Origin of the sequence: Enterobacter sp. 2VL (assembly GCF_005503595.1) — a bacterium.
In the GTDB taxonomy this organism is placed as follows: Bacteria; Pseudomonadota; Gammaproteobacteria; order Enterobacterales; family Enterobacteriaceae; genus Enterobacter; species Enterobacter cancerogenus.
Genome location: NZ_SCNE01000001.1, coordinates 166,618 through 223,600, shown reverse-complemented (window position 1 = coordinate 223,600; position 56,983 = coordinate 166,618). Strand labels below are relative to the sequence as shown.

Annotated in this window: 57 protein-coding genes (2 of these 57 running past the window's edge); 37 read left to right on the top strand and 20 right to left on the bottom strand. The window is 55.7% G+C overall.

Annotation, left to right across the window (positions count from 1 at the left end; translation table 11 throughout):
- On the bottom strand, positions 1–892 hold the 5' portion of the coding sequence (ynfL, locus tag FFS28_RS01140; RefSeq protein WP_137848511.1) for a multidrug efflux transcriptional activator YnfL/SxtR(Kp). It extends 8 nt beyond the left edge of the window; the window shows 892 of its 900 coding nt (coding positions 1–892); it begins with the start codon at positions 890–892; its stop codon lies off the left edge, out of view.
- Between the two features lie 120 nt (positions 893–1,012).
- Between ynfL and ynfM the strand changes: the two genes are divergently transcribed.
- From ynfM to FFS28_RS01120, 5 genes are all read left to right on the top strand, one after another.
- Positions 1,013–2,266: a multidrug efflux MFS transporter YnfM/SxtP(Kp) gene (ynfM, locus tag FFS28_RS01135; RefSeq protein ID WP_137848510.1), complete on the top strand. Its 1,254-nt coding sequence runs from the start codon at positions 1,013–1,015 to the stop codon at positions 2,264–2,266.
- 110 nt (positions 2,267–2,376) lie between these two features.
- Positions 2,377–3,864, top strand: coding sequence for a carboxypeptidase M32 (locus FFS28_RS01130; protein ID WP_137848509.1), 1,488 nt, complete (start codon positions 2,377–2,379; stop codon positions 3,862–3,864).
- 148 nt (positions 3,865–4,012) lie between these two features.
- Positions 4,013–4,381 carry an acid resistance repetitive basic protein Asr gene (gene asr, locus FFS28_RS01125; protein ID WP_042319707.1) on the top strand — a complete coding sequence of 123 codons (369 nt, stop codon included), beginning with the start codon at positions 4,013–4,015 and terminating at the stop codon, positions 4,379–4,381.
- An 87-nt stretch (positions 4,382–4,468) separates the two neighbouring features.
- Complete coding sequence (ydgU, locus tag FFS28_RS21895; protein WP_455580143.1) at positions 4,469–4,552, top strand: small membrane protein YdgU; 84 nt, start codon at positions 4,469–4,471, stop codon at positions 4,550–4,552.
- Between the two features lie 101 nt (positions 4,553–4,653).
- Positions 4,654–5,475 carry a trypsin-like serine peptidase gene (locus FFS28_RS01120; RefSeq protein ID WP_006175008.1) on the top strand — a complete coding sequence of 274 codons (822 nt, stop codon included), beginning with the start codon at positions 4,654–4,656 and terminating at the stop codon, positions 5,473–5,475.
- Positions 5,476–5,548: 73 nt separating this feature from the next.
- On the opposite strand, the gene mdtI is transcribed toward FFS28_RS01120, so the two are convergent.
- The 3 genes from mdtI to FFS28_RS21890 form a co-directional block, all read right to left on the bottom strand.
- Positions 5,549–5,878 carry a multidrug/spermidine efflux SMR transporter subunit MdtI gene (gene mdtI, locus FFS28_RS01115; protein WP_006175007.1) on the bottom strand — a complete coding sequence of 110 codons (330 nt, stop codon included), beginning with the start codon at positions 5,876–5,878 and terminating at the stop codon, positions 5,549–5,551.
- Complete coding sequence (gene mdtJ / locus FFS28_RS01110; protein ID WP_058608901.1) at positions 5,865–6,227, bottom strand: multidrug/spermidine efflux SMR transporter subunit MdtJ; 363 nt, start codon at positions 6,225–6,227, stop codon at positions 5,865–5,867. The genes mdtI and mdtJ overlap by 14 nt, the downstream gene beginning before the upstream one ends.
- Positions 6,228–6,346: 119 nt before the next feature.
- Entirely contained in the window at positions 6,347–6,517 is a 171-nt protein-coding gene (locus tag FFS28_RS21890; protein WP_006175005.1) for a protein YdgV, read from the bottom strand.
- Between the two features lie 133 nt (positions 6,518–6,650).
- Between FFS28_RS21890 and FFS28_RS01105 the strand changes: the two genes are divergently transcribed.
- Positions 6,651–7,685, top strand: coding sequence for an AI-2E family transporter (locus FFS28_RS01105; protein WP_006175004.1), 1,035 nt, complete (start codon positions 6,651–6,653; stop codon positions 7,683–7,685).
- A gap of 14 nt (positions 7,686–7,699) precedes the next feature.
- Here the strand turns inward: FFS28_RS01105 and FFS28_RS01100 are convergent, their stop codons facing one another.
- The 3 genes from FFS28_RS01100 to FFS28_RS01090 form a co-directional block, all read right to left on the bottom strand.
- Complete coding sequence (locus FFS28_RS01100; protein WP_137848508.1) at positions 7,700–8,647, bottom strand: zinc-dependent alcohol dehydrogenase family protein; 948 nt, start codon at positions 8,645–8,647, stop codon at positions 7,700–7,702.
- Positions 8,648–8,670: 23 nt separating this feature from the next.
- Complete coding sequence (locus FFS28_RS01095) at positions 8,671–9,699, bottom strand: LLM class flavin-dependent oxidoreductase (protein WP_137848507.1); 1,029 nt, start codon at positions 9,697–9,699, stop codon at positions 8,671–8,673.
- A gap of 116 nt (positions 9,700–9,815) precedes the next feature.
- Entirely contained in the window at positions 9,816–10,694 is an 879-nt protein-coding gene (locus FFS28_RS01090; protein ID WP_137848506.1) for a LysR substrate-binding domain-containing protein, read from the bottom strand.
- A gap of 107 nt (positions 10,695–10,801) precedes the next feature.
- Between FFS28_RS01090 and FFS28_RS01085 the strand changes: the two genes are divergently transcribed.
- Positions 10,802–11,383 (top strand): nuclear transport factor 2 family protein, encoded by a 582-nt coding sequence (locus tag FFS28_RS01085; RefSeq protein ID WP_137848505.1) that lies wholly within the window; start codon positions 10,802–10,804, stop codon positions 11,381–11,383.
- Between the two features lie 84 nt (positions 11,384–11,467).
- Positions 11,468–11,815 carry an HNH nuclease YajD gene (yajD, locus tag FFS28_RS01080; protein WP_006174999.1) on the top strand — a complete coding sequence of 116 codons (348 nt, stop codon included), beginning with the start codon at positions 11,468–11,470 and terminating at the stop codon, positions 11,813–11,815.
- 99 nt (positions 11,816–11,914) lie between these two features.
- Here the strand turns inward: yajD and FFS28_RS01075 are convergent, their stop codons facing one another.
- Positions 11,915–13,303, bottom strand: coding sequence for a M24 family metallopeptidase (locus FFS28_RS01075; protein ID WP_101737806.1), 1,389 nt, complete (start codon positions 13,301–13,303; stop codon positions 11,915–11,917).
- Positions 13,304–13,533: 230 nt separating this feature from the next.
- Between FFS28_RS01075 and FFS28_RS01070 the strand changes: the two genes are divergently transcribed.
- A complete protein-coding gene (locus FFS28_RS01070) occupies positions 13,534–13,743 on the top strand; it encodes a hypothetical protein (protein WP_101737807.1) in 210 nt (69 codons plus the stop codon).
- Positions 13,744–13,802: 59 nt separating this feature from the next.
- Here the strand turns inward: FFS28_RS01070 and FFS28_RS01065 are convergent, their stop codons facing one another.
- Positions 13,803–14,669, bottom strand: a complete 867-nt coding sequence (locus FFS28_RS01065) for an aldo/keto reductase family oxidoreductase (RefSeq protein WP_042319699.1) — start codon at positions 14,667–14,669, stop codon at positions 13,803–13,805.
- Positions 14,670–14,809: 140 nt separating this feature from the next.
- On the opposite strand from FFS28_RS01065, the gene tcp reads away from it, so the two are divergent.
- Positions 14,810–16,471, top strand: coding sequence for a methyl-accepting chemotaxis citrate transducer (gene tcp, locus FFS28_RS01060; RefSeq protein ID WP_137848504.1), 1,662 nt, complete (start codon positions 14,810–14,812; stop codon positions 16,469–16,471).
- Between the two features lie 76 nt (positions 16,472–16,547).
- Here the strand turns inward: tcp and smrA are convergent, their stop codons facing one another.
- Complete coding sequence (gene smrA / locus FFS28_RS01055) at positions 16,548–17,111, bottom strand: DNA endonuclease SmrA (RefSeq protein WP_137848503.1); 564 nt, start codon at positions 17,109–17,111, stop codon at positions 16,548–16,550.
- 825 nt (positions 17,112–17,936) lie between these two features.
- Between smrA and ogt the strand changes: the two genes are divergently transcribed.
- From ogt to uspE, 3 genes are all read left to right on the top strand, one after another.
- Complete coding sequence (ogt, locus tag FFS28_RS01050; RefSeq protein WP_137848502.1) at positions 17,937–18,452, top strand: methylated-DNA--[protein]-cysteine S-methyltransferase; 516 nt, start codon at positions 17,937–17,939, stop codon at positions 18,450–18,452.
- 183 nt (positions 18,453–18,635) lie between these two features.
- Positions 18,636–19,388 carry a fumarate/nitrate reduction transcriptional regulator Fnr gene (fnr, locus tag FFS28_RS01045; RefSeq protein WP_006174991.1) on the top strand — a complete coding sequence of 251 codons (753 nt, stop codon included), beginning with the start codon at positions 18,636–18,638 and terminating at the stop codon, positions 19,386–19,388.
- Positions 19,389–19,525: 137 nt separating this feature from the next.
- On the top strand, positions 19,526–20,476 hold the full coding sequence (uspE, locus tag FFS28_RS01040; protein WP_006174990.1) for a universal stress protein UspE: 951 nt from the start codon (positions 19,526–19,528) through the stop codon (positions 20,474–20,476).
- 40 nt (positions 20,477–20,516) lie between these two features.
- On the opposite strand, the gene FFS28_RS01035 is transcribed toward uspE, so the two are convergent.
- From FFS28_RS01035 to pntA, 3 genes are all read right to left on the bottom strand, one after another.
- Entirely contained in the window at positions 20,517–21,626 is a 1,110-nt protein-coding gene (locus FFS28_RS01035) for a mechanosensitive ion channel family protein (RefSeq protein WP_137848501.1), read from the bottom strand.
- Between the two features lie 107 nt (positions 21,627–21,733).
- Positions 21,734–23,122, bottom strand: a complete 1,389-nt coding sequence (pntB, locus tag FFS28_RS01030) for a Re/Si-specific NAD(P)(+) transhydrogenase subunit beta (RefSeq protein ID WP_006174988.1) — start codon at positions 23,120–23,122, stop codon at positions 21,734–21,736.
- A gap of 10 nt (positions 23,123–23,132) precedes the next feature.
- On the bottom strand, positions 23,133–24,662 hold the full coding sequence (pntA, locus tag FFS28_RS01025; RefSeq protein WP_137848500.1) for a Re/Si-specific NAD(P)(+) transhydrogenase subunit alpha: 1,530 nt from the start codon (positions 24,660–24,662) through the stop codon (positions 23,133–23,135).
- Between the two features lie 535 nt (positions 24,663–25,197).
- Between pntA and ydgH the strand changes: the two genes are divergently transcribed.
- From ydgH to folM, 3 genes are all read left to right on the top strand, one after another.
- Positions 25,198–26,142 carry a DUF1471 family protein YdgH gene (ydgH, locus tag FFS28_RS01015; RefSeq protein WP_137848499.1) on the top strand — a complete coding sequence of 315 codons (945 nt, stop codon included), beginning with the start codon at positions 25,198–25,200 and terminating at the stop codon, positions 26,140–26,142.
- A 184-nt stretch (positions 26,143–26,326) separates the two neighbouring features.
- Positions 26,327–27,709 carry an amino acid permease gene (locus FFS28_RS01010; protein WP_137848498.1) on the top strand — a complete coding sequence of 461 codons (1,383 nt, stop codon included), beginning with the start codon at positions 26,327–26,329 and terminating at the stop codon, positions 27,707–27,709.
- A gap of 39 nt (positions 27,710–27,748) precedes the next feature.
- On the top strand, positions 27,749–28,471 hold the full coding sequence (gene folM, locus FFS28_RS01005; RefSeq protein WP_101737814.1) for a dihydromonapterin reductase: 723 nt from the start codon (positions 27,749–27,751) through the stop codon (positions 28,469–28,471).
- Here folM and FFS28_RS01000 read toward each other — a convergent pair.
- Complete coding sequence (locus tag FFS28_RS01000) at positions 28,468–28,803, bottom strand: GlpM family protein (protein WP_137848497.1); 336 nt, start codon at positions 28,801–28,803, stop codon at positions 28,468–28,470. The two genes, folM and FFS28_RS01000, sit on opposite strands and share 4 nt — an antisense overlap.
- Positions 28,804–28,932: 129 nt before the next feature.
- Between FFS28_RS01000 and rstA the strand changes: the two genes are divergently transcribed.
- From rstA to tus, 4 genes are all read left to right on the top strand, one after another.
- Entirely contained in the window at positions 28,933–29,649 is a 717-nt protein-coding gene (gene rstA / locus FFS28_RS00995; protein ID WP_137848496.1) for a two-component system response regulator RstA, read from the top strand.
- A gap of 483 nt (positions 29,650–30,132) precedes the next feature.
- Complete coding sequence (iraM, locus tag FFS28_RS00990) at positions 30,133–30,552, top strand: anti-adapter protein IraM (protein WP_137848495.1); 420 nt, start codon at positions 30,133–30,135, stop codon at positions 30,550–30,552.
- 148 nt (positions 30,553–30,700) lie between these two features.
- Positions 30,701–31,999, top strand: coding sequence for a two-component system sensor histidine kinase RstB (gene rstB / locus FFS28_RS00985; RefSeq protein WP_137848494.1), 1,299 nt, complete (start codon positions 30,701–30,703; stop codon positions 31,997–31,999).
- Between the two features lie 73 nt (positions 32,000–32,072).
- Entirely contained in the window at positions 32,073–33,002 is a 930-nt protein-coding gene (gene tus, locus FFS28_RS00980) for a DNA replication terminus site-binding protein (RefSeq protein ID WP_137848493.1), read from the top strand.
- On the opposite strand, the gene fumC is transcribed toward tus, so the two are convergent.
- Positions 33,003–34,397 carry a class II fumarate hydratase gene (gene fumC / locus FFS28_RS00975; protein WP_137848492.1) on the bottom strand — a complete coding sequence of 465 codons (1,395 nt, stop codon included), beginning with the start codon at positions 34,395–34,397 and terminating at the stop codon, positions 33,003–33,005.
- A 163-nt stretch (positions 34,398–34,560) separates the two neighbouring features.
- A complete protein-coding gene (gene fumA, locus FFS28_RS00970; protein WP_137848491.1) occupies positions 34,561–36,207 on the bottom strand; it encodes a class I fumarate hydratase FumA in 1,647 nt (548 codons plus the stop codon).
- A gap of 199 nt (positions 36,208–36,406) precedes the next feature.
- On the opposite strand from fumA, the gene manA reads away from it, so the two are divergent.
- Positions 36,407–37,582, top strand: a complete 1,176-nt coding sequence (manA, locus tag FFS28_RS00965) for a mannose-6-phosphate isomerase (protein ID WP_137848490.1) — start codon at positions 36,407–36,409, stop codon at positions 37,580–37,582.
- A gap of 99 nt (positions 37,583–37,681) precedes the next feature.
- Complete coding sequence (locus FFS28_RS00960) at positions 37,682–39,208, top strand: YdgA family protein (protein ID WP_137848489.1); 1,527 nt, start codon at positions 37,682–37,684, stop codon at positions 39,206–39,208.
- An 84-nt stretch (positions 39,209–39,292) separates the two neighbouring features.
- On the opposite strand, the gene FFS28_RS00955 is transcribed toward FFS28_RS00960, so the two are convergent.
- Positions 39,293–40,321 carry a Mal regulon transcriptional regulator MalI gene (locus tag FFS28_RS00955; RefSeq protein ID WP_006174972.1) on the bottom strand — a complete coding sequence of 343 codons (1,029 nt, stop codon included), beginning with the start codon at positions 40,319–40,321 and terminating at the stop codon, positions 39,293–39,295.
- Positions 40,322–40,498: 177 nt separating this feature from the next.
- Between FFS28_RS00955 and malX the strand changes: the two genes are divergently transcribed.
- The 3 genes from malX to add all read left to right on the top strand — a co-directional run bounded on the left by malX (position 40,499) and on the right by add (position 44,410).
- On the top strand, positions 40,499–42,091 hold the full coding sequence (malX, locus tag FFS28_RS00950; protein WP_137848488.1) for a maltose/glucose-specific PTS transporter subunit IIBC: 1,593 nt from the start codon (positions 40,499–40,501) through the stop codon (positions 42,089–42,091).
- Positions 42,092–42,138: 47 nt separating this feature from the next.
- Complete coding sequence (locus FFS28_RS00945; protein WP_137848487.1) at positions 42,139–43,311, top strand: MalY/PatB family protein; 1,173 nt, start codon at positions 42,139–42,141, stop codon at positions 43,309–43,311.
- Positions 43,312–43,408: 97 nt separating this feature from the next.
- Positions 43,409–44,410 (top strand): adenosine deaminase, encoded by a 1,002-nt coding sequence (gene add / locus FFS28_RS00940; RefSeq protein ID WP_058608921.1) that lies wholly within the window; start codon positions 43,409–43,411, stop codon positions 44,408–44,410.
- A gap of 44 nt (positions 44,411–44,454) precedes the next feature.
- On the opposite strand, the gene FFS28_RS00935 is transcribed toward add, so the two are convergent.
- A complete protein-coding gene (locus tag FFS28_RS00935) occupies positions 44,455–45,495 on the bottom strand; it encodes an oxidoreductase (RefSeq protein ID WP_137848486.1) in 1,041 nt (346 codons plus the stop codon).
- 242 nt (positions 45,496–45,737) lie between these two features.
- Here FFS28_RS00935 and blr point away from each other — a divergent pair, with 242 nt between their 5' ends.
- The 12 genes from blr (at position 45,738) to gstA (ending at position 55,940) form a co-directional block, all read left to right on the top strand.
- Positions 45,738–45,863, top strand: a complete 126-nt coding sequence (gene blr / locus FFS28_RS00930; RefSeq protein ID WP_171007377.1) for a division septum protein Blr — start codon at positions 45,738–45,740, stop codon at positions 45,861–45,863.
- Between the two features lie 233 nt (positions 45,864–46,096).
- The gene (gene ydgT, locus FFS28_RS00925; RefSeq protein WP_006174966.1) at positions 46,097–46,312 is read left to right on the top strand and encodes a transcription modulator YdgT; all 216 of its coding nucleotides are present in this window, start codon (positions 46,097–46,099) and stop codon (positions 46,310–46,312) included.
- Positions 46,313–46,398: 86 nt separating this feature from the next.
- On the top strand, positions 46,399–46,839 hold the full coding sequence (locus FFS28_RS00920) for a DUF2569 domain-containing protein (RefSeq protein ID WP_006174965.1): 441 nt from the start codon (positions 46,399–46,401) through the stop codon (positions 46,837–46,839).
- A 76-nt stretch (positions 46,840–46,915) separates the two neighbouring features.
- Positions 46,916–47,497 carry an electron transport complex subunit RsxA gene (gene rsxA, locus FFS28_RS00915; protein WP_006174964.1) on the top strand — a complete coding sequence of 194 codons (582 nt, stop codon included), beginning with the start codon at positions 46,916–46,918 and terminating at the stop codon, positions 47,495–47,497.
- Positions 47,497–48,075, top strand: coding sequence for an electron transport complex subunit RsxB (gene rsxB, locus FFS28_RS00910; protein WP_101737819.1), 579 nt, complete (start codon positions 47,497–47,499; stop codon positions 48,073–48,075). Before rsxA ends, rsxB begins: the two co-directional genes overlap by 1 nt.
- The gene (rsxC, locus tag FFS28_RS00905) at positions 48,068–50,104 is read left to right on the top strand and encodes an electron transport complex subunit RsxC (RefSeq protein ID WP_137848485.1); all 2,037 of its coding nucleotides are present in this window, start codon (positions 48,068–48,070) and stop codon (positions 50,102–50,104) included. Before rsxB ends, rsxC begins: the two co-directional genes overlap by 8 nt.
- Positions 50,105–51,157, top strand: a complete 1,053-nt coding sequence (rsxD, locus tag FFS28_RS00900) for an electron transport complex subunit RsxD (protein ID WP_137848484.1) — start codon at positions 50,105–50,107, stop codon at positions 51,155–51,157.
- Positions 51,158–51,167: 10 nt separating this feature from the next.
- Positions 51,168–51,788: an electron transport complex subunit RsxG gene (gene rsxG, locus FFS28_RS00895; RefSeq protein ID WP_137848483.1), complete on the top strand. Its 621-nt coding sequence runs from the start codon at positions 51,168–51,170 to the stop codon at positions 51,786–51,788.
- Between the two features lie 2 nt (positions 51,789–51,790).
- Complete coding sequence (locus tag FFS28_RS00890; RefSeq protein WP_058608927.1) at positions 51,791–52,477, top strand: electron transport complex subunit E; 687 nt, start codon at positions 51,791–51,793, stop codon at positions 52,475–52,477.
- A complete protein-coding gene (nth, locus tag FFS28_RS00885; protein ID WP_137848482.1) occupies positions 52,474–53,109 on the top strand; it encodes an endonuclease III in 636 nt (211 codons plus the stop codon). Before FFS28_RS00890 ends, nth begins: the two co-directional genes overlap by 4 nt.
- A 611-nt stretch (positions 53,110–53,720) precedes the next feature.
- Positions 53,721–55,229 carry a dipeptide/tripeptide permease DtpA gene (gene dtpA / locus FFS28_RS00880; RefSeq protein ID WP_137848481.1) on the top strand — a complete coding sequence of 503 codons (1,509 nt, stop codon included), beginning with the start codon at positions 53,721–53,723 and terminating at the stop codon, positions 55,227–55,229.
- 105 nt (positions 55,230–55,334) lie between these two features.
- Entirely contained in the window at positions 55,335–55,940 is a 606-nt protein-coding gene (gene gstA, locus FFS28_RS00875) for a glutathione transferase GstA (RefSeq protein WP_006174955.1), read from the top strand.
- Between the two features lie 77 nt (positions 55,941–56,017).
- On the opposite strand, the gene pdxY is transcribed toward gstA, so the two are convergent.
- Complete coding sequence (gene pdxY, locus FFS28_RS00870; protein WP_137848480.1) at positions 56,018–56,878, bottom strand: pyridoxal kinase PdxY; 861 nt, start codon at positions 56,876–56,878, stop codon at positions 56,018–56,020.
- A gap of 70 nt (positions 56,879–56,948) precedes the next feature.
- Positions 56,949–56,983: the 3' end of a tyrosine--tRNA ligase gene (gene tyrS, locus FFS28_RS00865; protein ID WP_042319674.1), read on the bottom strand. 1,240 nt of this gene lie beyond the right edge of the window; only the last 35 of its 1,275 coding nucleotides appear in the window; its start codon lies beyond the right edge, outside the window; the stop codon is at positions 56,949–56,951.

Below are 56,983 nucleotides of genomic sequence, written 5' to 3'. Positions count from 1 at the left end.
CCTGTGAGGCGCTGATAAGCTGCTTTTTAAAACGCTGTGCCGCCTGGCTCAATTCATGATGTTTTGACCACACCAGCCACATCTCAGAGACCGCATCCTCCTCGGCAAGCGCAACCCAGCGCATCTCGCGCAGCTGCACCCGCTTAAAGGAGGCCGGCAAGATCGAAACCCCCAGCCCTGCCGCCACCAGGCCGATAATCGTCATCGCCTCTCCCACCTCCTGGGCGATCGTTGGCGTGAGATCGTAGCGACGCAGTAATCCAAGGATATCATCATACAGGCCTGTGCCCACCTGCGGATCAAAAAAGACAAACGGCTCAGCTGCCAGCTCTGTCAGGGTGACGATGGGCTTTGCGGCCAGCGGGTGATCGCGCGGGATCATCGCCATCAGCGGCTCGCGCAGGATAATCTCCCACGCAAGCGTGTCGGGGAGTGGAGTATTGCGCATCAGCCCGAGGTCAAGCGACCCCTCGTTGAGGGGCGAAATTTGCTCACGGGTATTAATTTCGCGGGTCTGAATATGCACGTCCGGGTAGTGACGGCGAAACGAGGAAAGCGTGGCCGATACTGCCCCGATAAAGGGTGCCGAGGAGGTAAAACCGATGCGTAACTCCCCCGTTTCGCCCAGGTACAGGCGTTCCGCCCTGGCGGCGGCGTCGTTCACCAGACCCAGAATGTGTCGGCTATCGGCAAGAAACTGCCTGCCCGCCGCGGTCAGGCTTACGCTGCGGTTAGTCCTGGCGAGCAGGCGTGCCCCAATCTGCTGCTCGAGGATCTGAATTTGCTGGCTCAACGGGGGCTGGGAGATATTCAGACGCGCGGCGGCGCGGCCAAAATGCAGCTCCTCAGCGACCGCGACGAAGTAACGTAGGTGACGCAGCTCAATATTCATATTTCTAAAGTATCATTTGAGATTATTAATATATTAGACAGAATATTTACATTTTCCTACTCTGATCCTGTGGTCATATTCGTCACCCGTCATCCCGGGGATGTTAAGCAAGGAAACCGTGTGAGTCGTACATCTACCCTCGATATCGATCCGGCAAGCGATATCGATGATTTGCCCCCAGCAGCACAGCCGGTGCAGTTCATCAAACGTGGTACCCCTCAGTTTATGCGCGTCACGCTGGCGCTCTTTTCGGCCGGTCTGGCCACCTTTGCCCTGCTCTACTGCGTTCAGCCCATCCTGCCCGTTTTATCCCATGAGTTTGGCGTCTCGCCTGCCACCAGCAGTATTTCGCTCTCCATTTCAACCGGCATGCTGGCGGTGGGCCTGCTGTTTACCGGACCACTTTCAGATGCGATAGGCCGTAAACAGGTGATGGTCACGGCGCTTATGCTGGCGTCCATATGCACGCTCTTGTCCACCATGATGACCAGCTGGCACGGCATTCTGGTGATGCGCGCCCTGATTGGCTTATCGCTAAGCGGCGTGGCGGCAGTTGGCATGACCTACCTCAGCGAAGAGATCCACCCGAGCTTCGTCGCGTTCTCGATGGGGCTGTACATCAGCGGGAACTCCATCGGCGGGATGAGCGGCCGTCTGTTGAGCGGTGTCTTTACCGACTTCTTTAACTGGCGCATTGCCCTGGCGGTAATTGGTCTCTTCGCCCTTGCCGCCGCGCTGATGTTCTGGAAAATTTTGCCCGCGTCACGCCACTTCCGCCCGACGTCCCTGCGCCCGAAAACGCTGTTTATCAATTTTCGTCTGCACTGGCGGGATAAAGGGCTGCCGCGTTTATTCCTGACCGGTTTCCTGCTGATGGGGTCGTTTGTCACGCTGTTTAATTACATCGGCTACCGTCTGATGCTCTCCCCGTGGCACCTGAGCCAGGCGGTGGTGGGTCTACTGTCTGTCGCCTATCTGACCGGCACCTGGAGTTCACCGAAAGCCGGAGCGATGACTGCACGCTTCGGCCGTGGTCCGGTGATGCTGGTTTCGACCGCGGTGATGCTGCTCGGCCTGCTGATGACGCTGTTCTCTTCCCTGTGGCTGATTTTTACCGGCATGCTGCTTTTCTCTGCCGGTTTTTTTGCCGCCCACTCCGTCGCCAGCAGCTGGATTGGCCCGCGCGCCCGCCGTGCTAAAGGCCAGGCGTCGTCACTGTATCTCTTTAGCTATTATCTCGGTTCAAGCATTGCCGGGACGCTCGGCGGCGTCTTCTGGCATAACTACGGCTGGAACGGCGTCGGCGCGTTTATCGCCCTGATGCTGTGTGCGGCGCTGCTGGTGGGTGGGAGTTTGCATAAACGACTGAAATAGCCCTGGAGCCCCTTCTTTCTGGTGCAGGAAATGTGCAGGGTTTGTGTTGAAATTTTGTTACTATCCACGAACGCTCCTGAAAACATTCCCATCCAGAAGGAAGAACAAGAATGGAAAAAAATCCGCAATACCAACAACTTGTAAAAGTATTCCAGCGTCTCTCCCGTTTCTCCCACCTCACCTCCATCGCCAGCTGGGATATGTTTACCATGATGCCTCCGGGCGGAAGCGCTGCGCGCGGTGAAGCCCTGGCGGAGATGAGCGTCCTGCAACATCAGATCCTGACCGATAAAAAAGTGGGCGACTGGCTGGCAGCGGCGGCGCAGGAGGATCTGAATGACGTTGAACAGGCTAATCTGCGCGAAATGACGCGCCATTACCAGCAGGCCTCGCTGTTGCCGGAATCGCTTGTAGAGGCCAAATCGCTGGCGGGAAGCAAGTGTGAACATGCCTGGCGTACCCAACGTCCCGCCAATGACTGGCAGGGTTTTTCTGCCAATCTGAAAGAGGTAGTCAAGCTCAGCCGCGAAGAGGCGCGTCTGCGCGCCGAGTCTAAAGGCTGTTCGCCTTACGATGCCCTGCTGGATATTTTTGAACCCGATATGACCAGCGCTCGCCTCGACGTACTGTTTGGCGATATGAAATCCTGGCTGCCGGACCTGCTGGCAAACGTTGTTGAAAAGCAGGCTCAGCAGTCGTTCGTTCCGCCGCAGGGGCCTTTCCCGACGGCGACGCAGCGTGAGCTGGGGCTGGAAGCCATGAAGATGCTTGGCTTCGACTTTAACAGTGGTCGTCTGGACGTCAGCGCGCATCCGTTCTGTGGCGGTGTGCCGGAAGATGTGCGCATCACCACCCGCTATGATGAGAACGAACTGCTCAGCGCCCTGTTTGGCGTGATCCATGAAACCGGCCATGCCCGTTACGAACAAAACCTGCCCCGCGCCTGGGCCGGGCAGCCGATTGCGCTGGCGCGTTCCACGGCCATCCACGAATCCCAGAGCCTGTTCTTCGAGATGCAGTTGGGGCGCAGTAATGCCTTCCTGAAGCACCTGCTCCCGGCGGTGCATGCCCGTTTCGGCAGCCAGGCGGCCTTTAGCGAAGAGAACTTTACCGCCTGGAACCAGCGCGTTAAACCGGGCTACATACGTGTCGATGCCGACGAAGTGAGTTATCCCGCGCATGTGGTGTTGCGTTATGAAATTGAACGTGCGTTGATTAATGGCGAGATTGAAGTGGATGACATTCCGGCCCTGTGGGATGAAAAAATGCAGGCCTTGCTCGGACTGTCCACCAAAGACAACTACCGCAACGGTTGCATGCAGGATATCCACTGGACCGACGGCGGCTTCGGCTACTTCCCGTCCTACACGCTGGGGGCGATGTACGCCGCACAGCTGTTCCACGCCGCCAGTACGGCGCTGCCTGACCTAGAGGCCTCTATCGCTGAGGGTGATTTCAGCGCTCTGTTTGACTGGCTGCGCCAGAACATCTGGCAACACGGTAGCCGCTTCACCACCTCACAGCTGATCGCTCAGGCCACCGGCGAAGATCTTAACGTTCGCTATTTCCGCGAGCATCTGACCTCACGCTATCTGTAACCGCCTTCGCCGGGTTCGTACCCGGCGTTGTACATATGGTTACACGCGGATACCAATCACTCACGGAAACCCAGAATTTACAGGGATATAGTTATTTCAACGGCCCCGCAGTGGGGTTAACTGAAAAACCAAATTCGAGGGTATGAACATGAAAAAAGTATTAGCTCTGGTTGTTGCCGCTGCTATGGGTCTGTCTTCTGCTGCGTTCGCTGCAGAAACTACCGCGACGCCTGCTGCTGCGCCAACGACCACTACCGCTGCTCCGGCTAAAACCGTTCACCATAAAAAGCATCACAAAGCGGCTAAACCTGCTGCAGAGCAGAAAGCGCAGGCAGCGAAGAAGCACCACAAAAAAGCAACCAAGCCTGCGGTAGAGCAGAAAGCACAGGCGGCGAAAAAGCATCACAAAAAAGCGACCAAGCCAGCGGCTGAACAGAAAGCGCAGGCCGCTAAAAAGCATCACAAAAAAGCGGTAAAACACGAAACGGCTAAACCTGCTGCACAGCCAGCAGCATAAGCGTACACGCTGAACCGTGTCCTTCGGGACACGTTGGTAAACCGGCGCTGAACAGATTGTCAGCGCCGTTTTTTATCCGGAGGGCGTATGCTGCGACGCTATCGGTTTGAGCTCATTCTTATCTTCCTTATTTTATGCGCGCTCATCGCAAGCCATTTTTATCTTTCCTGACTGTAGCACGCTGATTTTACTCCCACTTTAGCGCCGTCCCGTCTATAGTATTTTTACAGGGTTCACTTTTAATAATCATAATTACCCCACCAGAGTGTGATATGCGTAAATCTGTTGTGCTGTTACTGGGAACGTTTGGGCTTTTTTCTGGCTTTACCCATGCGGATGATGGTGATGAAAGCGTCATAAGCGCGAAAGAGGTCAAGACGCTGTTTTTTGGTCATGACGACCGCACGCGCGTTGCCGATCCCACTCAGGCCCCCTGGGATGCCATAGGTCAACTGGAGACCGCCAGCGGTAACCTCTGTACCGCCACGCTCATTACCCCTAAGCTTGCCCTGACGGCAGGCCACTGCCTGCTCACTCCGCCCAACGGGAAACCGGACAAAGCCGTCGCCCTGCGCTTCGTGTCGCTAAAAGGGATATGGCGCTATGAAATCCACGGGATTGAAGGCCGCGTTGATCCGTCGCTCGGTAAAAGGCTCAAGCCCGATGGCGATGGCTGGATCGTGCCGCCTGCGGCTGCTTCATGGGATTTTGGTCTGATCGTGCTGCGTTATCCGCCGTCGGGCATTACCCCGCTGCCATTGTTTGAGGGAGACAAAGCGGCGCTCACCGCCGCGCTGAAAGCGGCCGACCGCAAAGTCACGCAGTCAGGCTACCCTGTCGATCATCTGGATGCGCTTTATACCCACACGGACTGCGTCGTCACAGGCTGGGCGCAAAACAGCGTGCTTTCGCATCAGTGCGATACCTTACCGGGAGATAGCGGCTCGCCGCTGATGTTAAAAACCGACAACGGCTGGCAGTTAATCGGGGTACAAAGCTCTGCGCCCGCCGCCAAAGACCGCTGGCGTGCCGATAACCGCGCGCTCTCCGTGACCGGCTTTCGTGACAAGCTCGACGCACTGGCGCAGCAGTAACGTCTTTTTTCGTCTCCCCCAAACGTAACACAGGCAGCGAATGTCGCTGCCTGTAAACATTGGTGGAGGGGGATCAGGCGAATTTAATCATGATCATGCCCGCCAGTAACAGCACCAGCCCTATCCAGCCTTTGTTATTTAAACGCTGACCGAACAGGATCCAGCCCGCGGCCAGAGTGGCGGCGATACCGAATCCGCCCCAGAGCGCATACGCCACTGAGAGATCGATGCCTTTCACCGCCTGTGACAGGGCGCTAAACGCCCCGAGCACAGCAGCAATCGACATCAGGCCGTAAAACTTACGGCGAAAACCGTCCGAGAACTTCAAAAAAACGTTAGCCGCAATTTCCAGCACGATAGCGAGTCCCAGCCAGGCCGCATGGATCCATTCAAACTGCTGCATGGGTCTGCTCCTTTGGCTGTTTTGTCGGCTTACGTGTACCCGATTTAATCAGCACGATCCCGGCCACCAGCGTGGTCAAACCGGCAATCTTCATGGTCGATAACGTTTCGTCAAATAACATCACGCTGAACAACGTGATCAGCAAAATACCGATACCTTCCCACAGCGCATAGGCGACACCCAGTGCGATTTTTTTAACCGCGAAGGAGAGAAAAATATAGGAAAGGGTAATCATCACCAGCATTAAAATAAAGCCGGTGTTGCCATCACTGACGCTGGCCCATTTCATAGACAGCGTGCCGGTAATTTCAGCGACGATCGCTAATGCTAATAAAATCCAGTAAAACATGGTTTTTCTCCTGCTTGAGAATATAATCCATCGAGGCCCGCTGAGCACAGCAAACCCTAAAAATATGAAATTAAATCAGACAGCTAAGCGCATAGCGCCAGCTCAGGCAGAAGATGTGACTACAGCGCGGTGTGCCAGTGTTGCTCACCAAAGAGAAGGCAGAAGGAGGAAGAAATGACAGCGGTGTTTTTTGAAAAATACGTCCTGAACAAATTGTCCATAATATTACAATTATCCGCGTTGTTGCTTCTCGTCTTTGCGGATGAAAATTGTCCTCGGTAGTTGAACACGCCTGATTTGTACCATAAGCCAGGAATTTACTCAAAGCCTTTTCAATTCTTTACCCAGCTTGTTTGATTTTGGTTAGTTTTTTTAAACGGCTTTCGCATCTATTATAAATAAAAAGATTATTCAGGAACGTCCATGGCCAAACCCATCATTACCCTGAACGGACTCAAGATTGTCATTATGCTGGGCATGCTGGTGATTATCTTGACCGGCGTGCGCTTTGCCGCTGACATTATCGTGCCCTTTATTCTGGCGCTGTTCATCGCAGTGATCCTCAATCCGCTGGTGCACCGCATGGTCCGGCTGCGCATACCGCGGGTGCTGGCCATTACGCTGCTGATCGGCATTATTATTGTCGCCATGGTGCTGCTGGTGGCCTATCTAGGTACATCGCTGAACGAGCTGGCGCGCACGCTGCCCAAATACCGCTCGTCGCTGGCGATCCCGCTGATGCAACTCGAGCCATGGCTGCAGCGTGCGGGCATAGAAATTTCTGTTGAAGAGCTGCTGAGGTATATCGATCCCAATGCGGCCATGACCATCGTCACCAGCCTGCTGGCCCAGCTCTCCAACGCCATGACCTCCATTTTCCTGCTGTTTTTGACCGTGGTGTTTATGCTGCTGGAAGTGCCGCAGCTGCCCGCCAAACTGCAGCAAATGATGGTCCGCCCGGTTGAGGGCATGGGCGCTATTCAGCGCGCGCTGGACAGCGTCTCTCGCTATCTGGTGTTGAAAACCGCCATCAGCCTGGTGACGGGTGCGGTAGTCTGGGGCATGCTGATGGCCCTGGACGTCCGCTTTGCGTTCGTCTGGGGACTGCTGGCCTTTGCCCTGAACTATATTCCCAACATTGGTTCGGTGCTGGCGGCGATCCCGCCGATTCTTCAGGTTCTGGTCTTCAGCGGGCTGTACGATGCGCTTGTTCTGCTGGCGGGATACCTGATCGTTAACCTCATTTTCGGAAACATACTGGAGCCGCGCATGATGGGACGCGGTCTCGGGCTTTCCACCCTTGTCGTTTTCTTATCGTTGATATTCTGGGGCTGGCTGCTTGGCCCGGTCGGGATGCTGCTCTCCGTTCCCCTGACCATCATTGTGAAAATCGGCCTTGAGCAAACCGCGGGCGGGCAAAGCATCGCGGTATTACTCAGCGATATGAGCCATAAATAAGGGGTGCCGGCGGTTCAGACGCCCATCGCCAGCATGGGCTTATCGAGCCTTCCGGCTTCACGATACGCGGCAAGCGCCGCCTTCCACTCCGTCAGGGGATAGAGGGTGGCGTCGCGATATAGGCTTGCCCGCAGCTTCGGCCAGATGCGCCCGAACTCCGCCTGCCATGCCTCTGTGCTCAGTGCACCCAGTGAGTTCCGAATATGGAACCACGCCACGCGCGGTAGCGCCCGCTGCTGACGGAAGGTTTGCCCGCTCAGCAGCCCATAGCAAACAAAGACGCCCTTCTCCGGCATGGCATCCAGGATCGCCTCCGCCAGGCTGCCGCCCGTGGCGTCAAACACCACGTCCGCGCGGGCAGCAACCGCGTTGATTGTTGCCGTATCCTGCTGTGCAATGGGGATGATCCCCATGGCGGCGAGCCGCCCGGCATGGACAGGCGAGCGATAGATTCCGTACACCGCCTGCGCTCCGGCCTGGCGCGCCCACTGCCCGAGCAACACCGCACAGTCAGAGCCCGCCGCCGTCAGGAGTATTGTTTTCCCGTCTGGCGGATGGTTATCCAGCATCATCTGTGCCGCCAGCGGGTTGATATAGGCTCGTGCGGCAAGCGTTGAGTCGATATCGTCCGGCACGGGGATCGCATACCCGGCCGGGCAATCCACGTAGCGCTGCCAGGTTCCCTGCCCCCTCAGCGGCAGCACGCGTTTACCCAGAAGGCAGGCAAACGCCTCGGGTGCCTCAGTGACGATCCCGACCCCTTCGTACCCCGCCACCGCCGGTAATGACGTCCGGTGGCGGTACGCGCCGGTTATCGGGATAAGATCGGAGGCATTGACCGGCGAAAAGAGCATTTGCACCCGCAAATGCTCCGGGGAGCGGGCGTTGAGCCGCGAAACCTCAGGTTGCAGAACGCTGTCTGGCTCGCCGAAACGGCGATACCAGAGGGCAAGATTTTCCATTATGTCTCGCTGTGAAGGCCGGTTTAGCTGTCGCGCCAGCCCAGTGCCGGTGCAACATGCTTAAGAATGGATTCAATAACATGCGCATTGTAATCCACACCCAGCTGGTTTGGCACGGTCAGCAACAGAGTATCCGCTTCAGCGATGGCTTCGTCCTGTTTCAGCTGATCAATCAGCTTGTCAGGCTCCGCTGCATAGCTACGACCAAAGATCGCACGCGTTTTTTCATCGAGGAAGCCCACGCTGTCGCTGTCGTTGCGGCTTGCACCAAAGTAGCTCCGGTCACGATCGTTCATCAGGGCAAAGATGCTGCGGCTCACCGACACGCGCGGCGTCCGGGTATGCCCGGCTTGCGCCCATGCCTCGCGGTAGGCACGGATCTGTTTTGCCTGTTGAATATGGAACGGCTCGCCGGTTTCATCATCTTTCAGCGTCGAACTTTGCAGGTTCATACCCAGCTGAGCGGCCCACACCGCCGTGGCATTCGAGCCTGCCCCCCACCAGATTCGGTCGCGTAAACCTTCAGAGTGGGGTTCCAGACGCAACAGTCCCGGCGGGTTCGGGAACATCGGCTGCGGGTTAGGTTTCGCAAAGCCTTCCCCACGCAGCGCCTCAAGCAGTACCTCGGTGTGGCGGCGCGCCATATCCGACTCGTTTTCGCCTTCCTGCGGCACGTAGCCAAAATAGCGCCAGCCGTCGATCACCTGCTCCGGTGAGCCGCGGCTGATGCCCAGCTGCAGGCGACCGCCGGAAATCAGATCCGCCGCGCTCGCCTCCTCGGCCATATACATCGGGTTTTCATAACGCATATCGATAACGCCCGTGCCAATCTCGATCCGTTTGGTTTTCGCGCCAATGGCGGCCAGCAATGGGAACGGCGAGCTGAGCTGGCGGGCAAAGTGGTGCACGCGGAAATACGCGCCGTCAGCGCCAAGCTCTTCGGCCGCAACGGCCAGATCGATGGATTGCAGCAGCGTGTCCGCCGCAGAACGGGTGGCAGACTGCGCCGACGGCGTCCAGTGACCAAATGACAAAAAGCCGATCTTTTTCATAACGCGTATCCTGGTTAAAACGGGTTTCCCCCACTTTACGCATTCCATGATGAGAATAAATACCGTTTCTTTCACTGACCAGGTCAAATAAATTGACGGACCGATCGTGACGCTTATCACGTGCCAGCCACCAGCCCCAGATAGGCGTTCACTGCTGCACTCGGCTCCTGCTTACGACTGATAAGTACAAGGTTGGCGGTGAAATCGGGCTCGTTCAAAGGACGATAAACCAGCCCCGGGATGTTCACCTGCTGAAGCGGGGCCGGGATCAACGCCAGCCCTAACCCGGTCGCCGCCATCGCCAGAATACTCAGCGTACTGCCGGAGCGGTACGCCACATGACACTGCTCTCCGAGCTTTTGAGTCAGCATGATAAACAGATGCTCATGCGCATCATGCGCGTCGTAAAGCACAAGCGGCTTCCCGGCCAGCATTCCAATGGTCAAACAGGGGTGCTGAGCGAGTGGGTGATCGTCCGTCATCGCGACAAGGAACTCCCAGGCTCCGATGCGCCGGGCGTGAATTTCCGGTGCTGAAAGCGTGCTGCTTATCGGGGTATACCCGATATCCAACTGTCCGGCACGAATCGCCTCGACCTGGTTCTGCGGGCCCACTTCCTGAATCATGAGCTCAGCGTCAGGAAAACGTTGATGAAAAAGGCGCAGGTCTGCAATCAACCTTCCGCTGAAAATAGCATTGCCTGCGAACCCTACCCGTACCCGCCCCGTTTCGCCACGCATGGCGCGCGCCACGGTCAATTTCGCGTGCTCCGCCTGTTCGAGCGTGCGCCGGGCTTCGGTCATAAAAAGTTCTCCGGCATCAGTCAGTTCGACCCGGCGACTAGTGCGCACAAACAGCGGGCCACCCAGTTCTGCTTCCAGGGCTTTGATCTGCATGCTCAGGGCCGGTTGCACGATATTCATTTTTTCTGCCGCCCGACCGAAATGGCCCTCTTGCACGACTGCCAGAAAATAACGCAGATGGCGAAGCTCCATACCCACCTCATCGATAATTAAAAATGATTAATCAGTCATATCTATATATTTCATTTTAGCGTGTTATGGCGTCAAACTGCATCCATCCCATAACAGGAGGAAACACAATGCGTAATCTGGAAAATGACAGACATCAACTCAGTGATTTAATGAATGGTTGGATGCACCGGGACCTTGGCGAATGGCATGCGCTGCGTGAGCTTTTCCATCCCGACGGCACGATTGAGATCACCTGGTTTGAAGGACTGGCGAGCGACTTTGTCGACGGCTCTATGCGCATGGGCGCATCTGATCTGCGCACCAAACATTTTATCGCGACGCCTGCCGTGACGTTTAATGCTGAAGGGACTAAAGCGATCCTTGAAACCAACGCGATGATCGTGGCTGAAAATGTGAAGCTCAATATTGGCTGCGAATGCCACAACCGTTTCTACGATCTGGCCGAAAAACGCGACGGCGTCTGGAAGCTCTTTCACCGCCAGAGTATCTACGACATGGGCACGTTCACCTTCCCGCTGGGCCCGGTGGAGATAGATCGCACTGTCGTTGCAAAATACCCGCGTGAATATGCCACCCTCGCCTACCTGCTTGAGCAAAGTGGTTTTCCTCTCGGACGAGTATTTGCCACACGCGGCAGCGATCTGGAAGCGAAAATGAAGGCCGACGGTCAGCGCTGGCTCGCAGCCTGAGCGCGATAACCGGGATCCCGTTACCTTTCTGCGGACTTATGCGATATATTTGCGGCCTGAACTCAATCGCAGGTAATCACTGAAATGGCTCTGATCCCCAAAAACTACGCGCGGCTGGAAAGCGGCTACCGCGAGAAAGCGCTCAAAATTTACCCGTGGGTGTGCGGGCGCTGCTCGCGGGAATTTGTTTACTCCAACCTTCGCGAGTTAACAGTCCATCATATCGATCACGATCACACCAATAACCCGGAAGATGGCAGTAACTGGGAGCTGTTGTGCCTGTTTTGTCACGACCATGAACACTCGAAGTACACCGAAGCGGATCAGTACGGCACCACCGTGGTGGCGGGTGAAGATGCGCAGAAAGATGTCGGCGAAGCGACCTACAACCCTTTCGCGGATTTAAAGTCGTTGATGAATAAAAAGAAATAACCTCTCCGCGTGCGTCAGGCAACGACACTGCCTGAGATTGGGCAGTGTCATCTTCGCAATCCCATGGTGTGGTTAGAGTCCCCCCGGCGTTCCCCATACTTAGCAGGTAAAAGCGCGCTCTTTCGCCAGCAGGAAAGGCCGTAAATAGGCCACGGTGTTGGACAGCGGTATGACATCGTCGCTGAGCTTAATCTTAAGCACGTCAGTGAGATAACGTTTGCGGGCCTCTATCCTTGCCCACAGCTCGGGATAAGCGCGCCGGATCTCGGCCTGCAACTGAGCGTCAGCCAGTGCAATGCTCTCTTCAGCACTGACGCCGGTATAGCCCTTCACGGAAGGGATGATATCGATTTGCACAATCATGCCGCTTTTCAGGGTTTGCGTTGAGCCGCTAAACACAGGCGATGACATCCACTCTTCTTCCGCGCTGAGATGGCCCGGATTCAGATGCCAGCCATATTTGTGTTTAGGCAGAACGGATTCGATAAGCGCATAAAGCGCCCCGCCCACCATGCCAACGTGAATATGTTCAAGCCAGGTGACGACCGCGGCGAAATAGGGTTTTGCGATGCGGTCGAGATAGTCTTTTTGCGTTTCCGGCAGCTCACTTTCATCTGCGATGACAAATCCGGTGCGGCTGGACAACCCACCCCGAAAGCCGGTCGTCATGGACAGCGGCTGGCCGCGCTCAACGGGCTTAAACGTGGGATAAAGGTTGGCCTTTTCAAAACGTGTCCCGGCGGCGGCGATGGTGACAACCGTATTATATTGCCCCTGCGCGGCCAGATAGCTGCCGAGTTCCGCCTCCCGAATGCCGGGTTCTACCGCATTCATGGCGTTCAGCATGCAGGTAGACGCCAGATTTGCGCCATATTCATAGTGCGCAATTTCATTCGCGTTGTTGATGGTGCGCACGCCGTTATCCCCGCCGATAAACAGTGAGGTGGCGTTTTCAATGCTTGCATTCGCCCCGGCAGACTCACGCACAGCATCAACGATAAACGACGGGATATCAAACAACTGTTTATTGTCTGTCACGGCTGCGGTGAACATTTTCCAGCCGACCAGCCCGATCCGGGCCATGTCCGACAACCCGACCTCGCGGAAAAGGGCGTCGAGCGGTTTTTCGTTGTCCATGGGCTGGTTGGGCAGTGAGAAATAAGGACTGTGTTTCAGGCTCACCGGGATGCGTGAATGGGCGGCCATTTTGAGATTTTCATTGCCAAGGATTGCGGTCGCCTCCCCGCGCTGCGTCAGGATCAGCAGGCCCTCTTCGAAACGCGGAATGAAACCGGTCAGGTACTCAAAATTGCTGCCATGCTCTTTATCGGCATAAATCATCAGGGCATCAAACCCCTCCTCATGCATGCGCGCAAGAATCTTCGCCTTACGCGACGCCAGGGTGTCATCCGTAAGCGGGACGGGCGCCACATCCGGGAATGTCTCGGGTGCTTCCGTAATCTGCAACTGCACTGCCTTATAATCCATTCTTCTACCCTCACGATCTGCGCTAAACGACGTTTTATCATGCCGTAGTACCCGTCACATAGCTAACCCGATAAACAAAAGGGTGATAAAAGTCACTTCATACACACATCAAAATGACTTAACCCAGAAAATGAAATTCACTATGAACACACTATGCATTGACTTTGCTTTCTCTTGATATCATATTTTACAGCACAAATTAACAAGACACATTCTGGAGGACGTTTTCTATGCCAACCCGTGATTATCCCGACAAACGGACGGCGCGCGGTTTAGCAAAGGAGGCTGACCTGAAAATGTTGAGCGCACGCATCGATGCTGCCCTGATGGAATACGTCAGGACGACCGCGTATGAAACGCGCAAGAGCAAGCAGGAAATTGTGGCGGAGGCGCTGGCGCTGCACAGGCAGAGCCGTCAGGTGGCGACCGGGGCGAAATAAGCCCGTGCGCCCGTCAGAAAAAAGCCCGGTGAAAGATCGCCGGGCTTATATCGGCACGCTTAACTCGACAGGGAATTCAGGGCATCCAGCGCCTCAGGTGGAAGCTCAAGGTCCGCGCTGGCAAGATTTTGCCGCAGATGCGCCACGGACGAGGTGCCCGGGATAAGCAGGATGTTTGGGGAACGTTGCAGTAACCATGCCAGCGCAACCTGCATCGGCGTTGCCCCCAGCGTATCGGCGACCGATTGCAGCCCGGACGATTGCAGCGGCGTAAAGCCCCCGAGCGGGAAGAACGGCACGTAGGCTATCCCCTGCTGCGCAAGGGAATCCACCAGCGCATCATCGCCGCGGTTAACAATGTTATACATGTTTTGCACGCAGACGATGGTTGCGAGGCTCTGCGCTTCGGCAACCTGCGCGGCGGTGACATTACTCAAACCGATGTGTCTTACCAGCCCCTGCTGCTGAAGCTCTGCAAGCGTGCTCAGCGGTTCGGCAATTGAGCCTTCCGCCGGACCGTGCGCGCTGAACATGATCCGCAGGTTCACCACGTCCAGTACGTCCAGCTTAAGGTTACGCAAATTATCGTGTACCGCCTGCGTCAGTTCCGCAGCGGAAAACGCCGGCAGCCAGGAAGCATCCTCCCCACGGCGAGCCCCAATCTTGGTCACGATAGTCAGATCGTCCCGGTACGGGTGCAGCGCCTCGCGGATAAGCTGGTTGGTCACGTGCGGCCCGTAAAAATCACTGGTATCAATGTGATTGACGCCGGCTGCTACCGCTTCGCGAAGCACCTCCAGCGCGGCTTGTTTATCCTTCGGGGGGCCAAACACCCCCGGCCCGGCGAGCTGCATTGCACCATAACCCAGCCGTTTAACCGTACGCGTGCCAAGCGTAAACGTCCCGCTTTTATCAATGCTGCTCATGCTGACCTTCCTCATAAAAATGACTCGGATTTACAACAGGTTCCGTATGGAAACCATTAGTTAAGCAATAGTTAATTAAAGTTTAAAGGGGCTACGACGATAGTAATTATGCAACCCCTGCATCCTAATGGACGACCGCTATGCTGAAAAACCTGCACGTGATCACCGGTATTCTCTTTGCTCTCACCATATTCTGTCTGCTGCAAGTTGTCACGGGAGGCTTGTTCTATTCCGCCGTGAGCAACGACCGTCATAATTTCCAGAACTCCGGGGTACTTAACGCCCAACAGGAGAGCCTGAGCGACAGCGTGAATACGCTGGTGAAAACACGCGTGACCGTCACCCGCGTGGCGATCCGCTATCTGAAAAACCAGCGCGACCCGGCGTCTCTTGCCGCGATCAACACCCTGCTGGGTACCGCCAGCGACTCACTGGTTAAGGCCGAAACGTATCACAACGACTGGCAGAAAATGCCGCAGGTTAAGGGCCAGAACGCGGCCTTAACCGAGGAGATGCAGGCCGCCTGGAAGCAGATGCATGAGGTGATGCGTTTGTCGATTGCGTACCTGCGTGCAGACAATTACCAGGCTTATGGCGATCTTGATGCGCAACAGGCGCAGGATAATATGGAGGCCGTCTACACTCGCTGGCGCGCTGAAAACAATACCCTGCTTAAGGCCGCCGCCGTTGAGAACCAGAGCAGCTTTACCCAGATGCAGTGGACGCTGGGGGCGATCCTGCTGGCGGTGATTGCCGTGCTGATTGTCATCTGGCAGGGGCTGCAGCGCATGCTGTTAAAACCGCTCAACACCATTATGAACCATATTCGTACCATCGCGAGCGGCGATTTGACACAGACCCTTCACCTCTCCGGGCGTAACGAAATGGGCCAGCTCGCAGCCGGTCTGCACGAGATGCAGCAGTCGCTGATCGGCACGGTGAGCGCCGTTCGCGGAAGCACGGACGCCATTTATACCGGGGCGGGCGAAATAGCCGCCGGCAGCAACGATCTCTCGGCCCGGACCGAGCAGCAGGCTGCCTCGCTGGAAGAGACGGCTGCCAGCATGGAGCAGCTGACCGCCACGGTGAAACAGAACTCCGACAACGCCCGACAGGCGACGCTGCTGGCGAAGAACGCCTCTGAAACCGCTGCACGTGGGGGGCAGGTCGTGGATAACGTCGTACGCACCATGACCAACATTGCCGACAGCTCGCGGCAAATTGCGGATATTACCGGCGTCATTGACAGCATCGCCTTCCAGACCAATATTCTGGCGCTGAACGCGGCGGTCGAGGCCGCACGCGCGGGCGAACAGGGTCGGGGTTTTGCCGTGGTCGCGGGCGAAGTTCGCACCTTAGCCAGCCGCAGTGCGCAGGCGGCAAAAGAGATCAAAGGGCTTATCGAGAACTCGGTCAACCGGGTAAACACCGGTTCAGACCAGGTGAGCGAGGCGGGTGCGACCATGAAAGAGATCGTCGCGGCGGTCACCCGCGTGACCGATATCATGGGCGAGATTTCATCCGCCTCTGACGAGCAAAGCCGCGGTATTGAGCAGGTAAGCCTGGCGGTGTCTCAGATGGATAGCGTGACACAGCAAAACGCCGCGCTGGTGCAGGAGTCCGCCACCGCAGCCGCCGCGCTGGAAGATCAGTCCGGGCAGTTACGTCAGGCCGTGGCAGCTTTTCGCCTGAACGTGCAGGAGACGGTTGCCCCACGTCCGACCGGGGTGAAAACACCTCAGCTGTTGCGCCCGGCGACGGCCACGGCAAATGCCGCAGACGCCAACTGGGGAACCTTCTGACATATGCGCCCGCAGACACAATAATGCCAATGAACCGGGGCGTGTTGCGCCAGCATGCCCCGCTCCGAGCCCTGCGCTAGCGGCTACGCTTGGCGTGACGTTCCCAGTTTTCGTGCTTCGCCTCTTCGGATTTGCGCAGCGAGACGTAACACGCCCCGCTGCCGCCGTGGTGCGGTTGCGCTTCACAGAATGCCTGCACGTCGTCGAATTCGGTCAACCAGCGCGCCAGATAGCTGCGCACCACGTTGGGATGGGCGTTTTGCTCGCGCCCTTTACCGTGGATGATAATCAGATTGCGCAAGCCATCGCGACCGGCCTGGCGAATAAAGGAATAGAGCATCTGGCGGCAGCGTTCGACGGGCTGGCGCAGCAGGGTCAGGCTGGCCTGACGGGAGTATTTCCCCGCACGCAGTTTCTCAATCACGCCCTGCTGGACCCCATCACGCTTAAACGCCAGCGGCTCCTCAAGCGGAAGCAGTTCCAGGAACCCAAGCGTCAGAAAGTTATCCAGCTGCTCGGTATCAATATCCTGCCGCTCCCGCGTGTTGCGGTTGGCCTGCCAGTGTATGTCCGCACAGCGTTTCAGGGGCTGGACATCTTCCATGGCGTCTAAGAAAAGGGATTTATCTTCAGGATTCATGGAAATTCTCCGGCTGCATCTGAACATCTACTATACCTGCGCCAGTCGCGGGCCTCAATCTTCCGCTTTTGGCGGATTTCACCGATCCTTCATCGGGCAAATATAATTTTGGTGAATATATTAAATAACCGTTCACTAAATAATTTAAGTAAACTTAACTAAAATTTCAGCGCTAATGAAATGATAAATTTCAGTTAAAAAATCGTGAAATCAATCACTACTCTCTCTATCTTTTTAGCGGAAAACTGTTATAACTGATCAGACCTGCCGAAGGAATAAAACATGCGGGACTTGCGAATGGACGCACTGCTGTGTGTACTATAGGGTCTGTCTGATGTCGGACAGGCTCTGTTTTTTTTACTTATTTTATTTCGACACTCTTTATTGGCTTTTTATAGCGCTATGCGGGGCTCTGCCTGGCACCCGCGCAGTACAGGGTTTCGTGTCATAAGAATCGAGACAAATGAAAATGATTCGCAAATAATACCGATACGCATTATTCTTAGCGCGTTAAATACATTTTCCGCATTATGACAAATAACCTCTCCCTTGCTCGCTTATAAGCAAATGCATATTACGCAATCGTCTTCTGAAGCCGGATATCCTTTCCGATAAACGCCTGCTTATACATTAACTCGCTCTGCCTCATATTAATCAGCAATCGTGCTGACATGGGGTAATTGATGACTGCCCGTCAGGCAGAGTACCTCCAATTCGCTGGCCTCATCATGACGGCGTATCTTTTTAGGGGTATGGCTGGTGAGGCAACTGGCATGGTATCTTGTCGTCCTGCCGCCTGGACCGCATACGGACGAAGGACTGAAGATGCTGAGATTACTCGAAGATAAAATTGCGACGCCCCTCGGGCCGCTGTGGGTGATTGCGGATGAGCAATACCATCTGCGCACCGTTGAATGGGAAGAGCACAGCGACCGTATGGAAGCGTTGCTTAACATCCATTACCGCGCGCAGGGTTATGAGCGTGTATCTGCCACCAACCCGGGTGGCCTCAGCGATAAACTTACCGCCTGGTTCGAAGGCGAACTCGACATCATCAACGACCTGCCTACCGCCACGGGCGGAACGCCCTTCCAGCGCGAAGTCTGGCAGGCGCTGCGGTCTATTCCCTGCGGGCAGGTCATGCACTACGGCCAACTCGCGGAGCAGCTCGGTCGTGCGGGCGCAGCACGCGCGGTGGGTGCCGCTAACGGCTCGAATCCTGTCAGTATTGTGGTTCCCTGCCATCGCGTCATCGGACGCAACGGCACCATGACGGGCTATGCCGGTGGCGTGCAGCGTAAGGAGTGGTTACTGCGTCACGAAGGGTATCTTTTGCTGTAGAAACCAGGCTTTTAGTGCTTAATTTTCTTCCGGTTAGGCTAAAAATCCATAATCAAGCTGTGGAATTTCAAGAAGATGGCAACACGTTGGCGTCTCTTGTGTTTATTGGTCGTTTGTCAGGCTTACGTACTTACCAAAAAGATGTTAAAATTGACCAATATCAATTAAGGCTTGAGCAAACCTATGATCCCGGAAAAGCGAATTATACGACGCATTCAGTCTGGCGGTTGTGCTATCCATTGCCAGGATTGCAGCATCAGCCAGCTCTGTATCCCGTTTACTCTGAATGAGCATGAACTCGATCAGCTTGATAATATCATCGAGCGCAAAAAGCCGATTCAGAAAGGGCAGACGCTGTTTAAAGCGGGAGACGAACTGAAATCGCTCTATGCTATCCGCTCTGGCACCATTAAAAGCTACACCATCACCGAGCAAGGCGATGAGCAGATCACCGGCTTCCATCTGGCGGGCGACCTGGTAGGCTTTGATGCCATCGGTACTGGCCACCACCCGAGCTTTGCTCAGGCGCTGGAAACCTCTATGGTTTGCGAAATCCCGTTCGAAACGCTGGACGACCTGTCCGGGAAGATGCCTAACCTGCGCCAGCAGATGATGCGTCTGATGAGCGGTGAGATCAAAGGCGACCAGGATATGATCCTGCTGCTTTCTAAAAAGAATGCAGAAGAGCGCCTGGCTGCGTTTATCTATAACCTCTCCCGTCGTTTCGCAGAACGTGGTTTCTCCCCACGCGAATTCCGTCTGACGATGACGCGCGGCGATATCGGTAACTACCTCGGTCTGACCGTTGAAACCATCAGCCGCCTGCTGGGTCGTTTCCAGAAAAGCGGCATGCTGGCGGTAAAAGGCAAATACATCACCATCGAAAACGGTGAAGCGCTGGCGGTCCTCGCCGGACACGCCCGCAACGTGGCGTAACCGCTTCGCACGACGCCTGCCAGATCGATAAATCTTCGTAATTATTGATCTGGCAAAACTCTCCCCCCTGTTTCATTCAACATATATAGGTTACTCTTTTAATTACAGACTGTGGTGACAGTTGTAAGGAGACCTGTATGGCAAAGTATCAAAACATGCTGGTGGCCATCGATCCTAACCAGGACGATCAACCCGCTTTACGGCGTGCTGTGTATTTACATCAACGGATTGGCGGCAAAATTAAAGCGTTTTTGCCGATCTACGACTTCTCGTATGAGATGACCACCCTTCTGTCCCCTGACGAGCGTACCGCGATGCGTCAGGGCGTGATCGGCCAGCGTACCGCGTGGATCCGCGAACAGGCAAAATATTACCTGGACGCGGGCGTTCCCATCGACATCAAAGTGGTCTGGCACAACCGTCCCTTCGAAGCCATTATCCAGGAAGTGATCGCCGGTGGGCACGATCTCCTGCTGAAAATGACGCACCAGCACGACAAGCTCGAATCTGTGATCTTTACCCCTACCGACTGGCACCTGCTGCGTAAATGCCCTTGCCCGGTATGGATGGTGAAGGACCAGCCGTGGCCGGAAGGCGGGAAAGCTGTCGTGGCGGTCAACCTGGCAAGCGAAGAGGATTATCATAATTCCCTTAACGAGAAGCTGGTAAAAGAGACGCTTCACCTCGCCGAACAGGTCAACCATACCGAGGTACACCTGGTAGGCGCGTATCCCGTCACGCCGATCAATATTGCCATCGAGCTGCCTGAATTTGATCCCAGCGTCTATAACGACGCGATCCGCGGTCAGCATCTGCTGGCGATGAAAGCGTTGCGTCAGAAATTCAGCATCGATGAGAAAATGACCCACGTTGAAAAAGGGTTGCCTGAAGAGGTTATTCCTGACCTTGCCGAGCATCTGCAGGCCGGGATTGTGGTGCTGGGGACCATTGGCCGCACCGGTATTTCTGCCGCCTTCCTGGGTAATACCGCCGAACAGGTGATCGACCATCTGCGCTGTGACCTGCTGGTCATTAAACCGGATGAGTATCAGACGCCGGTTGAACTGGACGATGAAGAAGACGATTGACCCCTAAATAAAAGCCCGCCGGTAAAGGCGGGCTTTTTTATTACGCTTCGCTCAACCGTTGCGCAGGTGCCTCGTCTACGGCATCCATCCAGGGCGCGTGGAGAACCATGCTCGGCAGCGCCAGCTTGATCTCCTGCTGGTTCAGCCCCTCCAGAATACGGATATTAATCTCCTGCTGAATATCCATGTATTTATTGTAATCCGCTGTATCAACGATATGGACCACCTCAAAGGTCAGGCGATCGCGATCGAAGCCCAGGAAATGGGCGCGGTCAAACTTCGTCTCACCGACGTCGGTAATAATCTGTTTGACCATCTCACCGACAGAACGCAGTTTGTCCGGCGCCGTATCGCTGGCGACACCGAAGGTAAAAACGATTCGCCGCGTTTGCATACGCTTATAGTTATGCAGCGTCTGTTGCAGCAGGATGGCGTTTCCGCAGACAATCTGCTCCCCGCTCAGGCTGCGGATACGGGTGGTTTTCAGACCAATGTGCTCTACCGTCCCCGCGACATCGTTGAACACCACAAAATCGCCAATTTCGAAGGGTTTATCAAAACCGATAGACAGTGAGGCAAAGACATCGCTCAGGATTGTCTGCACCGCGAGGGCGATGGCAATACCCCCTACCCCAAGGCTGGCAACCAGAGCAGTGATGTTGACGCCCGCGTTAGCAAGAATAGACAGCAGCATCACTGACCAGACAATGGCACGGAGGATAAGCCCCGTGATCACCAGCGTCACCGGATTTTTATGGCTCCCCGGCACCAGCATGACGTGATGAAGCCACGACACCACCCCCTTATCCATCCATAGCGCCACCTGGATCGCGAAGACCAGGAACCAGGCGTGGCTCACGGTGCCAAAGAGATGGTCGGGTAAGTCGATGAAACGCAGGCTGAACAACAGTGCCACGATAAACAGCAAGATGCGGCTGGTGCGGTTAAGCATGTCCGTCAGGATAAAGCGCATCCGATTGGTGGTGGGGTGCTTGTCGCCCCAGGTGGTGATCCCTTTCTTTACGAAGGCGATCAGGCGCGTCAGCAGCCAGTACACCAGCAGCGTCACAAAGACCACCGTGGCGACGCCTATCCAGAAAGACGGCGTCATCATCAGCTCGATGATGTCGAAGCGGGACAAAAATCGCATTACACCTCCTCATATTACACAAAGGGTAAAGTATAGACAGAGGAGAAAAGCTGGCCGCAGAAATAAGAAAACCGCCCCTGAGGGCGGTTTGTCAGGATGAAGCAGAATTACAGCGCTTTCAGAATCGCATCCACGCTGGCCTTGGCGTCGCCAAACAGCATATGGGTGTTCTCTTTGAAGAACAGCGGGTTCTGTACGCCAGCATAGCCGGTGTTCATTGAGCGTTTAAAGACAATGACGTTCTGTGCCTTCCACACTTCCAGAACCGGCATACCGGCAATCGGACTACGCGGATCGTCCTGCGCTGCCGGGTTTACGGTGTCGTTAGCGCCAATTACCAGCACGGTGTCGGTATCGGCGAAATCATCGTTGATTTCATCCATCTCCAGCACGATGTCGTAAGGCACCTTGGCTTCCGCCAGCAGCACGTTCATGTGGCCCGGCAGACGCCCGGCGACCGGGTGAATCCCAAAGCGAACCTTGATCCCGCGCGCGCGCAGCCTCTCGGTGATTTCCGCCACCGGGTACTGTGCCTGTGCAACCGCCATGCCGTAGCCCGGGGTGATGATCACCGAATGGGCGTTTTTCAGCATCTCTGCGGTGTCTTCTGCGGAAATCTCGCGGTGCTCGCCCACTTCTTCATCAGAACCGGTAGAAGAACCGTCAGTACCAAAGCCACCCGCGATGACGCTGATAAACGAGCGGTTCATCGCTTTACACATGATGTAGGACAGGATCGCACCGGAAGAACCCACCAGCGCACCGGTGACGATCAGCAGGTCGTTGCTTAACATAAAGCCCGCCGCTGCCGCTGCCCAGCCCGAATAGGAGTTCAGCATCGATACCACGACCGGCATATCTGCCCCACCGATGGAGGCCACCAGATGCCAGCCAAACGCCAGCGCGATGATAGTCATCACCAGCAGCGCCAGAACCTGCACGCCCACGCTTTCGGTCTGCACGAAGATCAGCAGCAACACAAAGGATACGACCAGCGCCGCCAGGTTCAGTTTGTGACGGTTAGGCAACATCAGCGGTTTTGAGGAAATTTTGCCGCGCAGTTTGCCAAAGGCCACAATTGAACCGGTAAAGGTGACCGCACCGATGAAGATCCCAAGGAACACTTCGGTCAGGTGAATGTTTACCAGAATCGGCTCCATCCCCGGTTCGTGATACAGGTAGCTGTTGAAGCCCACCAGCACCGCCGCCAGCCCGACAAAGCTGTGCAGGATCGCCACCAGCTCTGGCATTTCGGTCATTTCAACGCGTTTTGCCAGGCGAATACCAATCGCCCCGCCGATGATCATCGCCACCAGGATCCACGCAACGTTGCCGGTATCCGGCCCGAAGATGGTGGCAATCAGCGCAATCGCCATCCCGGCGATACCAAAATTATTTCCCTGCTGAGAGGTTTCGTGTTTGGAAAGCCCCGCCAGACTGAAAATAAACAGGATTGCAGCAACAATGTATGCGGCTGTTACTAATCCTCCAGACATATGCTACCCCTTAGCCTTTACGAAACATTTTCAGCATGCGCTGAGTGACGGTGAAACCACCGAAAATATTGATACTGGCGATCAGCACCGCGATAAAGCTCAGGAAGCTGATCCAGCCGCCGTGACCAATTTGCAGTAATGCCCCCACCACAATGATCCCCGAGATGGCGTTGGTAACGGACATCAGCGGCGTATGCAGCGCATGGGAGACGTTCCACACCACGTAGTAACCCACCACGCAGGAGAGCGCGAAGACGGTGAAGTGGCCGAGGAACTCTTTCGGCGCAACGTCGGCCAGCCAGCCAAACAGAATAATCACCAGCGCCATGATCGCGTATTTGCGCCACGGCGAGGCCGGTTTTGCGGGCTCTACAGGCTCAGGCGCGGCTTTAGGGGCGGCCTGAGGCTGGGCGGAAACCTGAATCGGTGGTGCAGGCCAGGTGATTTCACCGTCGCGTACCACCGTGACGCCGCGCACCACCACATCGTCGAAATCAACGGTGATGTTGCCGTCTTTCTCTTTGCAGAGCAGCTTCAGCAGGTTAACGAGGTTGGTGCCGTAAAGCTGGGAAGACTGCGTTGGCAGTCGGCCCGGCAGATCGGTATAGCCGATCACCTTCACGCCGTTGGCCGTGGTGATGACCTGATTCGGCACGGTGTATTCACAGTTCCCGCCGTTCTGCGCGGCCAGATCGACGATCACGCTGCCCGGGTTCATGCTGTCGACCATTTCACGGGTGATCAGCTTCGGTGCTGGTTTACCCGGAATCAGCGCGGTGGTGACGATAATATCGACCTCTTTTGCCTGCGCGGCAAAGAGCGCCATTTCCGCCTTGATAAAGGCTTCGGACATTACCTTCGCGTAGCCGTCACCGCTGCCCGCCTCTTCCTTGAAGTCCAGCTCAAGGAATTCGGCACCCATACTTTGTACCTGTTCTTTCACTTCCGGACGGGTATCAAACGCACGGACGATAGCGCCGAGGCTGTTGGCTGCCCCGATTGCTGCCAGGCCCGCCACGCCCGCACCAATCACCATCACTTTTGCTGGCGGCACTTTGCCCGCAGCGGTGATCTGACCGGTAAAGAAGCGACCAAATTCGTGAGCGGCTTCGACGATCGCGCGGTAACCGGCGATGTTGGCCATCGAACTTAAGGCATCCAGCGACTGCGCGCGTGAGATGCGTGGCACAGAGTCCATCGCCATTACGGTCACACCGCGTGCGGCCAGTTTCTCCATCAGTTCCGGATTCTGAGCAGGCCAGAGGAAGCTCACCAGCGTCGTGCCCGCGTTAAGCAGCCCGATCTCACTCTCTTCAGGTGCATTCACCTTGAGAATGATTGGTGATTGCCAGACTTCCGCGCCGTCTACGACTTCTGCGCCAGCCTGAATAAAGGCCTCGTCATCGAAACTTGCCAGCTTGCCCGCGCCGCGTTCAACCGCGACGGTAAAACCCAGTTTAAGCAGTTGCTCCACCGTCTTCGGTGTTGCCGCTACGCGGGTCTCATTGGCTAACCGTTCTTTTGGTACCCCAATACGCATAGTTTTCCCTTCCATCGGTTATTGATGATGGTTTGTCGATAAATGACCGCGGCTTGTATCATTTTTCGCCACCGACATAGCGTCGAAAAATGAATCACCCCGGAAAATAAAACAGTAACAAACTTTCTATAACCTACTGAAAATAGCGCCTGTGATCTACCGCCATAAAACACTATTTCTTATTTTATCTGTCAAAAATAAGCGATCGGCGTCACTGACAGGGATATTTACCTTAAATTCATCGCGAAGACCGATAAATCGCGCAAGCGAAGCGGTAAAAACATGATATAGCGCCATAAGAGAACAACTTATTAACATTAAATTAACTTGTAAAAGTCATATGCTTTATCAGTTTTGCTTGTCAAACGTCTGTTTTTTCAACATATCACTAAATGTTATCGAATTGGGTCACGCCGTGAGCACAGGCTGTGAAAAATGGCGCAGACAGCGACGGGTTTTAAATGCCATAATCGGAACCGTCTCAAATTAACAACAATACCAGTACATGGTTTGCGCAAGGCGAAGGATTATTTTTATGAAGCTTAAGAACACACTCCTGGCGTCCGCACTTCTTTCTGCGACCGCCCTGTCTGCGAATGCCGCGACAGAGTTAACGCCGGAGCAAGCGGCAGCGTTAAAACCTTTTGACCAGACGGTCATTGTGGGTCGTTACAACTCCATTGGCGACGCCGTTGCCGCCGCATCAAAAGCCGCCGATAAAAAAGGCGCAGCCTCGTTTTACGTTCTTGATCAATCCGATCAGGGCAACAGCGGCAACCAGCGCGTGACCATTGCGCTGTTCAAAGAAGATGCCCCGAAAGCGGACGCGCCGACAAACCGCGTCATTAACGGTATCGTTGAGCTGCCAAAAGATCAGGCGATTGAGCTTGAGCCTTACGACACCGTTACCGTTCAGGGCTTCTATCGCAGCCAGCCTGAGGTGAATGATGTCATCACCAAAGCGGCGAAAGCGAAAGGGGCTTACGCGTTCTATATCGTGCGTCAGGTCGATGCCAACCAGGGCGGCAACCAGCGCATCACCGCATTCATCTATAAACAAGATGCGAAAAAACGCGTACTGCAAAGCCCGGATGCCATCCCTGCTGATTCTGATGCCGGTCGCGCAGCGCTGGCGAAAGGCGGCGAAGAGGCGAAGAAAGTCGAAATCCCGGGCGTTGCTACCTCTGCAGCCCCAAGCGCTGAAGTGGGTCGTTTCTTTGAAACGCAAACCACTAAAGGTGGACGTTACGCTGTCACGCTGCCGGATGGAACAAAAATTGAAGAGCTGAACAACGCCACTGCTGCACAGATGGTGCCGTTCGACAGCGTCAAATTCACCGGCAACTACGGCAACATGACGGAAGTCTCTTATCAGGTGGCGAAGCGTGCCGCGAAGAAAGGGGCCAAGTATTACCACATCACCCGCCAGTGGCAGGAACGTGGTAACAACGTGACCATAAGCGCCGACCTGTACAAGTAAGTAAAGGGTTTAGCAAAGGCGGCGCTAGCCGCCTTTTTTGTTACTTTTTTTCGAATTTCTGCCGCACATCATTGCATGCATTCGTGACACTCCGTAAAATCCCGCGCCTTAGTGTGATCCACCATTTTTATGCGCCTTAGCGAAATAATTATTCTGGATTTGGACCTTTCATAACAGGAAGCCAATGGAAAAGAAACTTGGCCTGAGTGCTTTAACTGCACTCGTATTGAGCTCAATGCTGGGCGCGGGCGTATTCAGTTTGCCGCAGAATATGGCGGCGGTCGCAGGCCCTGCGGCACTGTTGATTGGCTGGGGCATCACCGGGGTCGGGATATTATTGCTGGCCTTTGCCATGTTGTTGCTGACGCGTATCCGACCGGACCTGGACGGCGGGATATTCACCTATGCACGCGAAGGCTTCGGGGAGCTGATTGGCTTCTGTTCCGCATGGGGCTACTGGCTGTGTGCGGTCATCGCTAACGTCTCCTATCTGGTGATCGTCTTCTCTGCCCTCAGTTTCTTTACCGATACGCCAGAACTGCGTCTGTTCGGCGACGGGAACACCTGGCAATCCATTGTCGGTGCCTCGGTTCTGCTGTGGGTGGTCCACTGGCTGGTACTGCGCGGCGTTCAAACCGCGGCCAGCATCAACCTGGTCGCGACGCTGGCGAAGCTGGTGCCGCTTGGCCTGTTTGTTGTCCTGGCGTTTATCGCGTTTCGTCTGGACGTTTTCACGCTCGATTTCTCCGGCGTTGCGCTCGGCGTGCCCGTCTGGGAGCAGGTGAAAAACACCATGCTGATTACCCTGTGGGTGTTTATCGGTGTTGAAGGTGCGGTGGTGGTCTCTGCGCGGGCGCGTAACAAGCGCGATGTTGGTCGCGCTACCCTGCTGGCCGTACTGGCGGCATTGGGCGTCTATCTTCTGGTAACGCTCCTGTCGCTTGGCGTGGTTGCTCGCCCGGAACTGGCCGGGATGCGTAATCCGTCGATGGCGGGCCTGATGGTCAAAATGCTCGGTCCATGGGGTGATGTGGTCATCGCAGCCGGGCTGATTGTCTCGGTCTGCGGGGCATATCTGAGCTGGACGATTATGGCGGCAGAAGTGCCATTCCTGGCCGCAACGCACAAAGCGTTCCCGCGTCTTTTTGCCCGTCAGAATAAGAACAATGCGCCATCGGCATCGCTTTGGCTGACAAACATTAGCGTGCAGGTCTGTCTGGTGCTGATCTGGCTCACAGGTTCAGACTATAACACCCTCCTGACCATCGCCTCTGAAATGATTCTGGTACCCTATTTCTTAGTGGGTGCGTATTTGTTGAAAATTGCCAGCCGTCCGGCTCACTATGCGGTAGGCGTCGGAGCCTGTCTCTACGGCCTGTGGCTGTTGTATGCTTCCGGTCCTATGCACCTGCTGCTGTCGGTGGTGCTGTATGCACCGGGTCTGCTGGTGTTTATCTACGCGCGTAGTACCCATCAGCTCGATAATGCGCTCAAACGCCGCGAGATGGTGCTGATCGGGCTACTGTTAGTGGCTGCCGTACCGGCAACGTGGATGTTAATGGGATAACGCTGTTTGTCCCGTTGTTGAACTGTAAAGGAGAACACGATGGGACAAACACCGCATCGCCCAATACTGATTACCGGCGCAGGCCGTCGCATCGGCCTCGCCCTCGCCCATCATTTCCTGAACCTCCACCAGCCGGTGATCGTGAGCTACCGCAACGAATATCCCTCGATTGAGGAGCTGAGAAAAGCCGGGGCAATTTGCATCCAGGCAGATTTCTCGACCGACGAGGGAATACTGGCCTTTGCTCAGACGGTGAAATCAACCACTCAGGGTCTGCGCGCCATCATTCATAACGCCAGCGCGTGGCTTGCTGAAAAGCCCGGTACATCGCTCAGCGACACGCTCTCCTGCATGATGCAAATCCACGTCAACGCCCCGTATCTGCTCAACCACGCGTTGCAGGATTTACTGCGCGGCCATGGACATGCCGCGGGTGACATTATCCACTTCACCGATTACGTCGTAGAGCGTGGTAGCGACAAGCATATTGCCTATGCGGCAAGCAAGGCGGCGCTGGATAACATGACACGTTCGTTTGCCCGCAAGCTGGCCCCCGAAGTCAAAGTTAACGCCATCGCCCCGTCGATGATTTTGTTCAATGAGGGTGACGACGCTGAGTACCGCCAGCAGGCGCTAAATAAGTCGCTGATGAAAATTGCGCCGGGTGAAAAAGAGATCATCGACCTTATCGATTATCTGCTCACCAGCTGCTACGTCACTGGCAGAACCTTTGCGGTGGACGGTGGACGCCCGCTACGCTAGTGGAAGCGGCTCCAGAAGAAGATCAGCACCCAGGCGCTGAGCGCCCAGCATACCACTGCCCCGCTCAGCGCCAGAGGGAGACGAATAAAGCCGGTGAAATACCACAGCGACAGCAGGTAGAGGAAATAAGGGATAATCGACCACATCCCGAAAACAATTGTACTGCGCAGCGCGTCATTGCCCCGCTCGGTGGCGACGATATAGTGCGCGATCAGCGCAAAGGTCGGAAACAGGGGAATTAACCCGGCAATGTAGTAATTCTTCGTTTTTGCCAGCACACCAATCAATAACACCACCAGCGCACCCAGCGCAGCCTTCATCACCAGCCCCATACTTTTTCCTATAACATTCAAGTAACAATGTCAGGCAGAATAACGAAACTGGCGTTAATAGTGAAAGAGTATATGGAAGGTTAAGGTTGTGCGGTGTATGTTGGCTTTTTTCGCGATAACAGACGCAGTATGAATAAGATTGTTTATGTAGAGGATGAACCCGAAGTCGGGCAACTGATTGCCGCTTATCTGGGTAAACATGATATGGACGTCATTGTTGAGCCTCGCGGCGACCGCGCCGAAGAGGTGATCTTGCGAGAAAACCCCGATTTAGTGCTGCTGGACATCATGCTCCCCGGCAAGGACGGCATGACGCTGTGCCGGGATCTGCGTGCACAATGGGACGGCCCTATCGTCTTGCTGACCTCGCTCGACAGTGACATGAACCACATTTTGTCGCTGGAGATGGGGGCTAATGACTATATCCTCAAAACGACGCCGCCAGCCGTGCTGCTCGCGCGCCTGCGCCTTCATCTTCGCCAGCGAGCCAGCAATGAACGCGAAGCGCCTGCCTCATCCCTGGCGCCGCATAAGGCGATGCGTTTCGGTACGCTCTCTATCGACCCCGTCAATCGTCAGGTACTGCTTTCCGGAGAGCCAATCGCCCTCTCAACCGCAGATTTTGACCTGCTCTGGGAGCTGGCGACACACGCCGGGCAGATCATGGACCGCGATGCGTTGCTTAAAAATCTGCGCGGCGTCAGTTACGACGGAATGGACCGCAGTGTGGACGTGGCCATTTCACGCCTGCGCAAGAAATTGCTGGATAACGCCACTGAACCTTACCGCATTAAAACCGTGCGCAATAAAGGCTATCTTTTTGCCCCGCATGCCTGGGAAACCTGATCCCGCTTATTTCAGCGCATTCAGAATCTACGCATTTTGAATGCGCATTTGCAGTTTTCATCTCTTAATCAGCCGGTCTCGCACAGGCCAGCATGTTCAAGAAAACCGGTTTTCATGCTCCGCAAGGCAAAATATTTCCGCGCGAAACCATCACTTCACGGTAAGATTAGTCCTAAAGCCAACCTATATTACCTCGACAAAACCGCAACAGAAGTAACAATACCTGTCTATTATCCGCATGCTCCTTAACGCAAGCGAAAGAATATCTAATGAATTGATGTTTTAGCAAAGAATATATTTTGCATTCGCTTTTCAAATTTATCGATCAAAATTCAGGCATTCAATTCATAAAATCGTTAAATTTTTGTAAGCACTTAAACCTGGCTTTATTGTTATCCCTATGAAAACAAAGGACAACCGCCGTAAAATTAAAAAATAGTGATCATTTTCAACAACTTATATAATTGCCGAAATCTGGATCGCATGCTAAACCTTATAAGCTCAAAATTTTTTAATGGTAGAGGTAAAGCGATGTCATGGAGAGTAATCAGCTCAATCATTTGTCCGAATACGGGAATTGTTTATTCGAGCATTTTGGGACTTAAGTTTCTGAAGCTGATCATATGGTACGAAAGTGATGTGTATTTGTACCCAGGGGACAGAATATACCCAACAAAAAAGGGTGTGTTCATCAATGGAATTTATAGCCCTATCTCCTTATACAACGTGTCTCCTTATAACGAAATGCTTTGGAATGAAATCAAAGACAAGATGGCGTGTCCGTTCAATAAAAATCAGCACGAAGAAATATGCTCTTATGCGATGCATTGCAACGCACGAAAATGTCCGCACGGATTTGCGACGAATCCATTAATTATGGGCGCGAACCGGAACAGACAATAATCGCCTTGTCCCGGTGCAAACGCACAGTGCAAGAGAGGCGTAGTCTTCGGGTACAGTGAGACCAGAAATGTTGTCAGCAGGCGCAAAGCCTGCTTTCATAGCAGCACACAGGTTGCTGGATCTGCGTCTTCTCGGTGGTGTGCCATTAATGAAAAAGCTTTTTGTGCAATTTTATCTGCTGCTGTTTGTTTGCTTCCTGGTCATGACCATGCTGGTCGGGCTGGTGTATAAGTTCACCGCTGAACGCGCTGGCCGACAGTCGCTGGACGATTTAATGAAAAGTTCGCTTTACCTCATGCGAAGTGAATTGCGTGAAATCCCCCCTCACGACTGGGCGAAAACCCTGAAAGAGCTGGATCTCAATTTGTCGTTTGATTTACGCATTGAGCCGCTTAAGAATTTTGATTTAGACGCGCCAGCCCTCCAGCGCCTGCGGGATGGCGATATCGTGGCGCTTGATGAAAAGTACACCTTCATTCAGCGCATTCCGCGCAGCCATTACGTACTGGCCGTTGGCCCGGTTCCCTATCTTTACTTTTTGCACCAGATGCGGCTACTGGATATGGCGCTGCTGGCGTTCATTGCCATCTCGCTGGCCTTCCCGGTCTTTATCTGGATGCGTCCGCACTGGCAGGACATGCTAAAGCTTGAAACCGCCGCGCAGCGTTTTGGCGAGGGGCATTTTACCGAGCGCATTCACTTCGACAGCGGCTCCAGCTTCGATCGCCTCGGGATCGCCTTTAACCAGATGGCCGATAACATTAACGCGCTGATTGCGAGTAAAAAGCAGCTTATCGACGGCATTGCTCACGAATTACGCACGCCGCTGGTCCGCCTGCGTTACCGGCTGGAGATGAGCGAAAACCTCACCGAGGCGGAGTCCCTGGCGCTTAACCGCGACATCGGCCAGCTTGAAGCGCTGATAGAGGAACTGCTCACCTATGCCCGGCTCGACCGTCCGCAAAACGAACTTAACCTCAGTACGCCGGACCTGCCCGTCTGGCTGCAAACGCATATTGATGATGTGCAGAGCGTGAATCCCCAGCGCGCACTGTTAACCGCCGTCACGCCAGGCGATTATGGTGCGCTGGACATGCGCTTGATGGAGCGCGTGCTGGATAACCTGATGAACAACGCGCTGCGCTACAGCGAGCACACTCTGCAAATCAGTTTAGATCTGCAGGGCAACCAGGCGAGCCTGACGGTTGAGGACGATGGGCCTGGCATTGCCCCCGATGAGCGCGAAAACGTCTTTGAACCCTTTGTCCGTCTCGATCCGAGTCGCGATCGCGCCACGGGCGGCTGTGGTCTGGGGCTGGCGATTGTGCACTCTATTGCGCAGGCGATGGGCGGCACGGTGCGTTGCGATGACAGCCCCCTCGGCGGCGCGCGCTTCTGCTTTAGCTGGCCGGTGTACCACAGTATCCCCCTCCCCGTACCTGCCTGACCTAAACCGCACGCTGGCCTGACCGGGCGTGCTGTGTTATACCATAAGTATGTTGTAACTAATGAGAGTGATTATGGCTACTTACGATCTCATCGAACGGCTCAATGCCACGTTCCGGAGTATTGAGCATGAACTGCTGACGTTGACGGAACATTTACAGGCGTGTCGCCTGCTGGCGGCGCGCGTGTTTTCGCTTCCCGATGTGGCAAAAGGGGCAGAACACGACCCGCTTCAAACCATTGAGGTGACACAGCACGTCGGCAAAAGTGCGCTGACGCTCGCGCTTCAGCACTATCGCCGCCTGTTTATCCAGCAACAATCCGAGCAGCGCAGCAGCAAGGCGGCCGTGCGCCTGCCGGGCGTGATCTGTCTGCAAACGGATACCACCACGCGTGAAGCGCTGGAGGCGCACATTCAGCGCATCAATGCGCTGAAAAACGCCTTTGAGAAAATCGTGACCGTGGAGTCCGGGCTGGCACCCGCCGCCCGCTTCGAATGGGTTCACCGCCAGCTACCGGGATTAATTACCCTGAATGCGTACCGTACGCTCACGGCGCTGCGCCACCCCGCCACGCTCCGCTTTGGCTGGGCCAACAAGCACATCATTAAAAACTTCACCCGTAACGAGGTGCTGGACATACTGGAGAAGAGCCTGAAAGCCCCGCGCACGGTCGCTCCCTGGTCGCGCGAGCAGTGGATAGAACGCCTGGAGCAGGAGTATCACAGCATCGCCTCGTTACCGGCAGATACGCGTCTTAAGATAAAGCGCCCGGTGAAGGTACAACCTATCGCCCGCGTCTGGTATTCGGGGCAACAAAAGCAGGTGCAGTACGCCTGCCCAACGCCGCTTATCGCGCTTTACGACAGTGAGCAGGGGGCGGTGGTGCCGGACATTGGTGAGCTGTTGAACTACGATGCTGACAACGTTCAGCATCGCTATAAACCGCAGGCGCAGCCGCTGCAGCTGATCATTCCACGGCTGCACCTGTATGTGGCGACGTGATTACTTCATGCTGCCGACCATCTCTTCCGGGCGGACCCAGCTGTCGAACTCGGCGTCCGTCAGGTAACCCAGCGCCAGCGCCGCGGCTTTCAGGGTCAGCCCCTCTTTGTGGGCTTTTTTGGCGATTTCAGCCGCTTTGTCATAGCCGATATGGGTGTTGAGCGCCGTAACCAGCATTAACGACTCATTGAGCAGCTGGCTGATGCGCTCGCGATTCGGCTCGATACCCACCGCGCAGTGCTCATTGAAGCTCTCCATGCCGTCCGCCAGCAACCGTACAGACTGCAGCAGATTGTGGATCACCATCGGGCGATAGACGTTCAGCTCGAAGTTGCCTGATGCGCCCCCCATGTTGACGGCCACGTCGTTGCCCATCACCTGACAGCAGAGCATGGTCATGGCTTCACACTGGGTTGGGTTCACCTTGCCCGGCATGATCGAGCTGCCCGGTTCGTTTTCCGGAATAGCGATCTCACCGATACCGCAGCGTGGGCCTGATGCCAGCCAGCGCACGTCGTTGGCAATTTTCATCAGCGATGCCGCCAGCCCTTTTAGTGCGCCATGGGTATGAACCAGTGCATCGCAGGTCGCCAGCGCTTCGAACTTATTCGGCGCGGTGACGAACGCCTGCCCGGTGATGGCCGCCAGCTCCTCTGCCACGCGTACCGCATACTCCGGATGGGTATTGAGTCCTGTGCCCACCGCCGTGCCGCCTAATGCCAGCTCCGACAGATGCGGCAGGCTGTGTTCGATGTGCTTGAGATTGTGCTCAAGCATCGCCACCCAGCCCGAGATCTCCTGGCCAAGGGTCAACGGCGTGGCATCCTGCAGGTGCGTACGGCCAATTTTGACGATATCGCGGAACGCCTGCGCTTTTTCGTGGAGGGTGGTTTTGAGCACATTCAGCTGCGGGATCAACTGCTCGCGAAGGGCGATCACCGCGGCCACGTGCATCGCCGTCGGGAAGACATCGTTAGAACTCTGGCTTTTATTGACGTCGTCGTTCGGGTGAACTTTGCGCTCCATCCCGCGAATGCCGCCCAGCAGCTCGCTTGCCCGGTTCGCCAGCACTTCGTTCATGTTCATGTTGCTCTGGGTGCCTGAACCGGTCTGCCAGATGGCAAGCGGGAATTCATCGGGATGTTGCCCCTTCAGCACTTCGTCTGCGGCGTCAATGATGGCGCGGGCTTTCCCGGCCTCCAGCAGGCCTAAATCCTGATTAACTTTGGCTGCTGCGCGCTTGGTCAGCGCCAGCGCCTGGATCAGCGAGACGGGCATTTTCTCGGTTGAAATGCGGAAATGCTCAAGCGAACGCTGGGTCTGCGCGCCCCATAGCTTGTCAGCCGGGACGTCGATTGCGCCCATCGAATCTTTCTCGCGGCGATGCGTTGTCATTACTTTCTCCTTGATTATCAAGATGGGATTGCTCACATGCTTAAGAGATAAGTATTGATGACTTCTGAGAAACGTTATGGCGCTTTGTGCGCTCTTTTTGGTGTCGGGTGGCGGCTTCGCCTTACCCGACCCACGAGAATGTAGGCCGGGTAATGTAGTCAGACTACTTCACACACGCCGAACACTGGGAAGACTGGATCTGTTTGAAGAAGTCATTGCCCTTGTCATCCACCAGGATGAACGCCGGGAAATCTTCCACTTCAATTTTCCAGATCGCTTCCATACCCAGTTCCGGGTACTCCACACACTCCAGGCTCTTAATGCTGCCCTGCGCCAGCACGGCTGCCGGGCCGCCGATGCTCCCGAGGTAGAAGCCACCGTGCTTGTGGCAGGCATCGGTCACCTGCTGGCTGCGGTTGCCTTTAGCGAGCATGATCATGCTCCCGCCGTTGGCCTGCAGCTGATCGACATACGAGTCCATACGGCCCGCCGTGGTTGGGCCTAACGAGCCGGACGCATAGCCTTCCGGCGTTTTCGCCGGACCGGCGTAGTAGATCGGGTGGTCTTTAATGTACTGCGGCAACCCTTCGCCGTTATCCAGACGCTCTTTGAGCTTCGCATGGGCGATGTCACGTCCAACGATGATCGTTCCGTTCAGGGAGAGGCGCGTGGAGACCGGATACTGAGACAGTTGCGCCAGAATCTCGCTCATCGGACGGTTCAGGTCCACGTGAACCGCTTCCCCCTCGCCCGCCTTACGCAGCGATTCAGGGATATATTTACCCGGGTTATTCTCCAGTTTTTCGATCCAGATGCCGTCGCGGTTGATCTTCGCTTTGATGTTTCGATCCGCCGAGCAGGAGACGCCCATTCCCACCGGGCAGGATGCGCCGTGGCGCGGCAGACGAATCACGCGAATATCGTGGGCAAAGTATTTCCCGCCAAACTGCGCACCCAGCCCCAGATTCTGCGCTTCCGTCAGCAGTTCCTGTTCGAGCTGCACATCGCGGAACGCCTGACCATGCTCGTTCCCTTCGGTCGGCAGGCCGTCGTAGTATTTCGTCGACGCCAGCTTGACGGTTTTGAGCGTGCTCTCGGCTGACGTCCCGCCAATCACGAAGGCGATGTGGTACGGCGGGCAGGCCGCTGTGCCGAGGGTACGCATTTTCTCGACCAGATAGTTTTTCAGCTTGCCTGGGGTAAGCAGCGCTTTGGTCTCCTGGTAGAGATAGGTTTTGTTGGCTGAACCGCCGCCTTTGGCGATGCAGAGGAATTTATACTCGTCACCGTCAACGCTGTAGAGGTCAATCTGTGCGGGCAGGTTGGTGCCGGTGTTGACCTCTTTATACATATCAAGCGCGGCGTTTTGCGAGTAGCGCAGGTTGTCTTCGGTATAGGTGTTATACACACCACGCGCCAGCGCGGCTTCGTCGCCGCCGCCGGTCCAGACGCGCTGGCCTTTCTTCCCGGTGATAATGGCAGTACCGGTATCCTGACAGGTAGGCAGAATGCCTTTGGCCGCAATATCGGAGTTACGCAGGAACTGCAGCGCAACGTATTTATCGTTTTCGCTGGCCTGCGGGTCGCTCAGGATATCGGCAACCTGCTGCTGATGCGCGGGGCGAAGCATAAAAGAGGCATCGTGGAATGCCTGCTGCGCCAGCAAGGTCAGCGCCTGCGGATCCACTTTGAGGATCGCCTGGCCTTCAAACTCTGAGACGGAAACGTAATCGCGGGTAAGCAGGTAATACTCGGTTTGATCCTTGCTGAGCGGGAAAGGATCCTGATACTGGAAGGGTTTGTTCGACATTGTTCTCTCACTTACTGCTTGGGTCTGATTATGTAGGGCAGATGTTCCGCTGCCCGGCTTAAAAGCGAGTTAGCTTATCCTACACAATTTTTTAACAAAAACTGAGACTAGTACGACTTTTTACATCCGCAGGTTACTTCGGGGCGGTTTATTGCTTTAATACCCGCAGTTAATTCCACATTTGAATCAGGGCTTGATAATGCAAAAACTCATCAACTCAGTGCAAAACTATGCCTGGGGAAGTAAAACTGCGTTAACGGATCTCTACGGTATCGCGAATCCAGACCAACTGCCGATGGCAGAGCTGTGGATGGGCGCACACCCGAAGAGCAGCTCAAAAATCGAGGACGCCAACGGTCAGGTGCGCAGCCTGCGTGACGCCATCGACGCCGATAAAACGGCCCTCCTTGGCGATAAAGTTGCCAGCCGTTTTGGCGAACTGCCGTTCCTGTTTAAGGTACTGTGCGCCGACCAGCCGCTTTCCATTCAGGTTCACCCGAACAAGAAAGCCTCCGAAATCGGTTTTGCGAAAGAGAACGCGGCAGGTATTCCGCTGGACGCCGCCGAGCGTAATTACAAAGATCCTAACCACAAGCCGGAGCTGGTTTTCGCCCTTACCCCTTTCCTGGCGATGAATGCCTTCCGCGAGTTTTCAGAGATTATCTCTCTGCTGCAACCCGTCGCGGGCGCCAACAACGCCATTGCGCATTTCCTTGAAAACCCAAACGCGGAAGGCCTGAGCCAGCTGTTTGCCAGCCTGCTCAACATGCAGGGTGAGGAGAAATCGCACGCGCTGGCGATCCTCAAAGCCGCGCTGAACGACCAGCAGGGCGAGCCGTGGGCCACAATCCGCGTTATTTCAGAATTCTACCCGGACGACAGCGGCCTGTTCTCTCCGCTGCTGCTGAACGTGGTGAAGCTCAATCCGGGCGAAGCGATGTTCCTGTTTGCCGAAACCCCACACGCCTACCTGCAGGGTGTGGCGCTCGAGGTCATGGCGAACTCGGATAACGTGCTGCGCGCCGGCCTGACGCCAAAATACATCGACATCCCGGAACTGGTTGCCAACGTTAAATTTGTGGCGAAACCCGCCGCCGAGCTGCTGACCCAGCCGGTGAAGAATGGCACAGAGCTGGACTTCCCAATCCCGGTAGACGATTTTGCGTTCTCCCTGCACGATCTTAGCGCAGACGAAACCGCCATTGCGCAAGAGAGCGCGGCGATCCTGTTCTGTGTGGAAGGCGAAGCGACGCTGCATAAAGGCGAACAGCGTCTGGTGCTGAAACCCGGCGAGTCGGCCTTCGTGGCGGCAAATGAGTCTCCGGTAAGCATTAGCGGTAAGGGCCGTCTGGCGCGCGTTTTCAATAAGCTTTAGGGACTTACTGAATTTTTTAACAACTCTTGCTAAGCTAGTAACAGGCGTTGTATCACCAGGCGGTTTTCACCGCCTGGTTTCATTTTAGGGATAATCGCAATGAAAAAATCGGTCGTAGCGGTAGGAGTGATTGTAGCTTTAGGCGTGATCTGGACGGGAGCTTCCTGGTATACTGGGAAACAACTGGAAAGCCGTCTGGCAGAGATGATGGCCCAGGCAAACAGCGAGATTAAGCGCAGCGCGCCGGAGGCAGGCCTGGAGCTGAGCTATCAGGACTATAAGCGTGGCGTCTTTACCAGCCATATGCAGGTGGTCGTGAAGCCGGTTGCCGGTAACCAGAACGCCTGGCTGAAACAGGGTCAAAGCGTCGTGCTGGACGAAGTGGTCAGCCACGGTCCCTTCCCGCTGGCGCAGTTGAAGACGTTTAATTTGATCCCATCCATGGCATCAGCACGAACCGTACTGGTTAATAATGAGGTGACGAAACCGCTGTTTGATATGGCGAAAAACACCTCTCCGTTTGAGATCAATACCCGCATCAGCTATGCCGGAGACACCCGCTCCGATATCGACCTGAAAGCGCTGAACTATGAAAAAGGCACCGATAAAGTTGCCTTTAGCGGCGGTAATTTCCAGCTTGATGCCGATCGTGACGGTAAGAATGTCTCCCTGACCGGGGATGCAGAAAGCGGCCTGGTGAATTCCGTCAATGAATACAACCAGAAGGTCCAGCTTACTTTCAATAACCTGAAAGCCAGCGGCAACAGCCGGATGACCGATTTTGATGAGCGTATTGGCGACCAGAAACTGAGCCTTGATAAAATCGCCATTGCGGTTGAAGGCAAAGAGATGGCCGTGCTGGAAGGCATGGATCTGGACGGCAAATCCGACGTGTCTAAAGACGGCAAAAGCATCAATACGCAGCTGGACTACAGCCTGAAAAGCCTAAAAGTGCAGAATCAGGATCTGGGTACCGGAAAACTGTCGCTGAAAATCGGCAATATTGACGGTCAGGCGTGGCACGAATTTAGCCAGAAATACAGCAAAGAGAGCCAGGCCCTGCTGAGCGATGCTGCGCTGCAACAGAATCCGCAGGCTTACCAGCAGCAGGCGATGGCGGTGCTGTTTAATAACCTGCCGATCCTGCTGAAAGGCGAACCGGTAATCACCGTTGCGCCGCTGAGCTGGAAAAATGGCAAAGGCGAGACCAACTTCAATCTGTCACTGTTCCTGAAAGATCCGGCCACCGCGACGGGTGAAGTACAGACGCTGGCGCAGGAAGTGGATCGCAGCGTGAAGTCACTCGACAGCAAGCTGACAATCCCGATGGATATGGCTACCGAGTTTATGACGCAAATTGCGAAGCTCGAAGGCTACGGCGAGGACGATGCGGGCAAACTGGCTAACCAGCAGGTGAAAGGTCTGGCGGCAATGGGCCAGATGTTCCGTATCACGAAGGTGGAGGACAATACCATTTCCACCAGCCTGCAGTACGCGAACGGCCAGGTCACCCTCAACGGCAACAAAATGCCGCTGGAGGACTTCGTGGGTATGTTTGGTATGCCGACGCTGGGTATACCTGAACCGGCTGCGCCAGCGCCCGCTCCGGCGGTACCGCAGCAGTAAATGTCAAAACCCCTCGCATGAGGGGTTTTTTCTTGCCGGATGAGGCCTGTGGATCCGGGCCGTGCAAGCGCAGTGCTGCAGAAACTACTTCGCCGTCACCAGTCGCGCCGCCACAATCTGGTGTCCGGCCTGGACATCGGTATTTTCGATGCGCTGCATGATCCTGTCCGCCAGGGTATACCCCATCTCACGCGCAGGAGTTGTGGCCCAGACAATCGGCAGATCGTCGAGTGCGTTCTCCCCGACATCCGCAAAGGCCCCCAGCGCCACCTGATGCCCAAAGAACGTTTCAACGCCGCCCTCACCGCTCTGGCGACCGGCGCGGATCAGGCCGAACCAGGCACCCATCGCAATCACATCGTTATAGCAAATCACGGCGCTAATGGTTGGGTTACTGCGCAGCAGCGTCCCCATCGCTTCCGCCGCTCGCTTTTGGCTGGATTCGCACTCCACGACCCACTCGCTGTGGAACGGCAATCCGTATTTGATGAGCGTAGCGCAGTAGCCGCCGACCCGCTCGGCACGCGTCAGGGACGAACTTTTACCGCCCAGCCACGCGATACGCTGGTGTCCACGACGAATAAGATGTTCGGTCAGCATTTGTGCCGCCTGCATGTTGTCCGGGCGCAGCGTATCCGCCTCATCGAGATAACTTGCGCGCGAGGCAATCACCAGCGGAACGCCTTTTTCGGCGGCGCGCTCGCACAATTCACTGCCCACGCCCGATGCGCCCGCGACGATCACGCCATCAACGCCCTGGGTCAGCAGCATGTCGAGCCTGGAGAGCAGCTGTTCTGGCTCGCGCCCGCCGTGAAGCAAAAAGACCATCCGCCCCTGCGCCTCAAGCGCTTCGGTTAGCCCGGCGGTCAACTCGGCGTAAAACGGCGAGGTCAGGTCACGCACGATCAAACCAATCACCCCGCTTTGCCCTCCGCGCAGCGCCGAGGCCTGGCGGTTACGCACAAACCCGAGCTGCTCAACGGCCTCGTTGACGCGCTGACCCGTCGCAGACGAGATGCGACCTTTCCCGCTCAGCACCAGTGAAACGGTACTCACGGAAACGCCCGCCGCGAGCGCGACATCGTTGATGGTGACTTTTTTCGCTACAGCCATGGGTTGGCGAAACTCCCTGAAATGAGATCGGTAAAACGTTTTATCAATACATTATCTTTATACTACCAGCTAAAGCCTGAGAATGTGATTTAGCGCGCACAAAAATTTGATAAAACGTTTTATCTTCTCGCAGCATTGAAGCAGGTCATCTTATTTTTATCATTAAGGAGTCGTTTTATGACGGCGAAAGCAGCACAAAAAATATCGCTGTGGGAATTTTTCCAGCAACTGGGTAAAACCTTTATGCTGCCCGTGGCACTTCTGTCTTTCTGCGGGATTATGCTCGGGATCGGCAGCTCGCTCAGCAGTCACGATGTGATCACGCTGATCCCCTTCCTTGGCAATCCTGTGCTGCAGGCGATCTTCATCTGGATGAGCAAGGTCGGCTCCTTCGCGTTCAGCTTCCTGCCGGTGATGTTCTGTATTGCCATCCCTCTCGGCCTGGCGCGTGAAAATAAAGGCGTTGCGGCATTCGCAGGCTTTGTCGGCTATGCGGTGATGAACCTTGCGGTTAACTTCTGGCTGACCGCAAAAGACATTCTGCCTACCACCGACGCTGCGGTATTGAAAGCGAACAACATTCAGAGCGTGATCGGCATTCAGTCCATCGATACCGGGATCCTCGGTGCGGTCATTGCGGGCGTGATCATCTGGATGCTGCATGAACGCTTCCACAATATCCGTCTGCCTGATGCCCTGGCGTTCTTCGGCGGTACGCGCTTTGTTCCGATTATCACCCTCGTCGTCATGGGTCTGTTTGGCCTGATTATTCCGCTGATTTGGCCGGTCTTCGCGATGGGCATCACCGGCATTGGCCGCATCATTAACGGCGCGGGTGATTTTGGACCGATGATCTTCGGTACCGGTGAACGCCTGCTGCTGCCGTTTGGCCTGCAGCACATCCTGGTGGCTCTGATTCGCTTTACCGAAGCGGGCGGCACCATGGACGTGTGCGGACATGACGTTAGCGGCGCGCTGACCATCTTCCAGGCGCAGCTGAGCTGCCCGACGACGCACGGTTTTTCTGAGAGCGCCACGCGCTTCCTGTCACAGGGTAAAATGCCTGCCTTCCTGGGCGGCCTGCCTGGTGCTGCGCTGGCGATGTACCACTGTGCACGCCCGGAAAATCGTCATAAAATTAAAGGCCTGCTGATCTCCGGCGTGATCGCCTGTGTTGTTGGTGGTACCACCGAGCCACTCGAATTCCTGTTCCTGTTCGTCGCGCCGGTGCTGTATCTCATTCACGCCGTGCTGACGGGTCTTGGCTTCACCGTGATGGCCGTGCTGGGCGTGACCATTGGTAACACCGACGGCAACGTTATTGATTTCGTGGTGTTCGGTATTCTGCACGGTCTGTCCACCAAGTGGTATCTGGTACCGGTGGTGGCAGCCATCTGGTTTGCGGTGTACTACGGTATCTTCCGCTTCGCCATCACCCGCTTTAACCTGAAAACGCCGGGCCGCGATACGGATAACGCCACCAGCGTTGAACAGGCGGTCGCGGGCACCGTGGGCAAATCCGGCTACAACACCCCTGCCATTCTGGCGGCGCTGGGCGGTGCGGATAACGTCACCTCGTTGGATAACTGCATCACCCGTCTGCGTTTGTCGGTGGCGGATATGTCCAAAGTCGACACCAACGCATTGAAAGCCAACCGGGCGATTGGCGTGGTACAGTTAAATCAGCACAATTTGCAGGTGGTTATCGGCCCGCAGGTTCAGTCCGTGAAAGACGAACTGGCTACCCTGATGCGGACAGTCGAAGCGTAATGCCAACCCCCTCTGCGTGAGGGGGTTTTACTTTAAGGATCGACGTTATGTTTGATTTTTCTACCGTCGTGGATCGCCACGGCACCTGGTGTACTCAGTGGGATTACGTTGCCGACCGTTTCGGGGCCGCGGACCTGCTGCCGTTCACCATCTCGGATATGGATTTCGCCACGGCGCCCTGCATTACCGACGCACTGCATCAGCGCATCAACCATGGCGTGTTTGGCTACAGCCGCTGGAAGAATGATGAATTTCTGGCCGCCGTGGCTCACTGGTTCCGGCAGCGTTTCAACAGCCAGATCGACATCGATACCCTTGTGTATGGCCCGTCGGTCATTTACATGGTGTCGGAGCTGATTCGTATCTGGTCTCACGCCGGAGACGGCGTGGTTGTACATACCCCCGCCTACGATGCGTTTTATAAAGCAATTGAAGGTAACCAGCGCCGCGTTGTGCCTGTCGCCATGCAAAAAACGCCAGAGGGCTGGCAGGGCGATATGGCTGCGCTGGAAGCGGCGCTGTCCCAGCCGCAAAACAAAATACTGCTGCTGTGCAGCCCGCAGAACCCGACCGGTAAGGTGTGGACGCGCGACGAGCTGGCCCACATGGCTGATCTCTGCGCGCGCTATGACGTGGCGGTGATCAGCGATGAAATCCACATGGATATGGTCTGGGGCGAAAATCGTCATACGCCGTGGAACGAAGTCGCTCGCGGAAAATGGGCATTGCTGACCTCAGGCTCGAAAAGCTTCAACATTCCGGCACTGACCGGCGCTTACGGCCTGATAGGTGACGATTTCAGCCGGGAGGCTTATCTCAGCGCGCTAAAAGGCCGGGATGGACTCTCTTCCCCTTCGGTGCTGGCCCTGACCGCGCACATTGCAGCGTACCAGCAGGGTGAACCCTGGCTTGACGCGTTGCGCAGCTATCTTGAGCAAAACCTGCACTATGTCGCGCAGGAATTGCACCGCGCATTTCCGAATTTAGGCTGGCAGCCGCCCGACGCGACCTATCTCGCCTGGATCGACTTGCGTCCACTGGCTATTGATGAACACGCACTGCAAAAGGTGCTGATCGAGCAGCAAAAAGTCGCCATCATGCCCGGATATACCTATGGCGAAGAGGGTAAAGGATTTGTGCGCCTCAATGCCGGGTGTACACGCAGCAAGCTGGAGCAAGGCGTTCAGCGGCTGATCAACGGCATCCAATCTCTACGGTAATTTGTTTGCGCAACGGAATTTTCCCTTGCGCAAATAGCTTTTTACCCCGTTTTGTTTTTATAATGTGTCGCACTTTAACCAGAAAAAGAGTGCGACCATGATTGATACACGCCTGCCATTAACTGATATTCATCGTCACCTTGACGGTAACATTCGTGCCCAAACCATCCTCGATCTTGGCCGCCAGTACAATTTAACCCTTCCCGCCCACACGCTTGACGCGTTGATCCCGCACGTGCAGGTCACCTCAAACGAACCTGACCTGGTGAGCTTCCTGAGCAAACTGGACTGGGGGGTGAAAATGCTGGCCTCGCTGGACGCCTGTCGCCGTGTGGCATTTGAAAACATTGAAGACGCCGCCCGCAACGGCCTGCACTATGTCGAACTGCGCTTTTCGCCGGGCTATATGGCCATGACCCACGGCCTGCCCGTTGACGGTGTGGTTGAAGCCGTTATTGCTGGCGTCCAGGAAGGCTGTAAAGCCTTTGATGTTCAGGCTCGTCTGATTGGCATCATGAGCCGTACCTTTGGGGAAGCCGCCTGTCTGCAGGAACTGGACGCGTTGCTGGCGCATCGTGACCAGATCACCGCCATCGATCTGGCCGGTGATGAGCTGGGCTTCCCCGGCAGCCTGTTCCTCTCCCACTTTAACCGTGCGCGCGATGCGGGCTGGCACATTACGGTTCACGCGGGTGAAGCAGCGGGCCCGGAAAGTATCTGGCAGGCTATTCGCGAGCTGGGCGCAGAGCGTATTGGTCATGGTGTGAAAGCCGTTGAAGACCGTGCTCTGATGGATTTCCTTGCTGAGCAGCGCATCGGGATTGAATCCTGTCTGACGTCCAACATCCAGACCAGCACCGTGGCGACGCTGGCGCACCATCCGCTGAAAACCTTCCTTGAGCACGGCGTACTGGCCTCGCTGAACACCGATGACCCGGCGGTACAGGGTGTCGATATCATTCACGAATACTCGGTCGCCGCCCCACAGGCTGGCCTCAGCCGCGACCAGATCCGTCAGGCCCAGATTAACGGACTGGAAATGGCCTTCCTGACGCAGGAAGAGAAGCAGGCGCTGCGCGATAAAGTGGCGCACGCGTAAGCCCTCTGCCGGGCAGCGTTGACGCGTGCCCGGCCAACAAAACATCATGCCAGACAGAGCGTTGCGCGATGTTTGGCGGATTCCATTCCCAGCTCGATAAGCTCCATAATCTGTATCGCCTGGCTCGCCGGCACCGGATTCTCGCCGTCACCGTTTAACGCATCGCGGATGGCCGCGTAATATGCCGGATAGTTACCGGGCAGCGTCAGCAGGGTCTCTTCCACCAGCGCTTCCCCTTCCACGCGGCTCAGCACACCATCGCGCATATCGTAGCCCCAGTCCTCCTGCGGTAACCGCTCGCCGTTTTTGAGGCGTTCTTCCTGCGGATCCAGACCAAATTTAACGTAGCTTCCCCGCGTGCCATGAACGATATAGCGAGCAGACTCCGCCGCCGCCAGCATAGTGGCGTGAAGAATGACACGGCGCTGCGGGTAGCTAAGAATGGCATGAAAGTAATCCGTGGTCTGCGCGCCGGGCCGGAGCTGCGCCAGATCGACGGTCATGCTCACGGGCAGGCCAAAGAGATTCACCGCCTGATCGAGCAGGTGCGGAGCCAGATCGTACCAGATGCCGCTCCCCGGCCCCGCCTGCTCGCGCCAGCGGTCGCGCACCTGAGGGCGAAAACGATCGAAGTGGGATTCAAACGAGGCGATTTCCCCAAGCGTGCCTTCCGCGATCAGCGCTTTGACGGTGAGGAAATCACTGTCCCAGCGGCGGTTATGAAACACCGACAGTAGCCGCCCGAGGCTGCGCGCAAGCGCGTCCAGTTCTCGCGCCTGTGACAACGTCACGGTGAAGGGTTTATCCACCACCACGTGCTTACCCGCGTCGAGCGCGGCTTTAGCCAGTGGGAAGTGGGTATCGTTTGGCGTGGGTATCACGATTAAATCGATATTGGGATCGTTGAACAGATGCTTAGGCTCAGAAACCACCGGCACCACAGGCCAGTCGGCATTCACTTTGGCTGCATCGCTGCTTGAGATTGCCGCCAGGGACATGCCGGGCGTACCGGCAATCAGCGGCGCGTGAAATGTTTTACTCGCGTACCCATACCCAATAAGGCCGACACGGATATTTTCACTCATAATGCTACCCTCTCACGTCATGAACGTATTTCACACTGGCTTTATGCGCGTCCGGCAGCGTAATTCCGTATCCCTTCACTAAAAATAGCATCCTGTGCCGGTAGTCTTTGTTAAATAAATGTAACCTCATGAGAGCGGATACGGGAACGATACCCAAACCCCTTGCCGACTCGCATGGCGCGCTGTAACATTCGTCATCTGTATTTAAGGATAAATTACAAACGCAAATTATGACGTCAATTATTAATCGAATCATTGAATTAGCAGGATGGATTGTCCTGGGGGTTTCGGTCATTTTGCTCGGCGTTGCCAGCCACATTGATAACTACCAGCCTCCGGAGCCTGTCGCTGCCGTGCAACCGAAGTAGCCTGCCCGCCCGCCGGTGAGTGACATAATGTGTCAGTGGCATATTGCCAGCCGTGGTGAACAAGGTTAACCTCTCTTCCAGGCATCATCTGATGCCTGATTCTTTCTTTAAAGAAAACTCCTAATTTCGTCGCATTACCTGAGTGGGCAGTTTACGTCTTTATTAATCCGTTTATTATCCAAACGAATTACCTTCAGAGGTATTACTCACTTTTATATGGAAACTTATTAAAAATGACAGTTCAGGACTATTTATTAAAATTTCGCAAAATCAATTCGCTTGAGAGCCTGGAAAAACTGTTTGACCATTTGAACTACACGCTGTCAGATAATCAGGAAATCATCAATATGTACCGCGCTGCCGATCACCGTCGTGCTGAACTGGTCTCCGGCGGCCGTCTCTTTAACGTCGGCGAAGTGCCTAAGTCGGTATGGCGTTACGTACTATAAGAAGGTAGCCATCCGCGCGAAATGTTATATACTCTCCGCCCTGCAAATCTCTGTAGAACATTTCGCGCAAACTCATCGGAGAGAACATGACCGCATCGGCTGGTGAAAAAATTGGAGGCTGGTTAATCGCCCCCCTGGCATGGCTGCTGGTTGCCTTATTAAGCGCCTCGCTGGCGCTGCTGCTTTATACCACGGCACTGATTACGCCTCATGCCATTCAGACCCTGATGTCGCAAAGTGTGCTTAATATTACCCTGTGGTTCGTGTCGTTCGTTTTCGCAATTGCCATGTGGTACTACACGCTGTGGCTGACCATTGCCTTCTTTAAGCGTCGTCAGAGTGTGCCCAAACACTACATTATCTGGCTGCTCATTTCCGTGCTGCTGGCGATCAAAGCCTTTGCTTTTTCACCGGTTTCTGACGCGCTGGCGGTTCGCCAGTTGCTCTTTCCGTTATTGGCGGCGGCGCTTCTGGTTCCCTATTTCAAGCGTTCAGCCCGTGTGAAAAAAACCTTCGTTAACCCGTAATAACCTTACAGTTAACCTGTTGTCGCCCGTTGTGGATTATTCGATAATAGGCGGCTTTTTTATTTCAGGCTAAATAATGACCGATTACTTACTGCTCTTTGTCGGCACTGTGCTGGTTAACAACTTCGTCCTGGTGAAGTTTCTGGGCCTGTGTCCGTTTATGGGGGTTTCCAAAAAACTGGAGACCGCAATGGGTATGGGGCTGGCGACCACCTTCGTCATGACCCTGGCGTCGATTTGCGCCTGGTGGATTGACACCTGGATCCTCATTCCGCTGGGCCTGACCTATCTGCGCACCCTGGCCTTTATTCTGGTCATCGCGGTGGTGGTGCAATTTACCGAAATGGTGGTGCGTAAAACCAGCCCCGCGCTGTATCGCCTGCTGGGCATCTTCCTGCCGCTGATCACCACGAACTGCGCGGTGCTCGGCGTGGCGTTGCTGAACATCAACCTCGGTCATAACTTTATGCAATCGGCGCTGTATGGTTTCTCTGCCGCGGTCGGTTTCTCCCTGGTGATGGTGTTATTCGCGTCCATTCGCGAGCGCCTGGCAGCCGCAGATATTCCCGCGCCTTTTCGCGGTAACTCGATTGCGCTGGTCACAGCGGGTTTAATGTCTTTAGCCTTTATGGGCTTCAGTGGTCTGGTGAAGTTGTAATGAATGCAATCTGGATTGCCATCGCCTCAATCAGCGTGCTGGGACTGGTGTTTGGCGTCATTCTGGGGTATGCCTCCCGCCGTTTTGCGGTGGAGGACGACCCGGTTGTCGAAAAAATTGATGAGCTGCTGCCGCAGAGTCAGTGCGGGCAATGCGGCTATCCCGGCTGCCGCCCGTATGCTGAGGCGGTTGGCGTTCAGGGTGAAAAGATTAACCGCTGCGCGCCGGGTGGCGAAGCCGTGATGCTGAAAATCGCTGCCCTGCTTAACGTCGATCCGCAACCGGTGGACGGCGATGCCGACGTGCAGGAGCCAGTGCGTGCCCTGGCGGTGATTGATGAAGCCAACTGCATCGGCTGCACCAAATGTATTCAGGCCTGTCCTGTGGACGCCATTGTCGGTGCCACCCGCGCCATGCACACCGTGGTAGCGGATCTCTGCACCGGCTGCAACCTCTGCGTGGCCCCCTGCCCGACGCAGTGCATAGAATTACGTCCGGTTGAAACGACTACCGAAAACTGGAAATGGGATCTTCAAACCATTCCGGTTCGCATTATTCCTGTGGAACACCATGCTTAAGTTATTCTCCGCGTTCAGAAAAGAGAAGATTTGGGACTTTGATGGCGGTATCCATCCGCCAGAAATGAAAACCCAGTCTAACGGCACGCCGCTGCGTCAAATTCCGCTGGCGACGCGATACGTCATGCCGCTGAAACAACATATCGGCGCTGAGGGTGAACTCTGCGTCAAAGAGGGCGATCGCGTCCTGCGCGGCCAGCCGCTGACCTTTGGACGCAGGCGCATGCTACCCGTTCACGCCCCGACCTCCGGAACCGTGGTGTCGATTGCTCCGCATACCGTTGCGCATCCTTCTGCCTTGTCTGAGCTGAGCGTAACCATCTACGCTGACGGGGAAGATCGCTGGATCGACCGTGACGGCTGGAGCGACTACCGCGCCCAGAGCCGGGAGGCGCTGATTGAGCGAATCCATCAGTTCGGCGTGGCCGGGCTGGGCGGCGCGGGTTTCCCGACGGGGACCAAACTGCGCGGCGGCGGCGACAAAATCGACACGCTGATTATTAACGCCGCAGAGTGTGAACCCTACATTACCGCCGACGATCGTCTGATGCAGGACTGTGCCGCGCAGGTTGTGGAAGGCATTCGCATCCTTGCGCATATCCTGCAGCCGCGCGACGTCTTAATTGGCATTGAAGATAACAAACCGCAGGCCATTTCCATGCTGCGGGCGGTGCTGGCGGGAAGCCACGACATCGGCCTTCGCGTTATCCCGACCAAATATCCTTCTGGCGGGGCTAAGCAGCTCACCCAGATCCTGACCGGCAAACAGGTTCCCCACGGCGGACGTTCATCGGACATCGGCGTGTTGATGCAGAACGTCGGCACGGCCTACGCGGTTAAACGCGCGGTGATTGACGGTGAGCCATTGACCGAACGCGTGGTCACCCTGACCGGTGAATCCGTCTCCCGTCCGGGCAACGTCTGGGCGCGTCTGGGCACACCGGTACGCCATTTGCTTGACCATGCCGGCTTCTGTCCGGGTAGCGATCAGATGGTGATCATGGGCGGCCCGCTGATGGGCTTTACTCTGCCGTGGCTGGACGTCCCGGTGGTCAAAATTACCAACTGCCTGCTGGCGCCCTCCTCCACCGAGATGGGCGAGGAGCAGGAAGAAAAAGGCTGCATTCGCTGTAGCGCCTGTGCCGATGCCTGTCCGGCCGATCTGCTGCCGCAGCAGCTGTACTGGTACAGCAAAGGCCAACTGCACGATAAAGCCAAAGCCCACAATCTGGCAGACTGCATTGAGTGCGGTGCCTGCGCCTGGGTCTGCCCGAGCAATATCCCGCTGGTGCAATATTTCCGTCAGGAGAAGGCCGAGATCTACGCCATCTCCATGGAAGACAAACGCGCCGCTGAAGCCAAAGCGCGCTTCGAGGCTCGCCAGGCACGTCTGGAACGTGAAAAAGCTGCGCGCCAGGAACGTCATAAACAAGCCGCCGTGCAGCCCGCTGAGACGGATCGGGACGCAATCGCCGCCGCGCTGGCCCGCGTGCGGGAGAAAAAAGCTAACGCCGCCGAGACGATAGAAATCCCGGCAGGTGCAAAACCGGATAACAGCGATGCGATTGCCGCCCGTGAAGCGCGTAAAGCCGAAGCCCGCGCGCGTCAGGCTGAAAAAGCGCAGCAGGCAGAGCCCGCTGGTGAAATCGACCCGCGTAAAGCCGCGGTTGAGGCCGCTATTACGCGAGCAAAAGCCCGTGCGCGTCAGGCTGAGAACGTGCAACCGGCAGAACCTGCGGTTGAGGTTGATCCGCGTAAAGCCGCGGTCGAAGCCGCTATTGCGCGAGCAAAAGCCCGTAAAGCAGCCCAGTCCAGCGTCGTGATTGAGCCAGAGGCGGTCGATCCGCGTAAGGCGGCGGTTGAAGCAGCTATCGCGCGTGCTAAGGCGCGCAAAGCCGCACAACAGGCCGCACAACAGGAAGAACAGACCGTCGCTGCAAATGACGATCCACGCAAAGCCGCAGTCGCCGCCGCGATTGCCCGCGTTCAGGCGAAGAAAGCCGCACAGCAAGCAGTTAACGAGGATTAAATGGTTTTCAGAATCGCAAGTTCCCCCTATACCCACAACCAGCGCCAGACCTCGCGCATCATGATGCTGGTGTGCCTGGCGGCACTGCCGGGTATCGCCTTCCAGCTGTGGTTTTTCGGCTGGGGAACGCTTATTCAGTTAGCGCTCGGCTGTGCCAGTGCCCTGGCGGCTGAAGGCCTGGTGCTGAAGCTGCGTAAAAAAGAGGTGAGCCGCATTCTGGCCGACAACTCGGCGCTTTTAACCGGCCTGCTGCTTGCGATCAGTATTCCGCCGTTTGCACCGTGGTGGATGGTAGTGCTGGGCACGGTCTTCGCCGTGATTATTGCTAAACAGCTCTATGGCGGGCTAGGCCATAACCCGTTTAACCCGGCGATGATCGGCTATGTGGTTCTGCTGATCTCCTTCCCGGTGCAGATGACGAGCTGGCTGCCGCCGCAGGAGATCGCGGCCACGGTGCCCGGCTTTATGGATGCCCTGCACGTTATCTTTACCGGACACACCGCCCTCGGCGCGGACATGAACGCGTTGCGCATCGGCGTGGACGGCATTAGCCAGGCGACGCCGCTCGACACCTTCAAAACGTCCCTGCACGCCGGGCACAGCGTGGATCAAATTATGAAGTCCGCCATTTTCAGCGGTATGCTGGCTGGCGCGGGCTGGCAGTGGGTCAACCTTGCGTACCTGCTGGGTGGACTGTTCCTGCTGCAGCAAAAAGCCATTCGCTGGCATATTCCGGTCAGCTTCCTCGTGACGCTGGCGGTCTGTGCGACCCTGGGCTGGGTGTTCTCTCCTGAGTCGCTGGCAAGCCCGCAGATGCATCTGCTCTCCGGCGCGACTATGTTGGGTGCGTTTTTCATCCTGACCGATCCGGTCACCGCCTCCACCACCAACCGTGGCCGCCTGATCTTCGGCGCGCTGGCCGGGCTGCTGGTCTGGCTGATCCGCAGTTTTGGCGGCTATCCGGACGGTGTCGCCTTCGCCGTGCTGTTAGCCAATATCACCGTTCCGCTCATCGACTATTACACGCGTCCTCGCGTGTACGGCCATCGTTAAGGGTTTCGCCATGCTGAAAACAATGCAAAAACACGGCGTTACGCTTGCTATTTTCGCCGCCGTGCTGACAGGCCTGACCGCGCTGGTCAATACCCTGACCAAAACCACCATTGATGAGCAGTCGACGAAGCAGCAGAAAGCGCTTTTTGACCAGGTGATCCCCTCTGACCTCTATGATAATAACCTGCAGCAAAGCTGCTTCCTGGTGCAGGCTCCGCAGCTCGGCAAAGGGACGCATCGCGTCTTTATCGCCCGAAAAGGTGACAAACCGGTGGGCGCGGTGATGGAAGCCACGGCGCCGGACGGTTATTCTGGCGCGATACAGCTGCTGGTCGGTACCGACTTCACGGGCACCGTGCTGGGGACGCGCGTGACGGAACATCACGAAACGCCGGGCCTGGGGGATAAAATCGAGCCTCGCCTGAGCGACTGGATACTGCATTTTGCCGGTAAAGTGATTCATGGCGAGAATGACACTGCCTTTGCGGTGAAGAAAGACGGCGGCGAATTTGACCAGTTTACGGGCGCGACCATCACCCCCCGCGCCGTGGTCAACGCCGTAAAACGCGCCGGGCTGTACGCGGAAACGCTGCCTGCGCAACTTGACAATCTTCCGGCCTGTGAGGAGTAATCATGAGTCAGGTTAAAGAGGTTATCGTCCAGGGTCTCTGGAAGAACAACTCCGCATTGGTTCAGCTGCTGGGGATGTGCCCGCTGCTGGCGGTGACATCCACCGCAACCAACGCCCTTGGCCTGGGGCTGGCGACCACGCTGGTGCTGACCCTGACCAACCTGTCCATCTCTGCGCTGCGCCGCTGGACGCCCACGGAAATTCGCATTCCGATTTACGTGATGATCATCGCCTCGGTGGTGAGCATTGTGCAGATGCTGATTAACGCTTATGCCTTTGGACTGTACCAGTCCCTGGGGATCTTCATTCCGCTTATCGTCACCAACTGCATCGTTGTGGGCCGCGCAGAAGCCTTTGCCGTGAAAAACACCCCGGCGATGTCTGCCCTGGATGGCTTTGCCATCGGCATGGGCGCGACCGGCGCGATGTTCGTCCTGGGCTCCCTGCGTGAAATTCTGGGCAACGGAACGCTGTTCGACGGTGCGGATGCGCTGCTGGGCGGCTGGGCGAAAGCGCTACGCATTGAGGTCTTCCATACGGACACCCCCTTCCTGCTGGCGATGCTGCCACCGGGTGCTTTTATTGGCCTTGGCATGATGCTGGCGATAAAATACCTGATTGATGAAAAACGTAAACGCCGCGCGGCCGAGCGCAGCGTGCAGGAAGGGATACCCGAGAAGGCTTCATGAATAAAGAGAAACGCATTGCGATCCTGACCCGTCTGCGGAATGAAAACCCTCATCCGACGACGGAGCTTAACTTTACCTCACCCTTTGAGCTGCTGATCGCCGTACTGCTCTCTGCGCAGGCCACCGACGTGAGCGTCAACAAAGCCACGGCCCTGCTCTACCCCGTCGCTAATACGCCTGACGCCATGCTTGCGCTCGGCGTCGAGGGGGTTAAATCCTATATCAAGACAATCGGGCTGTTTAACAGCAAAGCCGAGAACGTAATTAAAACCTGCCGGATTTTACTGGAACAACACGGTGGTGAAGTCCCGGAAGATCGCGCTGCGCTGGAAGCCCTGCCGGGCGTCGGGCGCAAGACGGCAAACGTGGTGCTTAATACGGCGTTTGGCTGGCCGACTATCGCCGTGGATACCCATATTTTCCGCGTCTCAAACCGCACCAACTTCGCGCCCGGTAAGAACGTTGAGCAGGTCGAAGAGAAATTGCTCAAAGTGGTACCGGCAGAATTTAAGGTGGACTGCCACCACTGGTTAATTTTGCATGGGCGCTATACCTGCATTGCCCGTAAGCCCCGCTGCGGCTCGTGCATCATTGAAGATCTTTGCGAATACAAAGAAAAAGTCTACGCCTGACGCGCTCACCGCATTCTTCAGCCATTCAATACCTTATAAAAGGAAGGCGTACTAATAACCTTCCTTTTGACCGAAATTTGTTCGCCGTTGACCGCAACGTACCGGGCGATCCTTCGGTGATTTAACACTCAAACAGGTTAATTGTTTTTTCATCACCAAAAATTTCTATACATCTGTGATCGGGATCACTCTGATAACGTCATGTTGGATTTTTGTTGTTAAAAGCCCGGCAAACCCTTAGCCAGACAAGATTTAACCACCCCAACACCGCAGATAAGACCAGTCATTTTTCAGAATATGGGCTATATCACTGCCTGAAAGGGCAAATAGCAGAACATATCGCCATACAGCTGATTTCTGGGGCTAAAGGTAGTGAAAAAAACCAACAAAACTCATCGAATGAAATTTAACGCTGAATAACATTTGCCTGACCCGCTGATTATAGGGCTTCAGTTATATGTAACAGAGTATTACAAACGTATTGCCAGAAGGCCGCGGATAGTGAACATTACCCGCCGTTTCCCCTCCCAATATAACTATAAAGCGGATGGACCACGGTCATCACGCTATGAACACCCCCGTTAATATGGGATGTAAAAAAAGAGGTATATGTGTCGACTGCAAACAATAAACCAACTGAAGAAAGCGTGAGCCTGAACGCTTTTAAACAACCTAAAGCGTTCTATCTCATCTTCTCCATTGAGTTATGGGAGCGTTTTGGTTTCTACGGCCTGCAAGGGATCATGGCGGTCTACCTGGTTAAACAGCTGGGTATGTCAGAAGCCGATTCCATCACGCTGTTCTCTTCATTCAGCGCACTGGTGTACGGTCTGGTCGCGGTAGGCGGCTGGCTGGGTGATAAAGTGCTTGGCACCAAACGTGTCATCATGCTGGGCGCCATCGTTCTGGCGATTGGCTATGGGCTGGTTGCATGGTCTGGCCATGACGCCGCGATTGTGTACATGGGTATGGCGACCATCGCCGTGGGTAACGGCTTGTTCAAAGCGAACCCGTCTTCCCTGCTCTCAACCTGCTATAACAAAGAAGATCCGCGTCTGGACGGTGCATTCACCATGTACTACATGTCCATCAACATCGGTTCCTTCTTCTCTATGCTGGCAACACCGTGGCTGGCTGCTAAGTTTGGCTGGAGCGTCGCGTTCGCATTGAGCTTCGTGGGTATGCTGATCACCGTGGTGAACTTCCTGTTCTGCCGCAGCTGGGTTAAAAACAACGGCTCCAAACCTGACTTCGAACCTGTGCACATGGGCAAACTGCTGGCGACCATCGTAGGTGTTGTGATCCTCGTGGCGATCGCAACCTGGCTGCTGCATAACCAGACCATCGCTCGTGGCGTTCTGGGATTAGTTGCGCTGGGTATCGTCTGTATCTTCGCGAAAGAAGCCTTTGCTATGCACGGTGCTGCGCGTCGTAAGATGATTGTGGCCTTCATTCTGATGCTGCAGGCGATTATCTTCTTCGTTCTGTACATGCAGATGCCAACCTCTCTGAACTTCTTCGCCATCCGTAACGTTGAGCACGCTATTCTGGGCATCGCGTTCGAGCCGGAGCAGTTCCAGGCGCTGAACCCGTTCTGGATCATGATTGGTTCCCCAATTCTGGCTGCCATCTATAACAAGATGGGCGACCGTCTGCCAATGCCGCACAAGTTCGCCATCGGTATGCTGCTGTGCTCCGGTGCCTTCCTGGTGCTGCCGCTGGGTACCAAGTTTGCCACCGACGCGGGTATCGTCTCTGTCAGCTGGCTGATCCTGAGCTACGCGCTGCAGTCTGTGGGTGAGCTGATGATCTCCGGTCTGGGCCTGGCAATGGTTGCACAGCTGGTTCCACAGCGTCTGATGGGCTTCATCATGGGCAGCTGGTTCCTGACCACCGCCGGTGCGGCACTGATCGCCGGTAAGATTGCTAACCTGATGGCTGTGCCGGAGAACGTGACCGACCCGCTGATGTCTCTGAACGTCTATGGCACCGTGTTCATGCAGATTGGTATCGCCACGGGCGTTATCGCCGTGCTGATGCTGCTGACAGCGCCTAAGCTGAATCGTATGACTCAGGACGACGACAACGACACTAAAGCGAGCAAAACCGCTGCCGTGTAATGTCATCGGGAAACGACTGAATAAAAGCCGCTAATGCATTAGCGGCTTTTTTTTTATCCAATCGCGCACTAACATAGCTGAAACCTCAGCGAAAAGGAGTTACCGATGAAACTGTTCTACAAACCGGGCGCCTGCTCTCTTGCTTCCCATATCACCCTGCGCGAAAGCGGCAAGGATTTCACGCTGGATGGCGTCGACCTGATGAAGAAGCGCCTGGAAAATGGCGATGACTATTTTGCCATTAACCCGAAGGGACAAGTTCCGGCTCTGCTGCTGGATGACGGTACGCTGCTCACCGAGGGCGTGGCGATTATGCAGTTCCTCGCGGACAACGTGCCCGACCGCCAGCTCCTTGCTCCGACCGGCAGCATCGCCCGTTATAAGACGCTGGAGTGGCTAAACTATATCGCTACCGAGCTGCACAAAGGCTTTACTCCGCTGTTCCGCCCGGATACGCCGGAAGAGTACAAACCTACCGTGCGCGCACTGCTGGAGAAAAAGCTGCAGTACATTAACGACTCGCTAAAAGACGATCAGTGGATTTCCGGTGCCCGTTTCACCATTGCCGATGCGTATCTGTTCACCGTTCTGCGCTGGGCGCGCGCGGTGAAGCTGAATATGGATGGCTTAGACCATGTTGCGGCGTATATGACGCGCGTGGCGGAGCGTCCGGCGGTTGCCGCGGCGCTGAAAGCAGAAGGGTTGAACTGACCGGGCGGTTTGTGTTGCCGGGTGGCGCTCACGCTCACCCGGCCTACACCTTCATGCGCAGCGCCGCCGGGCGATGATTATAAGCGAGTGGCGCTGAAGTAGTGCTCAGGCTTCGCAATACGCTCCTGCGCCGCCACAACCTGTAATTCGTACTCATGCATGTCTTTGGTGGCAATCATAATTTCATACACGGCTGCAGTGACATGCTCAAGCGCATCGCGCAGGGTTGCGCCCTGCAGCAGTTTCACCAGCAGTAAACCGCTGGTCACGTCCCCCACCCCAACCGGCTGACGCGCGCCGAAATCCACCAGCGGTCGGCTGATGTGCCAGGCGTCATCCCTGGTCACCAGCAGCATTTCAAAACGGTCATGGCTTATCCCTGCGCGCGCGAGGTGCTTCACCAGGACAATCTCCGGCCCCTGAGCAATCAGCTCGCGGGACGCACTTACCGCCTCGTCGACGCTATTGACCGGGTGTTCGCAGAGGATCTCCAGTTCGATCAGGTTTGGGGCGATGATATCACTCGCCGGTAACGCGTGGCGCACGTGAAACTCCGCCACGCCGGGCGCGACGATGCAGCCTTTCTCAGGATGCCCCATCACCGGATCGCAGAAATACTTTGCTGACGGGTTCGCAGCTTTGACCTGGCGTACGATGCCAAGGATGTGCTCACCCTGCTCTGCGGAGCCAAGATAGCCGCTCAGCACGGCGTCACAGCGCTTGAGCTGGTCGATATCAGCAATGCCCTGCACGATCTCCGTCAGATGGGAAGGCGGCATCACGCAGCCGGTCCATTTACCGTATTGCGTATGATTCGAAAACTGAACGGTATTAAGGGGCCAGACGTTGGCACCGAGGCGGCGCATGGGGAATTCCGCAGCGCTGTTACCCGCATGGCCAAAAACAACGTGGGACTGAATGGCGAGGATATTCTTCATTTTTTGCTTACCACTACCCTGAACAAACAAAAGGGGCGTGGTTTCCCACGCCCCTGGCGACATTTTTTAATTACTTCCAGCACACCAGACAGTAGTTTTTCTTAC

Bases quoted from the DNA above. Each gene is read 5' to 3' on its own strand.
- rstB (WP_137848494.1), top strand. From the start codon at position 30,701: ATGAAAAAGCTTTTTGTGCAATTTTATCTGCTGCTGTTTGTTTGCTTC.
- rsxB (WP_101737819.1), top strand. From the start codon at position 47,497: ATGAATGCAATCTGGATTGCCATCGCCTCAATCAGCGTGCTGGGACTG.
- tus (WP_137848493.1), top strand. From the start codon at position 32,073: ATGGCTACTTACGATCTCATCGAACGGCTCAATGCCACGTTCCGGAGT.
- FFS28_RS01035 (WP_137848501.1), bottom strand. From the start codon at position 21,626: ATGCGATTTTTGTCCCGCTTCGACATCATCGAGCTGATGATGACGCCG.
- FFS28_RS00935 (WP_137848486.1), bottom strand. From the start codon at position 45,495: ATGAGTGAAAATATCCGTGTCGGCCTTATTGGGTATGGGTACGCGAGT.
- FFS28_RS01070 (WP_101737807.1), top strand. From the start codon at position 13,534: ATGCCAACCCGTGATTATCCCGACAAACGGACGGCGCGCGGTTTAGCA.
- rsxG (WP_137848483.1), top strand. From the start codon at position 51,168: ATGCTGAAAACAATGCAAAAACACGGCGTTACGCTTGCTATTTTCGCC.
- FFS28_RS00945 (WP_137848487.1), top strand. From the start codon at position 42,139: ATGTTTGATTTTTCTACCGTCGTGGATCGCCACGGCACCTGGTGTACT.
- FFS28_RS01000 (WP_137848497.1), bottom strand. From the start codon at position 28,803: ATGGGGCTGGTGATGAAGGCTGCGCTGGGTGCGCTGGTGGTGTTATTG.
- rstA (WP_137848496.1), top strand. From the start codon at position 28,933: ATGAATAAGATTGTTTATGTAGAGGATGAACCCGAAGTCGGGCAACTG.
- FFS28_RS00920 (WP_006174965.1), top strand. From the start codon at position 46,399: ATGACCGCATCGGCTGGTGAAAAAATTGGAGGCTGGTTAATCGCCCCC.
- FFS28_RS01120 (WP_006175008.1), top strand. From the start codon at position 4,654: ATGCGTAAATCTGTTGTGCTGTTACTGGGAACGTTTGGGCTTTTTTCT.
- malX (WP_137848488.1), top strand. From the start codon at position 40,499: ATGACGGCGAAAGCAGCACAAAAAATATCGCTGTGGGAATTTTTCCAG.
- asr (WP_042319707.1), top strand. From the start codon at position 4,013: ATGAAAAAAGTATTAGCTCTGGTTGTTGCCGCTGCTATGGGTCTGTCT.
- iraM (WP_137848495.1), top strand. From the start codon at position 30,133: ATGCTAAACCTTATAAGCTCAAAATTTTTTAATGGTAGAGGTAAAGCG.
- mdtJ (WP_058608901.1), bottom strand. From the start codon at position 6,227: ATGTTTTACTGGATTTTATTAGCATTAGCGATCGTCGCTGAAATTACC.
- fumC (WP_137848492.1), bottom strand. From the start codon at position 34,397: ATGACAACGCATCGCCGCGAGAAAGATTCGATGGGCGCAATCGACGTC.
- pntB (WP_006174988.1), bottom strand. From the start codon at position 23,122: ATGTCTGGAGGATTAGTAACAGCCGCATACATTGTTGCTGCAATCCTG.
- rsxA (WP_006174964.1), top strand. From the start codon at position 46,916: ATGACCGATTACTTACTGCTCTTTGTCGGCACTGTGCTGGTTAACAAC.
- FFS28_RS01095 (WP_137848507.1), bottom strand. From the start codon at position 9,699: ATGAAAAAGATCGGCTTTTTGTCATTTGGTCACTGGACGCCGTCGGCG.
- uspE (WP_006174990.1), top strand. From the start codon at position 19,526: ATGGCAAAGTATCAAAACATGCTGGTGGCCATCGATCCTAACCAGGAC.
- ydgH (WP_137848499.1), top strand. From the start codon at position 25,198: ATGAAGCTTAAGAACACACTCCTGGCGTCCGCACTTCTTTCTGCGACC.
- tcp (WP_137848504.1), top strand. From the start codon at position 14,810: ATGCTGAAAAACCTGCACGTGATCACCGGTATTCTCTTTGCTCTCACC.
- pntA (WP_137848500.1), bottom strand. From the start codon at position 24,662: ATGCGTATTGGGGTACCAAAAGAACGGTTAGCCAATGAGACCCGCGTA.
- FFS28_RS01010 (WP_137848498.1), top strand. From the start codon at position 26,327: ATGGAAAAGAAACTTGGCCTGAGTGCTTTAACTGCACTCGTATTGAGC.
- fumA (WP_137848491.1), bottom strand. From the start codon at position 36,207: ATGTCGAACAAACCCTTCCAGTATCAGGATCCTTTCCCGCTCAGCAAG.
- mdtI (WP_006175007.1), bottom strand. From the start codon at position 5,878: ATGCAGCAGTTTGAATGGATCCATGCGGCCTGGCTGGGACTCGCTATC.
- pdxY (WP_137848480.1), bottom strand. From the start codon at position 56,878: ATGAAGAATATCCTCGCCATTCAGTCCCACGTTGTTTTTGGCCATGCG.
- yajD (WP_006174999.1), top strand. From the start codon at position 11,468: ATGGCTCTGATCCCCAAAAACTACGCGCGGCTGGAAAGCGGCTACCGC.
- ydgT (WP_006174966.1), top strand. From the start codon at position 46,097: ATGACAGTTCAGGACTATTTATTAAAATTTCGCAAAATCAATTCGCTT.
- add (WP_058608921.1), top strand. From the start codon at position 43,409: ATGATTGATACACGCCTGCCATTAACTGATATTCATCGTCACCTTGAC.
- rsxD (WP_137848484.1), top strand. From the start codon at position 50,105: ATGGTTTTCAGAATCGCAAGTTCCCCCTATACCCACAACCAGCGCCAG.
- FFS28_RS01105 (WP_006175004.1), top strand. From the start codon at position 6,651: ATGGCCAAACCCATCATTACCCTGAACGGACTCAAGATTGTCATTATG.
- manA (WP_137848490.1), top strand. From the start codon at position 36,407: ATGCAAAAACTCATCAACTCAGTGCAAAACTATGCCTGGGGAAGTAAA.
- FFS28_RS01100 (WP_137848508.1), bottom strand. From the start codon at position 8,647: ATGGAAAATCTTGCCCTCTGGTATCGCCGTTTCGGCGAGCCAGACAGC.
- FFS28_RS00955 (WP_006174972.1), bottom strand. From the start codon at position 40,321: ATGGCTGTAGCGAAAAAAGTCACCATCAACGATGTCGCGCTCGCGGCG.
- folM (WP_101737814.1), top strand. From the start codon at position 27,749: ATGGGACAAACACCGCATCGCCCAATACTGATTACCGGCGCAGGCCGT.
- gstA (WP_006174955.1), top strand. From the start codon at position 55,335: ATGAAACTGTTCTACAAACCGGGCGCCTGCTCTCTTGCTTCCCATATC.
- nth (WP_137848482.1), top strand. From the start codon at position 52,474: ATGAATAAAGAGAAACGCATTGCGATCCTGACCCGTCTGCGGAATGAA.
- fnr (WP_006174991.1), top strand. From the start codon at position 18,636: ATGATCCCGGAAAAGCGAATTATACGACGCATTCAGTCTGGCGGTTGT.
- FFS28_RS01090 (WP_137848506.1), bottom strand. From the start codon at position 10,694: ATGGAGCTTCGCCATCTGCGTTATTTTCTGGCAGTCGTGCAAGAGGGC.
- FFS28_RS00960 (WP_137848489.1), top strand. From the start codon at position 37,682: ATGAAAAAATCGGTCGTAGCGGTAGGAGTGATTGTAGCTTTAGGCGTG.
- smrA (WP_137848503.1), bottom strand. From the start codon at position 17,111: ATGAATCCTGAAGATAAATCCCTTTTCTTAGACGCCATGGAAGATGTC.
- rsxC (WP_137848485.1), top strand. From the start codon at position 48,068: ATGCTTAAGTTATTCTCCGCGTTCAGAAAAGAGAAGATTTGGGACTTT.
- ogt (WP_137848502.1), top strand. From the start codon at position 17,937: ATGCTGAGATTACTCGAAGATAAAATTGCGACGCCCCTCGGGCCGCTG.
- FFS28_RS01085 (WP_137848505.1), top strand. From the start codon at position 10,802: ATGCGTAATCTGGAAAATGACAGACATCAACTCAGTGATTTAATGAAT.
- FFS28_RS01065 (WP_042319699.1), bottom strand. From the start codon at position 14,669: ATGAGCAGCATTGATAAAAGCGGGACGTTTACGCTTGGCACGCGTACG.
- ydgU (WP_455580143.1), top strand. From the start codon at position 4,469: ATGCTGCGACGCTATCGGTTTGAGCTCATTCTTATCTTCCTTATTTTA.
- FFS28_RS01130 (WP_137848509.1), top strand. From the start codon at position 2,377: ATGGAAAAAAATCCGCAATACCAACAACTTGTAAAAGTATTCCAGCGT.
- FFS28_RS01075 (WP_101737806.1), bottom strand. From the start codon at position 13,303: ATGGATTATAAGGCAGTGCAGTTGCAGATTACGGAAGCACCCGAGACA.
- FFS28_RS00890 (WP_058608927.1), top strand. From the start codon at position 51,791: ATGAGTCAGGTTAAAGAGGTTATCGTCCAGGGTCTCTGGAAGAACAAC.